61 protein-coding genes (2 of these 61 only partly in view) are annotated in these 57,671 nt (G+C 37.2%); 38 read left to right on the top strand and 23 right to left on the bottom strand.

What is annotated here, in order from left to right; translation table 11 throughout:
* The 4 genes from C8270_RS16030 to C8270_RS16015 form a co-directional block, all read right to left on the bottom strand.
* Positions 1–1,176, bottom strand: partial view of an NAD(P)/FAD-dependent oxidoreductase gene (locus tag C8270_RS16030; protein ID WP_106497804.1) — the 5' portion only. Its footprint begins 51 nt before the window's first position; only the first 1,176 of its 1,227 coding nucleotides appear in the window; the start codon lies at positions 1,174–1,176; its stop codon lies off the left edge, out of view.
* Positions 1,169–1,507 carry a (2Fe-2S)-binding protein gene (locus C8270_RS16025; protein ID WP_106497803.1) on the bottom strand — a complete coding sequence of 113 codons (339 nt, stop codon included), beginning with the start codon at positions 1,505–1,507 and terminating at the stop codon, positions 1,169–1,171. The genes C8270_RS16030 and C8270_RS16025 overlap by 8 nt, the downstream gene beginning before the upstream one ends.
* Positions 1,504–1,773 (bottom strand): (2Fe-2S)-binding protein, encoded by a 270-nt coding sequence (locus C8270_RS16020; protein WP_106497802.1) that lies wholly within the window; start codon positions 1,771–1,773, stop codon positions 1,504–1,506. Before C8270_RS16020 ends, C8270_RS16025 begins: the two co-directional genes overlap by 4 nt.
* Positions 1,774–1,837: 64 nt before the next feature.
* Positions 1,838–3,559 carry a sigma-54 interaction domain-containing protein gene (locus C8270_RS16015; protein WP_106497801.1) on the bottom strand — a complete coding sequence of 574 codons (1,722 nt, stop codon included), beginning with the start codon at positions 3,557–3,559 and terminating at the stop codon, positions 1,838–1,840.
* Between the two features lie 247 nt (positions 3,560–3,806).
* Here C8270_RS16015 and C8270_RS16010 point away from each other — a divergent pair, with 247 nt between their 5' ends.
* The 7 genes from C8270_RS16010 to rpoN all read left to right on the top strand — a co-directional run bounded on the left by C8270_RS16010 (position 3,807) and on the right by rpoN (position 12,430).
* Entirely contained in the window at positions 3,807–4,988 is a 1,182-nt protein-coding gene (locus tag C8270_RS16010; protein ID WP_106497800.1) for an NAD(P)/FAD-dependent oxidoreductase, read from the top strand.
* Positions 4,989–6,011, top strand: coding sequence for a proline racemase family protein (locus C8270_RS16005; protein WP_106497799.1), 1,023 nt, complete (start codon positions 4,989–4,991; stop codon positions 6,009–6,011).
* A 15-nt stretch (positions 6,012–6,026) separates the two neighbouring features.
* Positions 6,027–6,947 carry a proline racemase family protein gene (locus C8270_RS16000; RefSeq protein ID WP_106497798.1) on the top strand — a complete coding sequence of 307 codons (921 nt, stop codon included), beginning with the start codon at positions 6,027–6,029 and terminating at the stop codon, positions 6,945–6,947.
* Positions 6,948–7,031: 84 nt separating this feature from the next.
* Positions 7,032–8,453, top strand: a complete 1,422-nt coding sequence (nhaC, locus tag C8270_RS15995; protein ID WP_106497797.1) for a Na+/H+ antiporter NhaC — start codon at positions 7,032–7,034, stop codon at positions 8,451–8,453.
* Between the two features lie 34 nt (positions 8,454–8,487).
* Complete coding sequence (dapA, locus tag C8270_RS15990; protein ID WP_106497796.1) at positions 8,488–9,378, top strand: 4-hydroxy-tetrahydrodipicolinate synthase; 891 nt, start codon at positions 8,488–8,490, stop codon at positions 9,376–9,378.
* Positions 9,379–9,462: 84 nt separating this feature from the next.
* A complete protein-coding gene (locus C8270_RS15985; RefSeq protein ID WP_106497795.1) occupies positions 9,463–10,947 on the top strand; it encodes an aldehyde dehydrogenase family protein in 1,485 nt (494 codons plus the stop codon).
* A 175-nt stretch (positions 10,948–11,122) separates the two neighbouring features.
* Complete coding sequence (gene rpoN, locus C8270_RS15980; protein WP_106497794.1) at positions 11,123–12,430, top strand: RNA polymerase factor sigma-54; 1,308 nt, start codon at positions 11,123–11,125, stop codon at positions 12,428–12,430.
* A gap of 67 nt (positions 12,431–12,497) precedes the next feature.
* Here rpoN and C8270_RS15975 read toward each other — a convergent pair whose 3' ends face one another.
* Positions 12,498–12,650, bottom strand: coding sequence for a YjcZ family sporulation protein (locus C8270_RS15975; protein WP_106497793.1), 153 nt, complete (start codon positions 12,648–12,650; stop codon positions 12,498–12,500).
* A 417-nt stretch (positions 12,651–13,067) separates the two neighbouring features.
* Positions 13,068–13,592 (bottom strand): signal peptidase I, encoded by a 525-nt coding sequence (gene lepB, locus C8270_RS15970; protein ID WP_106497792.1) that lies wholly within the window; start codon positions 13,590–13,592, stop codon positions 13,068–13,070.
* A gap of 164 nt (positions 13,593–13,756) precedes the next feature.
* Between lepB and C8270_RS15965 the strand changes: the two genes are divergently transcribed.
* Together C8270_RS15965 and C8270_RS15960 are read left to right on the top strand one after the other, a co-directional pair.
* Positions 13,757–13,930 carry an aspartyl-phosphate phosphatase Spo0E family protein gene (locus C8270_RS15965; RefSeq protein WP_106497791.1) on the top strand — a complete coding sequence of 58 codons (174 nt, stop codon included), beginning with the start codon at positions 13,757–13,759 and terminating at the stop codon, positions 13,928–13,930.
* Between the two features lie 609 nt (positions 13,931–14,539).
* The gene (locus tag C8270_RS15960) at positions 14,540–14,704 is read left to right on the top strand and encodes an FbpB family small basic protein (protein WP_106497790.1); all 165 of its coding nucleotides are present in this window, start codon (positions 14,540–14,542) and stop codon (positions 14,702–14,704) included.
* Between the two features lie 177 nt (positions 14,705–14,881).
* On the opposite strand, the gene C8270_RS15955 is transcribed toward C8270_RS15960, so the two are convergent.
* Positions 14,882–15,778 carry a DMT family transporter gene (locus tag C8270_RS15955; RefSeq protein WP_106497789.1) on the bottom strand — a complete coding sequence of 299 codons (897 nt, stop codon included), beginning with the start codon at positions 15,776–15,778 and terminating at the stop codon, positions 14,882–14,884.
* Positions 15,779–15,912: 134 nt separating this feature from the next.
* Here C8270_RS15955 and C8270_RS15950 point away from each other — a divergent pair, with 134 nt between their 5' ends.
* Complete coding sequence (locus C8270_RS15950; protein WP_106497788.1) at positions 15,913–16,245, top strand: hypothetical protein; 333 nt, start codon at positions 15,913–15,915, stop codon at positions 16,243–16,245.
* Positions 16,246–16,276: 31 nt separating this feature from the next.
* On the opposite strand, the gene C8270_RS15945 is transcribed toward C8270_RS15950, so the two are convergent.
* From C8270_RS15945 to trhA, 6 genes are all read right to left on the bottom strand, one after another.
* Positions 16,277–16,492, bottom strand: a complete 216-nt coding sequence (locus tag C8270_RS15945) for a hypothetical protein (RefSeq protein ID WP_106497787.1) — start codon at positions 16,490–16,492, stop codon at positions 16,277–16,279.
* 198 nt (positions 16,493–16,690) lie between these two features.
* On the bottom strand, positions 16,691–17,176 hold the full coding sequence (locus C8270_RS15940) for a YkyB family protein (protein WP_106497786.1): 486 nt from the start codon (positions 17,174–17,176) through the stop codon (positions 16,691–16,693).
* A gap of 114 nt (positions 17,177–17,290) precedes the next feature.
* Positions 17,291–17,872 carry an SCO family protein gene (locus C8270_RS15935; protein WP_106497785.1) on the bottom strand — a complete coding sequence of 194 codons (582 nt, stop codon included), beginning with the start codon at positions 17,870–17,872 and terminating at the stop codon, positions 17,291–17,293.
* Positions 17,873–18,000: 128 nt separating this feature from the next.
* Positions 18,001–18,240, bottom strand: a complete 240-nt coding sequence (locus C8270_RS15930) for a hypothetical protein (protein WP_106497784.1) — start codon at positions 18,238–18,240, stop codon at positions 18,001–18,003.
* Positions 18,241–18,402: 162 nt separating this feature from the next.
* Complete coding sequence (locus C8270_RS15925) at positions 18,403–19,266, bottom strand: metallophosphoesterase (protein ID WP_106497783.1); 864 nt, start codon at positions 19,264–19,266, stop codon at positions 18,403–18,405.
* A gap of 232 nt (positions 19,267–19,498) precedes the next feature.
* The gene (gene trhA, locus C8270_RS15920) at positions 19,499–20,134 is read right to left on the bottom strand and encodes a PAQR family membrane homeostasis protein TrhA (RefSeq protein WP_106497782.1); all 636 of its coding nucleotides are present in this window, start codon (positions 20,132–20,134) and stop codon (positions 19,499–19,501) included.
* Positions 20,135–20,313: 179 nt separating this feature from the next.
* On the opposite strand from trhA, the gene cbpB reads away from it, so the two are divergent.
* The 3 genes from cbpB (at position 20,314) to C8270_RS15905 (ending at position 22,823) form a co-directional block, all read left to right on the top strand.
* Positions 20,314–20,754: a cyclic-di-AMP-binding protein CbpB gene (cbpB, locus tag C8270_RS15915; protein WP_106497781.1), complete on the top strand. Its 441-nt coding sequence runs from the start codon at positions 20,314–20,316 to the stop codon at positions 20,752–20,754.
* A gap of 173 nt (positions 20,755–20,927) precedes the next feature.
* Positions 20,928–22,418, top strand: coding sequence for an MDR family MFS transporter (locus C8270_RS15910; RefSeq protein ID WP_106497780.1), 1,491 nt, complete (start codon positions 20,928–20,930; stop codon positions 22,416–22,418).
* 156 nt (positions 22,419–22,574) lie between these two features.
* Positions 22,575–22,823, top strand: a complete 249-nt coding sequence (locus C8270_RS15905; protein ID WP_106497779.1) for a YkuS family protein — start codon at positions 22,575–22,577, stop codon at positions 22,821–22,823.
* Between the two features lie 43 nt (positions 22,824–22,866).
* Here the strand turns inward: C8270_RS15905 and C8270_RS15900 are convergent, their stop codons facing one another.
* A complete protein-coding gene (locus C8270_RS15900) occupies positions 22,867–23,706 on the bottom strand; it encodes a mechanosensitive ion channel family protein (protein WP_106497778.1) in 840 nt (279 codons plus the stop codon).
* 382 nt (positions 23,707–24,088) lie between these two features.
* Here C8270_RS15900 and C8270_RS15895 point away from each other — a divergent pair, with 382 nt between their 5' ends.
* The 7 genes from C8270_RS15895 (at position 24,089) to C8270_RS15865 (ending at position 32,386) form a co-directional block, all read left to right on the top strand.
* Positions 24,089–24,631 (top strand): peroxiredoxin, encoded by a 543-nt coding sequence (locus C8270_RS15895; RefSeq protein WP_106497777.1) that lies wholly within the window; start codon positions 24,089–24,091, stop codon positions 24,629–24,631.
* 118 nt (positions 24,632–24,749) lie between these two features.
* Positions 24,750–25,205 carry a TlpA family protein disulfide reductase gene (locus C8270_RS15890; protein ID WP_106497776.1) on the top strand — a complete coding sequence of 152 codons (456 nt, stop codon included), beginning with the start codon at positions 24,750–24,752 and terminating at the stop codon, positions 25,203–25,205.
* Positions 25,206–25,434: 229 nt separating this feature from the next.
* Entirely contained in the window at positions 25,435–27,186 is a 1,752-nt protein-coding gene (locus tag C8270_RS15885; RefSeq protein ID WP_106497775.1) for an ABC transporter ATP-binding protein, read from the top strand.
* Between the two features lie 13 nt (positions 27,187–27,199).
* Complete coding sequence (locus tag C8270_RS15880) at positions 27,200–29,038, top strand: ABC transporter ATP-binding protein (protein WP_106497774.1); 1,839 nt, start codon at positions 27,200–27,202, stop codon at positions 29,036–29,038.
* A gap of 256 nt (positions 29,039–29,294) precedes the next feature.
* Positions 29,295–30,641 carry a cytochrome ubiquinol oxidase subunit I gene (locus tag C8270_RS15875; RefSeq protein WP_106497773.1) on the top strand — a complete coding sequence of 449 codons (1,347 nt, stop codon included), beginning with the start codon at positions 29,295–29,297 and terminating at the stop codon, positions 30,639–30,641.
* The gene (locus C8270_RS15870; RefSeq protein WP_199794686.1) at positions 30,641–31,654 is read left to right on the top strand and encodes a cytochrome d ubiquinol oxidase subunit II; all 1,014 of its coding nucleotides are present in this window, start codon (positions 30,641–30,643) and stop codon (positions 31,652–31,654) included. Before C8270_RS15875 ends, C8270_RS15870 begins: the two co-directional genes overlap by 1 nt.
* Positions 31,655–31,720: 66 nt before the next feature.
* On the top strand, positions 31,721–32,386 hold the full coding sequence (locus C8270_RS15865; RefSeq protein ID WP_106497771.1) for a potassium channel family protein: 666 nt from the start codon (positions 31,721–31,723) through the stop codon (positions 32,384–32,386).
* A gap of 347 nt (positions 32,387–32,733) precedes the next feature.
* Here C8270_RS15865 and rnjA read toward each other — a convergent pair whose 3' ends face one another.
* Both rnjA and C8270_RS15855 read right to left on the bottom strand, forming a co-directional pair.
* Positions 32,734–34,401: a ribonuclease J1 gene (rnjA, locus tag C8270_RS15860; protein ID WP_106497770.1), complete on the bottom strand. Its 1,668-nt coding sequence runs from the start codon at positions 34,399–34,401 to the stop codon at positions 32,734–32,736.
* Positions 34,402–34,404: 3 nt separating this feature from the next.
* Positions 34,405–34,614, bottom strand: coding sequence for a DNA-dependent RNA polymerase subunit epsilon (locus tag C8270_RS15855; protein WP_106497769.1), 210 nt, complete (start codon positions 34,612–34,614; stop codon positions 34,405–34,407).
* Positions 34,615–35,513: 899 nt separating this feature from the next.
* Here C8270_RS15855 and C8270_RS15850 point away from each other — a divergent pair.
* The gene (locus C8270_RS15850) at positions 35,514–35,699 is read left to right on the top strand and encodes an HAD hydrolase family protein (protein ID WP_106497768.1); all 186 of its coding nucleotides are present in this window, start codon (positions 35,514–35,516) and stop codon (positions 35,697–35,699) included.
* Between the two features lie 42 nt (positions 35,700–35,741).
* On the opposite strand, the gene def is transcribed toward C8270_RS15850, so the two are convergent.
* A complete protein-coding gene (gene def / locus C8270_RS15845) occupies positions 35,742–36,293 on the bottom strand; it encodes a peptide deformylase (RefSeq protein ID WP_106497767.1) in 552 nt (183 codons plus the stop codon).
* A 584-nt stretch (positions 36,294–36,877) separates the two neighbouring features.
* On the opposite strand from def, the gene C8270_RS15840 reads away from it, so the two are divergent.
* The 5 genes from C8270_RS15840 (at position 36,878) to lpdA (ending at position 42,774) form a co-directional block, all read left to right on the top strand.
* Positions 36,878–37,576: a YkyA family protein gene (locus C8270_RS15840; RefSeq protein ID WP_106497766.1), complete on the top strand. Its 699-nt coding sequence runs from the start codon at positions 36,878–36,880 to the stop codon at positions 37,574–37,576.
* Between the two features lie 443 nt (positions 37,577–38,019).
* On the top strand, positions 38,020–39,063 hold the full coding sequence (pdhA, locus tag C8270_RS15835; protein WP_199794728.1) for a pyruvate dehydrogenase (acetyl-transferring) E1 component subunit alpha: 1,044 nt from the start codon (positions 38,020–38,022) through the stop codon (positions 39,061–39,063).
* A gap of 3 nt (positions 39,064–39,066) precedes the next feature.
* Positions 39,067–40,044, top strand: a complete 978-nt coding sequence (locus C8270_RS15830; RefSeq protein ID WP_106497764.1) for an alpha-ketoacid dehydrogenase subunit beta — start codon at positions 39,067–39,069, stop codon at positions 40,042–40,044.
* Positions 40,045–40,068: 24 nt separating this feature from the next.
* Positions 40,069–41,364, top strand: coding sequence for a dihydrolipoamide acetyltransferase family protein (locus C8270_RS15825; RefSeq protein ID WP_106497763.1), 1,296 nt, complete (start codon positions 40,069–40,071; stop codon positions 41,362–41,364).
* A gap of 3 nt (positions 41,365–41,367) precedes the next feature.
* Positions 41,368–42,774, top strand: coding sequence for a dihydrolipoyl dehydrogenase (gene lpdA, locus C8270_RS15820; protein ID WP_106497762.1), 1,407 nt, complete (start codon positions 41,368–41,370; stop codon positions 42,772–42,774).
* Between the two features lie 437 nt (positions 42,775–43,211).
* Here the strand turns inward: lpdA and C8270_RS15815 are convergent, their stop codons facing one another.
* On the bottom strand, positions 43,212–44,735 hold the full coding sequence (locus tag C8270_RS15815) for a glycine betaine uptake BCCT transporter (RefSeq protein WP_106497761.1): 1,524 nt from the start codon (positions 44,733–44,735) through the stop codon (positions 43,212–43,214).
* Positions 44,736–45,012: 277 nt separating this feature from the next.
* Between C8270_RS15815 and C8270_RS15810 the strand changes: the two genes are divergently transcribed.
* The 4 genes from C8270_RS15810 to C8270_RS15795 all read left to right on the top strand — a co-directional run bounded on the left by C8270_RS15810 (position 45,013) and on the right by C8270_RS15795 (position 47,683).
* Entirely contained in the window at positions 45,013–45,858 is an 846-nt protein-coding gene (locus tag C8270_RS15810; protein WP_106497760.1) for a polysaccharide deacetylase family protein, read from the top strand.
* Positions 45,859–46,020: 162 nt separating this feature from the next.
* Positions 46,021–46,122, top strand: a complete 102-nt coding sequence (locus tag C8270_RS15805; protein WP_106497759.1) for a GapA-binding peptide SR1P — start codon at positions 46,021–46,023, stop codon at positions 46,120–46,122.
* Between the two features lie 309 nt (positions 46,123–46,431).
* A complete protein-coding gene (locus C8270_RS15800; RefSeq protein WP_106497758.1) occupies positions 46,432–47,391 on the top strand; it encodes an NAD(P)H-dependent flavin oxidoreductase in 960 nt (319 codons plus the stop codon).
* A 13-nt stretch (positions 47,392–47,404) separates the two neighbouring features.
* Positions 47,405–47,683 (top strand): UPF0223 family protein, encoded by a 279-nt coding sequence (locus C8270_RS15795; protein WP_106497757.1) that lies wholly within the window; start codon positions 47,405–47,407, stop codon positions 47,681–47,683.
* 22 nt (positions 47,684–47,705) lie between these two features.
* Here the strand turns inward: C8270_RS15795 and C8270_RS15790 are convergent, their stop codons facing one another.
* Positions 47,706–48,323: a YktB family protein gene (locus C8270_RS15790; RefSeq protein ID WP_106497756.1), complete on the bottom strand. Its 618-nt coding sequence runs from the start codon at positions 48,321–48,323 to the stop codon at positions 47,706–47,708.
* 207 nt (positions 48,324–48,530) lie between these two features.
* Between C8270_RS15790 and C8270_RS15785 the strand changes: the two genes are divergently transcribed.
* Both C8270_RS15785 and C8270_RS15780 read left to right on the top strand, forming a co-directional pair.
* Positions 48,531–48,722: a hypothetical protein gene (locus tag C8270_RS15785; protein ID WP_106497755.1), complete on the top strand. Its 192-nt coding sequence runs from the start codon at positions 48,531–48,533 to the stop codon at positions 48,720–48,722.
* 133 nt (positions 48,723–48,855) lie between these two features.
* A complete protein-coding gene (locus C8270_RS15780) occupies positions 48,856–49,665 on the top strand; it encodes an inositol monophosphatase family protein (RefSeq protein WP_106497754.1) in 810 nt (269 codons plus the stop codon).
* A gap of 7 nt (positions 49,666–49,672) precedes the next feature.
* Here C8270_RS15780 and C8270_RS15775 read toward each other — a convergent pair whose 3' ends face one another.
* On the bottom strand, positions 49,673–49,852 hold the full coding sequence (locus C8270_RS15775) for a DUF5325 family protein (protein WP_106497753.1): 180 nt from the start codon (positions 49,850–49,852) through the stop codon (positions 49,673–49,675).
* Positions 49,853–50,010: 158 nt separating this feature from the next.
* On the opposite strand from C8270_RS15775, the gene C8270_RS15770 reads away from it, so the two are divergent.
* A complete protein-coding gene (locus C8270_RS15770) occupies positions 50,011–50,337 on the top strand; it encodes a YlaH-like family protein (RefSeq protein ID WP_106497752.1) in 327 nt (108 codons plus the stop codon).
* 28 nt (positions 50,338–50,365) lie between these two features.
* Here the strand turns inward: C8270_RS15770 and C8270_RS15765 are convergent, their stop codons facing one another.
* Positions 50,366–50,569 (bottom strand): YlaI family protein, encoded by a 204-nt coding sequence (locus C8270_RS15765; RefSeq protein WP_106497751.1) that lies wholly within the window; start codon positions 50,567–50,569, stop codon positions 50,366–50,368.
* A 135-nt stretch (positions 50,570–50,704) separates the two neighbouring features.
* Between C8270_RS15765 and C8270_RS15760 the strand changes: the two genes are divergently transcribed.
* A complete protein-coding gene (locus C8270_RS15760) occupies positions 50,705–50,989 on the top strand; it encodes a hypothetical protein (RefSeq protein WP_106497750.1) in 285 nt (94 codons plus the stop codon).
* 63 nt (positions 50,990–51,052) lie between these two features.
* On the opposite strand, the gene C8270_RS15755 is transcribed toward C8270_RS15760, so the two are convergent.
* Positions 51,053–51,652 (bottom strand): YhcN/YlaJ family sporulation lipoprotein, encoded by a 600-nt coding sequence (locus tag C8270_RS15755; RefSeq protein WP_106497749.1) that lies wholly within the window; start codon positions 51,650–51,652, stop codon positions 51,053–51,055.
* Between the two features lie 265 nt (positions 51,653–51,917).
* On the bottom strand, positions 51,918–52,394 hold the full coding sequence (locus tag C8270_RS15750) for a hypothetical protein (protein WP_106497748.1): 477 nt from the start codon (positions 52,392–52,394) through the stop codon (positions 51,918–51,920).
* Between the two features lie 96 nt (positions 52,395–52,490).
* Between C8270_RS15750 and C8270_RS15745 the strand changes: the two genes are divergently transcribed.
* The 4 genes from C8270_RS15745 to pyc form a co-directional block, all read left to right on the top strand.
* Positions 52,491–52,832 carry a YlaN family protein gene (locus C8270_RS15745; RefSeq protein WP_106498566.1) on the top strand — a complete coding sequence of 114 codons (342 nt, stop codon included), beginning with the start codon at positions 52,491–52,493 and terminating at the stop codon, positions 52,830–52,832.
* 88 nt (positions 52,833–52,920) lie between these two features.
* On the top strand, positions 52,921–53,115 hold the full coding sequence (locus tag C8270_RS20085) for a hypothetical protein (RefSeq protein WP_158701745.1): 195 nt from the start codon (positions 52,921–52,923) through the stop codon (positions 53,113–53,115).
* A 131-nt stretch (positions 53,116–53,246) separates the two neighbouring features.
* Positions 53,247–54,431, top strand: coding sequence for a putative lipid II flippase FtsW (ftsW, locus tag C8270_RS15740; RefSeq protein ID WP_106497747.1), 1,185 nt, complete (start codon positions 53,247–53,249; stop codon positions 54,429–54,431).
* Positions 54,419–57,671, top strand: the 5' portion of a protein-coding gene (gene pyc / locus C8270_RS15735; RefSeq protein WP_106497746.1) for a pyruvate carboxylase. The gene runs 191 nt beyond the window's last position; 3,253 of the gene's 3,444 nt are visible here — the first part of the coding sequence; its start codon is at positions 54,419–54,421; its stop codon lies off the right edge, out of view. The genes ftsW and pyc overlap by 13 nt, the downstream gene beginning before the upstream one ends.

Genomic DNA, 57,671 nt, shown 5'->3' with positions numbered 1-57,671 from the left:
CTGAACTATTCGTTTTCCTTTCTTTACTTCCGGATGAAACTGAATATAAGCACTATCTCTCGTTTGCTTAGTCGCTCGAATGGATTTCCGGATTTCTTCATCTAACCCGCTTACTCCAGAGTTGCGAGCAATTGACAATCCTGCTGTTACCCCTTGGGCTATGGCGACTTTGGCACCTTCAATGCCGGTAATGTTTCCGGCGACATATAATCCGTCAAGTGTTGTTTCCATTCGTTCATTATGTATCGGGACATAGCCACCTAATTCGTCAACTAGATAAAAGGGACAGCCAGCAACGGAAGCTAATTCAGCTAATGGATATAGTCCTCCTGCGATACAGACAAAATCACATGTTATTTTTTCCTCGCTTCCAGCTACTACTTCACCATTTTTATTTATTGTAGCTAAAGTGACGCCTTCAACTTGTTCATCACCATAAATTTCAATGACAGCCTTTCTGAGCTGAATCGGAATATCCCACATTTTTACACCTTTTTTAGGATAGAAAGTAATCCCTAATTGTTTCATGAAATCATTTTGCATTATTTTGCTGCCATATCGGATAAATGGGGAGGGGGCCATATGGGATACATGGAGAAGCGAATCCAATACATCCCTGGGTAGTGCAGCATTTTCTGTCATCTGATTTAACGATGGTAATGCGAGACAAGCTACATCTATCTCAGCCATTTTTAATTCCATGGCAATCGCAGCTGAAAGGACATTCACTCCGATGATTACTCCTCGTTCGCCAGGCTTTACGCGATGAACATTTGTCATCACTTGCGCAGCACCAACAGACATAACGCCTGGTATTGTCCATCCTGGCACAGGCACAGGGGATTCAGCAGCTCCTGTTGCTAGTAATAAATGGTTCGTGTAAAGGGTTTCTTTTTCTGTGTAGACAACCCATTCATCATTTATTTTTTCCAGATTATTTACAGGTGTGCTCAATTGAATTTGAACCCCTAAATCTTGTGCTTGTTGGTATAAACGGTTTGACTCGTTTATGCCATTCCACCATGATCCATTTGGTTCTTCATATAGTTGGCCTAAAAGTCTTCCGCCTGCTTTAAGGTATTCATCAATTAACACTACATCTAATCCTTTTTTAGTACATGTGATAGCAGCTGATAATCCAGCAGGCCCTGAACCGATAATAATCACGTCATTCATTTTCAGCCCTCCAATCCCTTACAGGAGTGGGGAGCTTTCCACCACTTTCGATTATCATACCTTCTTGTAATGGTGTTAAGCATGCACGAACTCCTTGTTGTCCATTCACGGTTACCCTGCACTCGAAGCAATGGCCGATATTGCAATAGATGCCCCGAGGTGTGCCGCTTTCTTCATGATGGCGAAGTGTACGAATCCCATTGGCTAATAGTGCTGCAGCAATCGATTCATTTGCCAACCCTTTATAGTCTTTATTATTAAATGTAAACGAAACATAATTATTTGCCTCCAATTTTCCCAGTACTGGGTGTTCTAAGATTCGTTGGCTCATTGTTCCTGCCCCCCTAAATCTCCAAAACGGACCGGGCGTATGGGAGGTTGATATTTCAATGTTATTTGGGTGCGATTGTTAGTATCTAATGTTTCTGAAACCTTATCGACCATGTTCCGGCATGTTCTGCCACCGCAATAACCCATGCCAGCCCTGGTACGAAGTTTTAATTCTCTCGCTGAACAATTGTATGTTTCAGCAGTTTCAATGAGCTCTTTATATGTTACTTCCTCACATCTACAAACTATCATCTCTTTTTCTGTCATTTGGATCACTCCTACATTAGTGTCTGTATCATTTTACATGCAAGAATAATGCCAAATTTCCGGGTTAAATCTTTACTCCTAATTTATTTAATCGATTGTAAAGGGTTGCTCTGGTCACTTGAAGATTTTTAGCGCATAGTAATTTATTACCGTCCGCCTTTTTTAATTCTTTAAGAATAATATCTTTTTCAAATTCCTGTAGCCGTTCTTGTAATGATCGATTATCATATGCTGACAATGCAACAAGATTACCATTGGTTGCTTGTGATGTGTCTGTATCGAAAGGTAGATCATCTAGTTTTATTTCACCGTCTTCCGAAAAGACTACAAGCCGTTCGACAACATTTTTTAGTTCTCTAATATTTCCTGGCCATTGGTGTTGGAGAAGGGCTTGCATGACAGACTGTGATATTCCATGAATAGGTCGGTTGTATTTAATGGATATTTCATGAAGGAAATAATGTGTTAATTCAATAATATCTTCCAATCGCTCTCTCAGCGGTGGGACTTCAATGCTTACGACATTTAACCGATAATAAAGATCCTGCCTGAATTTACCTCCCTTTACAAGTTCCCCAAGGTCACGGTTTGTTGCTGCTACTACACGGAAATCTACTTTTATTTCCTTTGTTCCACCGACTGGATAAAACTTTTTTTCCTGAAGTAACCGTAGCATTTTTACTTGCATATCCAGTGGCATTTCACCAATTTCATCGAGAAACAATGTTCCACCTTTGGCAAGTTCAACTTTCCCCTTTTTTCCTTTTTGATCAGCGCCAGAAAATGCACCTTTTTCATAGCCGAAAATTTCGCTTTCGAACAATGCGGACGGGATTGCACCACAATTAATAACAACGAATGGTGCTTGGTTGCCTTCGCGGATGGTGTGCACTGCTTTGGCAAAAAGTTCTTTTCCTACACCGCTTTCTCCACATATTAAAATATTTGTTTCAGTTGCGGCTACTTTTTTAATTTTATTAATGGTCTTTTTTAAAACAGAGCTATTCCCTCTAATTTTGATAAATGGATCCTCTGTAGATGTTAATTTGTTTACTTCCTTTTCTAAATGGAATAGTTTTTCGGAGGCATAATATAATTCTCTGTTTAGCTTGATTTGACTGGTAATGTCAGTTTCTGATACAACAGCCCCGATAATTTTTTCCTTAAAATATACTGGATTTGAGTTAATCATTACAACCTGGTTTTCTCTGGCCTTATGCTGGCTGTGATGAACAGATGTTCCGCTTTTTAGTGTGTTTAATATTTCTAATCGTTTGGGGCTGAAGAAATCTGTAATTTGTTTGCCTATGATCTCCTCTTGTTTGACTGAGAAAATTTGTTCTGCACCTTCTGTCCACGCTATTACATTTTTATTATCATCGATTACGGTACATGATTCATCGATTGTTTCGAGAATGGTGGAAATGTAAGCCTGTAAATGTTGATAGGCTTTAAACAATTTTTCACTTAATCCTACAGAGTTCACATAACCTAGAACATTTCCTTTCTGATCCTTCACAATTAAGTGCTCGTATACTGCTACTTTTTCTACAATGTAATCAATATTTTCGTTTGCTGAAATTATTCCGCATGGGAAATATAGGTGTTGACTTGTCTTGTATGAACACTTGATCAGGTAAAACGTATTGTCCTTAACCAAAAATACTGGTTTAGGGTAGTTTGATTTAGCAATTGAATCTATCTCATTCTCAGTCATTTCACTACTGTTTAACACGATAAATTGTGTATCTAAAAATTCTTCGATACCAGGAAAAATTGAAATCATTACCTCAAGCCTCCTTAATTGTATAAAAATATATACATTTTAAAAATATTTTGACACATCAAATTAACGAAATCAATGTTATTTCTAATAATGGATGAATTATTTCGGGAAACATACAAAATTTGAGGGTGGGAACTAAGCATAGACTTCATTAAGAAAAGACGAATTCACGGATTCTCCTAAATTGGAATAAAAGTTGCAATATGGATTATGAAAAGGTTGGCCTTTTTAAAAAGGGGGATTTTTTATGAATAATACCAATCATCGGGACGTTGTCGTAATCGGTGGAGGGATTATGGGAGCAGCGATTTCCTACTATTGTTCCAAGGCGGGGTTAGATATAACTGTCCTGGAAAAAAAAGAATTGGCTAGTGGAACATCGTCTAGATGCGATGGGAATATATTGGCGATCGACAAGGATCCTGGGTTTGACAGTCAAATGTCATTAAAAAGTCAACAATTGGTACATGAATTGGATAAAGAACTAGCGATTTCTTTTGAATACCGTAATCCTGGGAGCATTCTTGTGTGTGAAAATGATGCTGAATTGGAAGCAGCCCAAAAGTGGGTACACCAACAGCAGGAGGCAGGGCTTGATTTCAAGATGCTTGACAGGGAAGACTTGCGCAATGAATCCGACTATTTTGCGGATGATCTTTATGGTGGGTTAGAGTGTAAAACAGATTCGACCGTCAATCCATATATGCTTACGTACTCCATGTTTTACAGTGCACAGAAAAATGGTGCAAAAATACATACACATACAGAAGTGAAAAACATAAATAAAGATACGTCTGGCCGGTTTGTAATTGAAACAAATAATGAAACCTTCATAGCAAATAAAGTTGTCAATGCATGTGGGGTGTGGGCTCCGTACATTGGTGAAATGCTTGATATCGATATTCCAATTAAACCAAGAAAAGGACAATTAATTGTTGCTTCTAGACAACAGCCGGTGGGTCTTCGAAAGGTAATGGAATTTGGCTATCTCATTTCTAAGTTTGGCGGAGAACGGATAGTGGATCCCATAACAGATAAATATGGTGTTGCATTGGTGTTCGAACCTACTGAAAGTCAAAATTTTTTAATTGGAAGCAGTCGGGAGTTTAACGGATTTGACATAAATGTAAACCATGAAGTAACCAAGTATATCGCGAAACGGGCGGTACGATTCTATCCGAAAATGGCTGACATGACGGTTATTCGGACATATGCCGGTTTAAGACCATGGACAGAGGATCATCTTCCTATCATTTCCCATGTGGATGAAGTGCCAGGATTTTATATTGCGGCTGGACATGAAGGGGATGGTATTAGTTTGGCGGCAGTAACTGGAAAAGTGATTGAGGAACTGATCTCTGGAAGTGAAACATCGATACCAATAGAAGCACTGCGTCATGACAGATTTAAAGAGAGGGTGAGGAGTTAAATGAAGTTTCAACGACTGTTTACCACGATCGACACACATACTGGCGGAAATCCGACAAGGACGGTTTTGAGCGGTTTACCAGAGTTGAAGGGTGACACGATGTCGGAAAAGATGCTGTATATGAAAGAGCACTATGATTGGATTCGTAAATTTTTGATGAATGAACCACGCGGCCATGATGTAATGTCAGGTGCCTTGATGGTCAATCCATGTCATCCAGAAGCAGATGTTGGTGTTATTTATATTGAGACCGGTGGTTATTTACCGATGTGTGGCCACGATACGATTGGTTTCTGTACGGCGCTTGTTGAAGCAGGGCTAATTGAGGTGAAAGAACCATATACGATGATCAATTTGGATACACCGGCTGGTTTGGTAAAAGTAAAAGTCAAAGTAGAAGATGGAATAGCGAAAGAAGTAACGTTTCTAAATGTGCCTTCCTTTTTGTTAAAACGGGTTGAAATTGATGTAGAAGGTATTGGCCATGTCGAATGTGATGTTGCATATGGCGGTAATTTTTATGGAATTATCGATGCACGTAAATTAGGGTTGGGTTTAACGACAGACAATGCTTCAACGATTATTGATCAAGCAATTACAATCCGGAATGCCATCAATGCAAAAGAAGAGATCGTCCATCCGGAACATCCCTTTATTAACGGTTTAACACATATTGAGTTTTATACGGATCCGGTCCATCCAGAGGCAGATCTCAAAAATACTGTTGTTGTTCCGCCTGGTGGAATTGATCGTTCTCCATGTGGTACGGGAACTTCTGCAAAATTGGCAACCATGTACAGCAAAAATGAAATCGGTAAAGATGAGCTATTCGTCTATGAAAGCATCGTTGGTACGCTTTTTAAAGCAAAAATTCTAGTATTAACAGCTATCAAGGATCATGAAGCAGTTATCCCGGAAGTGACAGGTTCCGCCTGGGTGATGGGGATGCATCGCTTCTTCTATAACGAAAAAGATCCATTAAAAGAAGGCTATTTACTTATTCCGCCGATGGAAGGCCATTAGGGAGGAGGTGCACAAATGAATGTTGAAAAAATGTTTACCACAATTGATACGCATGTTGCAGGTGAGGCATTTCGAATTATCGTGCATTCAGCGATCACACTACACGAGAAAAATTTGGAATTAAACCAAGCTCTTGTTGAAGAAAAATATAGACATGAAAAAGAATTGTTGTTGAATGAACCTCGGGGACACCGTGGTATGAATGGTTGTATTGTCATTCCTTCTAACACGGCTGATTTTGCATGTGTTTTTGTGAATCATGATCATGATGTGCAATTCAAGTACGCCGGATTGGTTGCATCGGTGACAGCCTTATTGGAAACAGGTAACTTGGCGAAAAAAGAAAATAACGTTTATGACATTGATACAGTCAATGGCATTCATTCAGTCTACGCGAGTTTTGAGAATCAAGAGGTTTGTACTACCCGAATTAAAAGTGGTGCATGTCAGCTAGCTGAGACTACCGATGATTACCGATTAGTAGAAATCGATCAATCACGTAGTTACCTGATTTACGATCTACCTGAAACGATAGCAGGAATTAGGGTGGAGGATTTAGCTTCTATTAAAAAGTGGGGGATGGAAACTGCGGAACAAATGAGAAGTAAGTGCATTCTATTTGACGGTATTGTCATAACGGAACCTCATAATGAAAAAAGAAATGAGGTACGATCTGTCACGTTTGAAAAGGATGGAAGTATTTTACGGTCACCAGGCATAGACAGTACGTTTGCTATTTTAACCGTATTGTCGAACGGGACTAAACCGTTAACAGAGCTTACCAATTACAGTATTTTTGACAGTAAGTTGACAGCAACATTCATAACTGAAACGAATAACCGATTTTCTGTTGAAACACAAGGTTTTGTAACTGGCATACATCAATTTATTTATGACCAAGAAGACCCACTACAAAATGGGTTTTTATTGCAATAACAAAAGGGGGGTTATTATTGTGTTAATTTTGAAAACGGTTGCTTGATGGAAAGGAAGACAACGATTAAAAAAGGAGAGTGAAATATGAGCGCAGAAAAAAGGTTACCGACGTTGCCAGAGGTACTATTTGTACTGGTTAGTTTTATTGTCATTATGTTCCTGTTTGTCGTTCAATTTGAATTTCCAATTCAACTCGCATTACTAACAACCTGGTTTATGATCATGCTAGTCGGACTTCGGATTGGCTTTACCTATGCGGAAATGCAGAAGGGTATTTTGAAGGGGATATATGATGGGCTAGAGGCTGTACTTATCCTCATTTCCGTTGGTGCATTGATCGGTACATGGATAGCAGGTGGTGTCGTTCCAAGTATTATTTATTACGGGCTTTCGATTATTGATCCAAGTATTTTCTTGATGGCGGCATTTATTATTTGTGCCATCACGTCACTAGCAACTGGTACATCGTTTGGGTCTGCTGGTACTGCAGGTATTGCTATGATGGGGATTGGGGTCAGCTTTGGATTTCCAGTCGCATTAGTTGCTGGTGCCGTTATTTCTGGATGTTATGTCGGGGATAAACTTTCACCATTATCTGATACGACGGTTATGACTGCATCACTATCAAAAGTTAATTTAATTGAGCACATTAAATCGATGTTATTTGTAAGTGCGCCTGCCTTTGTCATTGCAGGATTGTTGTTTCTCGGTACAGGGTTCTTTTTTCATCAAGGGGATGGGGATCTAAGCCAAGCAGAATCAACGATGGCATCATTGAGTGAGTATTTTAACATTTCGTGGTATATGTTGATTCCAGCTGTCATTGTCATACTGTTGCTTGCACTGAAAATGCCATCTATACCAGTAATTTTATTTGGTGCATTGTTAGGATCTATATGGGCTTTTCTTTTCCAAGGTGTTTCCGCGTTTGACGCTGTCAATAGTCTATATTCAGGTAACAATATCGAATCTGGTGTAGCGTTCATTGACAATCTATTAAATCGCGGTGGTATTGAATTCATGCTTGGTGTCATCGTATTAATTCTATTTGCCCTTGGGGTAGGTGGATTGATGGAGAGAATAGGTATTTTACAGGTCATTTGTAATACGATGCTAGCATGGGCAAACAATGCCGGTAAGACTACATTAACGACAATGCTTTCAGGCTTTTTCGGTAATTTCTTTGGTGGTGCCGCGTATGTATCCATCATTACAGCTAGTAAAATTACCGAAGAAAATTACGATCGCTTAAACATTGATCGACGCGTACTATCACGAAATACCGAAGCTGGTGGGACAGTTACAACACCAATGGTTCCATGGTCTGATGGAGGGGTATTTATGGCTGCAACACTTGGGGTATCAACCCTAACCTATCTACCTTTCCTTTGGTTTAACTTTTTAGTTATTGTTATATCACTGATCTATGGCTACACGAATAAATTTATTTGGTACACAAAGACTGAGCAAAACGGTCAAGATGCCAAGGAAGTAGTAAATTCATAATCTATAAAACTTACAATCTAGGGAGGAATATAACATGAAAAAATTAGAGGGAGCATTTCCAGTTCTTATTACACCAATGAATCAAGATGGTGAGGTTAATTATAATGGGTTAAAGCAGAATATCGAACATTTTATTAGCGAGAATGTAGCAGGGATCGTTGTAAACGGAAGTACAGGAGAGTTTGTAAGTTTAACGAAGGAAGAAAAATTTAATGTTGCACAAGCAGCAGTAGAACAAGTGAAAGGACGTATTCCACTAATCGTTGGTACTGCTGCTGAAACAACAGCAGATGCGGTGAAGTATACGAAACATGCCGAGGATGTTGGTGCTGATGCAGCGCTGCTAATCAATTCGTATTATGCACATCCAAAAGATCATGAAATCTATGAACATTTTAAAACTGTTGCACAATCCGTAACCATTCCAGTAATGATTTACAATAATCCGTTCACATCGGGGGTTGATATTGGGACAGAAACAATCCTAAACGTTGCTCGCGATGTTGATAATATTACACATATTAAAGAATCAAGTGGAGAAATCCAGAAAGTTCGCGATATAACTAGACAGGGGAAAGGCTTTATAAAAACATTCTGCGGATCAGACGATTTGGCATTAGAATCATTTTTGGTGGGTGCAACTGGATGGATTTCCGTAGCAGGTAACATAGCGCCAAAATTGGCTACTGATTTATTTAATAGTGTCCAAGAAGGCAAACTTGATGCTGCATGGGATTTATATGATAGACTTCTTCCACTTTGCAATTTTATCGAGGGAACTGGAAAATATGTACAAATTGTAAAACGGGCAATGGATTTACAAGGGTTAGTAGGTGGACCATCACGTAAACCACGTCTCCCATTGACTGATGAAGAAGATCAGAAGCTTCAAGAAATTTTAAATAGCTTGCTTGTTACGGAATAAGACTTGTTTGAAAGTCAGGACATTCAATGGGGATAAAGCAATACCCCACTGAATGAAGCTAAATTACTCAAGGGAGGAATAAGAATGATTACGTTAGAAACTACGTTAAAGCCAAAGGTAAAACAATTTTTAGAAGGAAAAAAGGAATTATATATTAACGGTGAATTTGTTCCGGCGATCAGTGGTAAAAAATTTGATGTGTATAATCCGGCTACAGAAGAAGTGCTTGCACAGGTGAGTGAAGCACAAGCGGAGGATGTTGATAAGGCGGTAAAAGCTGCACGAAAGGCATTTGAAGATGGGGAATGGCTTAAACTAAGTACAGCAGAGCGTTCTCACTTGATTTACAAACTTGCTGATTTAATTGAACAGAACAGAGAAGAGCTTGCACAATTAGAAGCTTTGGATAATGGAAAGCTGTATTCTGTAGCTTTGGAAGATGATATCGATGGAACTGCAGAACATTTCCGTTATTATGCGGGTTGGGCAACGAAAGTCCTTGGTCAGACCGTTCCTATTTTTCATGATTATTTAAATTATACAAGACATGAGCCAGTTGGTGTTGTCGGTCAGATTATTCCATGGAACTTTCCACTATCTATGGCTTCCTGGAAATTAGGTGCGGCGTTAGCTACTGGATGTACAATCGTTTTAAAGCCTGCAGAGCAAACCCCGCTTTCGTTACTGTACGCAGCAACGTTATTCAAGGAGGCTGGATTCCCAGATGGGGTGGTTAATTTCGTACCTGGTTATGGTGAATCTGCTGGTGCAGCCATTGTCGACCATCATGATATTGACAAAATTGCTTTCACAGGATCGACAACTGTTGGAAAAGAAATTATGCGCAAGGCAGCAGACACGGTCAAACATGTCACACTTGAGCTTGGTGGAAAATCTCCTAATATCATTTTAGAGAATGCTGATGTGGAAAAGGCAATTGAAGGCGCTTTTGAAGGGATTATGTACAATCACGGGCAAAACTGTAGTGCAGGGTCGCGTGTATTCGTTCACCGCAAGCATTATGATCGTGTGGTTGAAGAACTAGCAAAACGTGCAGAAGCAGTGAAGCTAGGTAATGGATTAGATCCAGAAACAGATATGGGACCACTCGTTTCCAAAGAACAGTATGACCGTGTATTGCATTATATTGAAAAAGGAAAAGAAGAAGGAGCTCGACTTGTTGCCGGTGGGCAAAAGCAATTTGACAAAGGTTATTTTGTCAAGCCGACCGTGTTTGCGGATGTTGAAGACGATATGACAATTGCAAAAGAAGAAATTTTTGGGCCAGTTGTGACCGTCTTTCCATTTGATACAACGGAAGAAGTCGTTAGACGAGCAAATGATAGTTTATATGGCTTAGCCGCAGGTGTATGGACGGAAAATATTAAGACTGGTCACCAAGTGGCACATCGCTTAAAAGCTGGAACTGTATGGATTAACGACTACAATCAAGAAAACCCTGCTGCGGCATTTGGCGGATACAAACAGTCAGGGATTGGACGGGAAATGGGAACATACGCATTGGAAAATTATACGGAAGTGAAAAGTGTTTGGGTTAATTTACAATAGAAGAAAAAATACAATAACCGTTCTCTTTAAAACAGAACGGTTATTGTATTTTTTAAAGCAGCAAACAATAAAATAAATTTTAAAAGTTCAATTATCCCATCGATTTTTAACTCGATTCGTATTATACTATTATGTAAGCGGATACAAAAATGTTATTGTGTAAGGAGGGACTAAATTGGAACTTGTACTTCAACAAAGGCAAACGTTGAATCTTGTAATGACGACCGAACTAAGGCAGGCAATCCAGCTATTACAGTATTCAACATATGAATTATATCAGTTTATTCAGGAGCAGCAATTGGAAAATCCGTTAATCGAGTTGAAAGAAAATGTTCCCGATATTCCCTACAAAACGAACCGTACAAATAAAACTATATATACATCACATGACCCATTTGATTTTATCGAAAGTAATGAAATGGGTATGCGGGAAAACCTGCTTGAGCAAAAACAATTTCTTCATATTACAGAAAAAGAGAAGAAGCTGTTACATTTTTTAATATTGAGTTTAGATGATAATGGGTATTTGCCATTAAGTGTTGAGGTCATTGCAAACGAGACTCCTTTCAATGAAGTAGAAATTAACAAAGGCATTACCCAACTTCAACAATTGGAACCAGTGGGCGTTGGTGCAAGAAATCTACAGGAATGCTTATTCATACAGGCAACAGCATATTTCCCTGAAGATTGTTTGCTTGCATGTGTGATTAAAGATCATTTGCAACTTTTAGCGGATAAAAAATGGAAGGAGATTGCTAAACAGTTTGATATACCGCTGGCAAAGGTAAAGGAAATTTATGATAAAATTCAGTGTCTTGATCCGAGTCCTTGTACAGATATATCAAATAGTAAGGCAGATTATTTAAATCCGGATATTATTGTAGAAAGTAAAGGGGATAACTTTGTTACATATTTGAATGATGGTTATTTACCTGAAATTGGTTTAAATAGCCACTACATCGATTTTTTAACGGAGAAGAATGAGGTGTCGAAATATGTGCATGATCATTACAGAAAATACCAGTGGCTATTGAATAGTATTGAACAGCGCCGGTCAACAATTTTAAAAATCGTCCGTGTTCTCTTGAATAAACAACGTCATTTTTTCATTAACGGCTTTGCCGACCTTCAACCTTTAACATTAAAGGAAGTTGCCGATGAAATTAATATGCATGAATCCACAGTTAGCAGGGCCACTACAAATAAAGTGATTCAAACACCTAAAGGATCCTTTGACATTCGCTTGCTGTTTGCTACAAAACTGACGACAGATAATGGTGATGCTACGTCACAGGCAAAAGTAAAATTGCTACTGAAGGATTTTGTTGACAAGGAAAGTAAACAGAAGCCACTTTCCGATCAAAAAATAGCTGATTATTTTAAAACAAAAAAGGGGATTACGATTTCAAGAAGAACCGTCGCAAAATATCGAGAAGAACTAAAAATACCATCCTCAAGTAAGCGAAAGAGCGTGGATGTATAAGGTTTGAGAAATATGTAAACCAACAAAACGCTTGTGCTAATAGAATAGCACAAGCAGAAATTGTTAGTTAGCAATAAAATGCTGTCCCTACAATGATTAGAAGAATGAAAAGCACTACAATTAGCGCAAAATTGCTTCCGCCGCCGTAGCCACCATAGCCGGCGCCACCATAACCGTAGCCACCGCCGCAGCCGCAGCCGCCGCCAAATCCGTATGACATATCATTTCACCTCCCAGGGCGTTTACAGTTATACTATGTATGGATTCGTAAAATGTATAGACGTTTTCATTAGATGGGATAATAAATATGTTTATTTCATTTTGGAAAATTGATGTGATATAATAATAAAGGGTGTTGTAAACAAACGTAAATTGATTAAAAACGTTTTGCTACTTGAAAATACATAGAGGGGGTACATGCTCATGTGGGAAACAGTATTTGGAATTATTTGCCTCGTACTCGTACTACTTAATATTGGATACTGCATTTTTGATAATGAGTAACAACATTTTTAAAGGGCCAGACAAGCTTATCTGTCTGCCCCTTTAAGAGGTTGTTCAAAAAGTCCGGTAAGAAAAACGCCCTGAACTTCGCGGTTTTTTAACCTTCTTCTGAAACGCATACTTTACTATTAATTCATCTAGTCATTGACCATTTATCAAATGGATAGATGATAATTTCTGACCTGCCAATGATATTATCTTCATTAATAAATCCCAATCCATTTCGACTATCTTTGCTTATTGCGCGATTATCACCCATCACAAAATAATTATTTTCCGGTACTTGAATTGGCCCAAAGTTGCCAGTATGATTAATTGCATCCTCACTCACAAAGGTTTTATTATATTTTTGACCATCAATATATAGTTGGTGACCCTGCATTTCTACGGTTTCACCTGGTAATGCAATGACCCGCTTCACATAATTTTTAATGGGACGTTGAATAATGACGATATCTCCACGATCAGGCTCGTCAAATAAGTAAACAAATTTATTAAAAATGACTCGCTCGCCGTCTTCCAGGGTAGGGACCATGCTTTCTCCTTCAACAATGGAAGTAGCAAACACAAATGTTTTTAAAAAGAAAGCTAATAAAATTGCAATAAAAATGGCTTTACCCCATTCGATCCATTCATTTTTCTTTTTGGTTTCAGCCAATGGAAACATCCTTTCTACGTTGCACATCCATAATTATGTTAACATAACGCTTCAAAAGAGACGAGAAATAACTATCAAAAAAATAGTTAGGCTTGTCAATATTTGTTTAACTATGCTAAAGTTAAGAAGTTGGTCTATTCTAAAGGAGGTACGGACAAGCTAAAATGGGGAATACAGAAAAACTATTAGAACAAATTGAATTTTTACGGAATCAAATGACTGAGATTGCCTTCCAAAAAGGATTTACTAGCCTAGAATCGATAACCATCAGTCAAGAATTAGATAAACTGTTAAATTTATATGAACAGCAAAAGCAAACTGATAAAGTTAAACTTTAAAATTTTTACCTAATAGATAATACGTTACAAAATGAGTGCAATTATATTTGTGCCGATTGTAAAAAGGCATGAAGCTTATTTAATGGTTGTCAAATCATGAGCGTAGAAAGCCGCATGTATCCTTCACCTAAGTATGAAAATGAATCCCCTGATATAAAGCAACTTTTCCTTGCCAAACTATATGAATTCTTAACTCAAAGAGCTTATCGTTATTACAGGGAATTTTGGGAAAAGTAGAACGCCCCATCTGGATTAATTTCTCATAAACATGATTACATCTTTTTCGATATGCTCACGCATGACCTGTGAGTCGTTTATACCATTGGTTAACGCTTAAGATGTGGCATATTGACTAATGGTTGAGGATAGGATTCGTAATATTGTGTACTTTTAGCATTTGTTGACACAGCCATCGAGGTGCAAGAGCGTAGTCAATTTGAAAACCAGTCATAGCGTGTGATTTTGACAAGCTATAATTGTTTTTCTCGTATTTGGGATTCTGATGATTGCATTTCTTCACAAAATGTTCAAATAATTTTCGAATAATTTTGATTAATAATGCGGCGAATAGGGTATACTGTATGTAACAAGGGAAAAGGAGTGTAACATATGCGTCCAAAAATACAAACTTTTGAACAGCTTGTAAAGCAAAATAAACAAGAACTGATGCAAGACGAAAAAATTTTAAACCAAATTGAAAAACGTTTAGAAAAAAAGCAAGCTAAACTAGTTTCAGCTAAACAAGAACGTTTGCTCAATGATAATATAATTTAACCGAATAAAGTTAAAACAGGTTGTTCCTTATGTTTGACACCCGATTTACAAGTGCGGGGTAGCTTTAAGGAACAGCCTGTTTTCTTTCTGTCATAAATGGAAAACCTTAATCGAATCACAAGATTGCTTCTTTTTTATAGATCATCTTGTGGTCAAATCCATAAAAAGCGAAAAAATTTACGTCTTTACCCTGATCTTGTTTGGTTTGGAATATACCTGAATTAACATGACGGAGCCAAGAATACATACCATGCCAACCATTTGAAAAATCGTAAACGCCTCATGAAATATAAACACACCAATTAATGTAGCTACAACGGGCTCAATGGTTGTTAAAATCGATGCCTTAGAAGCTTCTGTTTGATTCAATCCATATGTATAAACAATATAGGCTATTGCGGTCGGCAGGAAACCTAAACCAAATGCATAGAGCAATACTGATGGTTGAAGTAATAAATGAAACTTCTCGCTATATGGAAAAAATGGTAACAATGTAATACTTGCAATGAAAAATGTATAGGTGGTTATACTTAGGCTTGTGTATTTTTTTAAAGCGAACTTACTGAAAATACTATATAGAGCATATCCGATTCCTGATCCAATTCCAAATAGCAAACTATTTAATTTTAGCGAAGCAACACTTATTGGAATTAACCCGACAACAAAGCAAGTACCCAATAGTGTAATGAATAAGGCAATCAGTTTTACTCTTGTAAAAGGCTCTTTAAATAATAGGAAGGACAAAATAGTTACAAAGGCAGGCGCCGTATAGAGTAATGCTGTTGCAACAGGTATAGTCGATAAATCGATGGCTGTAAACATGCAATAATTGAAAAAAATGATACTGAAAATGCCTGTGCCAATAAAGTATTTAAGATCATAAATGGATTGTAATTTTAGCTTCCTTGGTGCTTTAATGATCATGTAGAATAAAAGGATAATTGTCGTTGACCATACGCGTAATGTAACTACTTCCATTGGTGTGAAACCGTATGTGTATAAATTTTTGACATACCAGCCAATCGTCCCCCAAAGTGCCGCTCCCAAGATAATGTAAATAAAAGCTTTATTCAAACTACATCCTCCCTTCAAATAATAAAATTGTCCATTAATTATAGCAAATAATCTGTATTTTTTTAATATAAAAAGGTATAATGCTGTGTTCGTTCGTTAAAACTGGTTCATAAAAGTAGAAAGGAACCATGGGGATGTTTTATACAAATTTGGATTGGATTCATGTAAACCAGCTCATTACACTTGGGTTAACAGAAAAACAGTTTTATTTCATTTTATTTTTTATCGTTATATTTGTTAGTTATTATGTTCTACAGCCAATCATTCATTGGTTTGTTACATTACAATCTACAAAAATATTGAGCTATCTTATTACCAGTTTGCTTGTTTTACTATGTATGTTTGCATTTGGCATCCATCAATTGGTAAAGATGGCACTTCAAAGTTTAGCGGTGTTTGGTGGTATCTTATTTTTACTACGTGTCTTTCATGGATTTTTTAAAAAGGGGAAAAAAAATAGCGCATGAATCATTTGTTCACACGCTGTAGTCTACATTACTAAGTCTTGCTATTACTAAGTTCGCTTTGCATGGACCCTAACCAACGGAATACAAGTTTATCTTGGGTGAGTGGCGATAAATGGGCGTCTGGTGTATGTTGCATCACTAACGTTTTTTCATTGTCTGGCAGCTTTTCGTATTTGTCTTTTAATATATGCGTTTGATCCGCATAGTTTTTTAACTCATACAAAAAATCCTTTAGTTCTGTAGTCATTTAAAAAACCTCCTTTTATTTGTTTATTCCTTATGCTAAAGGTTTTAAAACATTAAAGCTGAATTGTTCTTTCTGCTTGTTGGGAAATATATATGCTTAAATATTTCTTCATAAACAACAATCTTTAGGTGGACAGTAACATTAAAAAGCGCATGTTTTTTATGTACATGCGCTTTGCCCCACCTATAAAGAGTGGTTTTAAAAATGGCGATACGTTTTTTTAGGTGTCCTTTCCATTTTCCCGAGAGATGATGGGGTATAATAGGAAGAGGTGTATTGTTTTCTTCGCGTTGGCCTTGACTTTGATTCATTTTTGGGTTTCCAATCGATATAACGATAGATTACTTTTTTCGCTTGCGATAATGACATTTTCGTTCGTGGGTTTCGAAAATCTTGATCAAGTTTACCTAAATGTTCAAGCTCTTTGAAGTCTTGCTTTTCCGGGGGGATATGAAAATAGTAATTGTCAACTTTCACAAGCAGTGTTGAATGCTGATTGCTGAATTTTGGATGATCAGAAAAGTGGAGTCCGACTTTTATCGCTTGTTTTTCTTTTAACAAACGTTTAATCGTCTCTTTCTTGATAAAATATAAATGTTGTGGTTCTGGAGCAGTTTTCGCATGACGGTTTATCGTATAAATTGCTTTGGCAAGCTCACCTAATGGAATTGATTTATTATCCATTATTTTCCCTCCTTTCATAGCTTGTCTTTATCGTACAGGAAAGCCTGTCCATTTTCAAGAATGAATTGTCTTAAAAATTAAAACGGAGCGGTAAGTTTACTGCTCCGTTAAAAACTATTGCATATCTTTTATATCCTGAACGATTTTCTTCATATCGCCAGGCTTTCTACCGTCATATCGTTTAATTGCATTTCCTTCGGGTGATACAAGGAAAAAACTAGTTGCATGCATGAATTGATCTGAATCAGGAACTTTTTCTAAGGCAGATTTAAATGATTTAATGGAAAACTCTTTGATCGTATCAAAATCGTATCCTGTAAATAGGTGCCAATTGTCAAGGTTTGTCGCACCGCGTGATTTTGCAAACTCCGTCAGAGCCTCGGGGGTATCCCGTTTCGGATCAACACTGAAAGAAGCTAACTGGACATCGTTAAGACCAGCATCGCTTAACTGATTTTGTAATCGCACCATGTTGGAAGTCATAGGTGGGCACACTGTTTCACAATTTGTAAACACAAAATCTGCCACCCAGAATGAACCTGTGAAATCGTCTTTGCTAATCTTTTCGCCAGTTTGGTCCGTAAATGTAAAATCCTTTACCTTATAAGAAAAATCACCCTCATATTCCTCTCCACAAGCACTTAGAATAATCAAAAATAAGGCAAATGGCACTATTAATTTTAATATTCTCAGCATATGTATAGCCTCCATCTTAACGAAATCGTATTTAGTGTAGCATGTTTTTACTTAAAAAACTATGGATAAAGTGTTACGAAGTTCTTACTAAAAAGGTTTGACCCTTTATCTGGATCAAACCTGTCAACCTAATAATAGCCTTTATACGAATATGGATTATAATAACCATATCCATATGGGTATGGTTGGTATGGAGGGTAAGGTGGATACGGATAATAATAGCCACCAGGATGTAGTGCCCCATATAAGAAGGGTCCAAAAGCTAGACCAGTTAGAAAGGGCAATACGGGAAACCCTCGTTTCTCTGTATCTGGTTGGGATGGATACATGTACTGATTTTGATTAACGTGGCTAACCGGATAGTTCAAAGCAATCTCCCTTTCCTAAACGTTTCTCTGGTAGTTTATGCAACGATTTGAAAAGGGAGCATGTATTAAATAGATCCAGCTGAATTTTTCAATTATCTCATTGCGAGTCTTTTTGGTGGGGCGAACGGAGTGCAGTCCCAGAGATCTCCAGTTTGTACGTTGCTAAACGGGCGCTTGCGCTTTTCTTAGAGTAAATATGTGAAATTCTGGTTTACATAAAAAACGATATGGCAGTCTGGTTGTACCAATTCCTCTGCTAACATACAATGTTAGGTTTTTATTGTTGAGCAAATGTTTTCCTTGAACATATTTCTCAGCATATGCTGGTGTGTAGAGGTGACCAATAAAAGGAAATCGAACTTGGCCGCCATGACTGTGACCAGAAAGTTGCACATCAACAGGGAAATTAGCTGCCGTGTCCGCAAAATCAGGTTCATGGGCAAGTAAGATGGTAAATTGGTTAGGATTTGACTGCTTTAATGTTTTCTTTAGATCGGGTTTTCCAAGCATGAGATCATCAAGACCTGCTAGGATAATTTCATGATTTTCTTTTTCAATTGTGATATGTTGATTTTTTAATAGTTGGAAGTTGGCCTGATCCATTACCTTTTTAACAATATTTGTACCATAACCACCGTGATCATGGTTGCCATAAATCCAATACTTACCATGTGTAGCCGTTAATGAACGAAGTATTTCAATAAGTTTATTATTCCACTTATATGTATCCGGTTTATCAACAAGATCACCAGTAAAGACAATTAAATCGGGTTTTTGTTTGTTTATTTTTCCGACTAGTTCTTTTAGCTGTTCAAGTGAATAGTGAAACCCGACATGCGTATCGGAAAACTGGACAATTTTGAAGTTGCTGAAAGTGTTTGGGATCTTTGCAGAAGAAATTAATTCTTCGTTTATTTGCAGCATCCGTGGTTCAACATCACGTGCATAATAATACGTACCACCGCCAATTCCAAGTAATGCTAGCGTACTGCCAACTATTTTTTTCAAAAACGATCTTCTGTTCATAAGAGGTCAAACCTTTCTTCTCATCAAAAAGACACTATAATGTTTTATTATAGCATGGAAAAGACGGCTGTTTATATAATAATTAACTTTGTTTCATTCATTAAAATTATCTGTTAACTTTTGACTTTTTAATCTAAAAGCAATAAGATAGATGGTAAGAGTTAAAGCGCTTACAGAGGGGATGAAAAAATAAAAAAAGCGTGTTATCTAGGCGGAAGTAACACGCTTTTTTTCAAATTACGTAATAAAATATTGAGAAGAAATGAAAAGCGGATCCTGCTATGACGAACAGGTGCCATACTGCATGGTGAAAAGGAAAACTGCGCCACACGTAGAAAATAGCTCCGACTGTATAGAATAGCCCACCTGCAATTAATAAAAGAATTCCGTTTTCATCCATAATAGCCGTAAGTGGCCCCCAAACGAGCACGATCAGCCATCCCATTAAAATGTAAAATAAGGTTGATAAAACAAGGAATTTTTTCACGAAAAATATTTTAAATATAATCCCAAATATAGCGATTCCCCAAACCGTTCCAAATAAAATCCAGCCTAGATCACTTCTAAGATGAACAAGCAAAAGTGGCGTATATGTTCCAGCGATGAATAAATAAATGGATGAATGATCAAATATTTGAAAAATGTCCTTCCATTTTCCATCAGGCAAACTATGTACAATCGTTGAAGTTGCATACATGAAGAGCATTGTAACACCAAAAATAGTTACGGATACGATTTGCCAAGGATTGCCATTTAATGATGCGTTTACGATTAATAATACTAAGCCTGCAATGCTTAATAATACCCCGATACCATGTGTAACAGCATGGGCAACTTCTTCCTGTTTCGTATATGTGTGCGTAGTCATGAATTGTTCTCCAATCTGTTTTTTTATGACCTTTTTCTTATTATACTACGTTATGCAGCTTTTATAAAATGGTTATCTAAGCAAGGTTAAACATGTTTCTACACGTAAATTATGGTAAAATGAGGTTGTCGATGAAAAATTTCCTCCTTAATTTTTATCATGTAAAGGAGCGTTTATGTATGAGTACTACACAAGATAAATTATTGACTGATATTGTTATTGGTGATGTAATGATTCCTTCTGAAAAAGTAGCACATGTGCAATTAAATAATCCTTTGGAACACGCACTGTTGGTGTTAGTGAAATCAGGTTATTCAGCTGTACCTGTTTTAGATGTTGATTATAAACTAGTCGGTACGATAGGGAAAACAGTTATTTTAAATCAAATTTTAGGGTTGGAACGGTTTGAATTTGAAAAACTATCTGATATGCAGGTGCATGAGGTGATGAAAGTTGATATTCCGCGTTTAACGAAGGAAAAGAGCTTTATCGATGGTTTAAATACAGTAATTAATTATCCGTTTGTCTGTGTTTCAGATAATGAAGGTTTTTTTGATGGTATTGTCACGAGACGAGCGATCTTAAAACAATTGAAACGTGATTTATATACAAAAAGATGACTTAGTACAGCCCGTTTTGCTTTGAAGGTGAGACGGGTTTACAATGTATCTTTACTACCATTAGGTAAACCGAGCCCGTTTGGAATAGTTTGATTTTTTTGTGATTAAAAAGCGATGCAAAGACTTGGGCCTAATATATTTTTCTTAAGAATTGTTGTAAAGCTGGGATTAGAATGGGACACCAAAATGGGAAAACTAAAAAGCTTAAACGGCCATTTATTTTAGCATCTGTTATGTTAGGGATGTTTTTAGCAGCGATTGAGGCAACAATTGTTGCAACTGCTATGCCGAGTATTGTAGCAGATCTAGGAGGATTTTCTTTATATAGCTGGGTATTTTCAGCGTATCTGTTAACTAATGCTGCCACCGTATTAATTTTTGGTAAATTATCCGATATATTTGGTCGGAAGCCAATTTTTGTTATTGGTGTTATTATTTTTCTAACCGGGTCAACCCTTTCTGGATTCAGTACATCAATGGTGATGCTAATTATTGCTAGATTTATTCAGGGGTTTGGTGCTGGGGCGTTAATGCCGATTGCGACAACGATTGTTGGGGATATATACAATAAAGAGGAACGAGCTAAAATCCAGGGATATTTATCTAGTGTTTGGGGAATATCTGCTGTTACTGGTCCGCTGTTAGGTGGCTTTTTTGTTGACGTTTTAAGCTGGCGGTTTGTTTTTTGGATGAACATCCCACTTGGTTTACTCGCAATGTTCGGTATTATTTACTTTTTAAAAGAAGATATGGAAAAACAAGAACGATCAATTGATTATGCTGGATCTGTTTGGATTGTTATCGCTGTTAGTTCACTGATGTTTATCTTAGTTGAAGGCGGTATTAACATTGCATGGAATTCGCTAACTATGTATGGTTTAGTTGGCATTTCAGCGATTGGTTTTTTGCTGTTTGTTTTTCAGGAAAGACAAGCAGTTGATCCAATGATGCCGTTTGAAATATGGAAATTTCGCATCATTAGTGTTGCTAATTTGACGTCACTTACTACAGGAATGATCCTAATTGGAGTTTCCAGTTATTTACCAGCCTTTGTCCAGGGGGTCATGGGGGAATCAGCAACTGTTGCCGGCTTTACGCTGACAACGATGTCAATTGGTTGGCCGATTGCCTCTACAATAGCAGGAAGACTTTTATTAGTGATTGGGTACCGGAATACATCCTTAATTGGTGGTGTTTCCTTAGTTGTTGGTGGAATTCTGTTTTTCCTGTTATCCCCAGATAAAGGTCCTATTTGGGCAGGAACAGGTTCATTTTTCATTGGAGTTGGTATGGGGTTAACGAGTACATCGTTCATTGTAGGAATACAAAGTACAGTTGGCTGGGAAACACGTGGCATTGCAACTGCAGCCAACATGTTTATGCGTACACTTGGCAGTGCATTAGGCGCAGCGTTACTAGGCGGCTTACTAAATGGTCAAATAAAGTCATATATTGAAAAGAAAGGATTAGCAGATCATATTTCAGTAGATGCAGCCAACAATTTGTTAGAAAGTGGGAAAAGTACTTCGTTTTCCGAAGAGACAAATACAATTTTACAAGCAGGTTTAACTACTGGCTTACATATTGTTTACATGGGTTTACTCCTTTTAGCGATCATTAGTTTGTTATTACTCTTTTTTATGCCAAAGAAAAAGGATGAATAACTGAATGCTGTGGGGATTTAAGATCGATCATGAGCTCAACGCTAAATGCATCGATTGTGCATACATTTAGCAGATTAGCAATAACAGAAGTATAGCTTTTTCGTTTTGGGAAAAACTACGAAAGAATATTTTTTCCATGTAGAGGAGGCATTAGTTATGGCGCGCATTGGCGTTGAACAATCTTTAACAGACGTAAAAGAGGCACTAATGGAAATGGGACATGAAGTAGTAGATCTAAAAACGAATGACGATGTTGCCTATTGTGACTGTTGTGTTATCACAGGTCAGGATGAGAACGTAATGGGAATGTCTACTACTAGTATTGCAGGACCAGTTATTGATGCACGAGGTTATAATGCAGAAGATATTTGTCAGATGGTTGAACAAAAATTAAACCTTGAATGATCATAAAAAAGCCCAGCTCAAGGAAATTGAGCTGGGTATTTCATTATTTATTTTCCTGAATAAATACTTGTTGTGGAAATGGGATTTGTAAATTTGCCTGGTCAAATTCTTCTTTGATTCGTTTGCGCATGTCCCGTTCACAAGCCCATTGTAATCCGTTTTCGGTTTGTCCAACAACTCTTAGCACGAGGTCGTTCGTTCCAAGACTTTGAACCCCTAGGACGTTAGGGCCTTCTTTATATCGCTCGTCTGACTGGAACTCCTCGCAAACTTTTTCTAAAATGGTGATTGCTTCATTGACATTCTCATCATATTTTACAGTGAGATCAACGAGTGCCCGCATATTTCCACGGGAATGATTTGCAACCCCGATTATTTCGCGGTTCGGTATAAAATTCAATGTTCCATCAAAACTGCGAATTTTTGTTGTTCGCAATCCTACTTCTTCCACGATTCCATCATAACCGGCTGTAGTTACATAATCGTCTATTTCAATCTGCCGTTCCAATAGGATGAAAAATCCAGTAACAATGTCGCTCACAAGACCTTGCGCACCAAAGCCAATTGCTAAACCAATAATTCCTGCCCCAGCAAGTAGCGGACCAATCGGAATTGCAAAAATGGCAAATAACATCACAATAAATACAAAGATCATTACGTAACCGAAAACATTTACTAATAACTTTTCCAATGTTTTTACACGGCTAGGAGAGAGCTTTTCGTTTTTGCCCGCTTTCTGGAGCGATTTAGTAATAATTCTTTTTCCAATCGGAACAAAAAGAATAAACGCAAGAATTAATAGGATAATTTTAATTCCAATGGGTACGATGAGACTTAAAATACCACTGATATCAAGATTCAAACCATTTTCAAAAATCTTCATATGTACGAACTCCTTTCAATATTTAATCACAAAATCAACATTACTATCTTAACGAAGTGCGTGACTCTAATCAATAATTACCCGAATTTCCTTTTATTAAACAACAAATCGATCGGATTCTCAATTAATGGACATTAACTGCTGGTAGTGTTACGGTATTAATTGTTGAATCAATATGATGAAACTTTCATTACATGACACATCTTCTCACTATGTGACTAAAACAAATAATATTTGGGTATGATATTGACGTGATGTGTCAAATATATGACAAATAATCATCCTTTTTTATAGCAATTATTAATTAATATTGACTTAAAATAGGACGTTGTCTATAATTTGTAATGGAAATAAATTTTTATTTTAGCTGGAGGGATTATATATGGCAGAACGTATGGTAGGAAAACAAGCACCACGTTTTGAAATGGAAGCAGTAATGCCTAATAAAGAGTTTGGTAAAGTGAACTTAGAAGAGATTATGAAAGAAGATAAATGGACAGTTCTTTTCTTCTATCCAATGGACTTTACTTTCGTATGTCCAACAGAAATCACTGCAATGTCTGATCGCTATGAAGACTTTGAAGATTTGGATGCAGAAGTAATTGGTGTTTCAACTGATACTATCCATACACATAAAGCATGGATTAACACATCTCGTGAAGACAATGGCCTAGGTGATATCAACTATCCATTGGCAGCAGATCACAACCATGCGGTATCTAAGGATTATAGTGTTTTAATCGAAGAAGAAGGTGTTGCACTTCGTGGATTATTCATTATCGATCCAGAAGGCGAATTGAAATATCAAACAGTATTTGATAATAATATTGGCCGTGATGTTGATGAAACATTACGTGTATTACAAGCACTTCAAACTGGTGGCATGTGCCCAGCAAACTGGAAGCCTGGCCAAGAAACATTGTAAAGCGAATTGACATATAAATACTAAATAGGAGCTGACTCATAATTCCCTAATACGATAGATTTTTGTGGGTTAGCTTCTTTTTATTAGTAATGTTATTAGTACTAGAGGAGGAAAAGAAATGAAGCTAAAAGACCAATTGCCAGAATTAGAAGGCGCAACAGAATGGTTTAATGGTGAACCTATACAAAAAAGCGATCTAATTGGTAACAAACCTACATTAATTCATTTTTGGTCGGTAAGTTGTGGACTTTGTAAAGAAGCAATGCCGAATGTTAATGAATTTAGAGATGAATATAAAGATGAGTTGAATGTTATTGCTGTTCATATGCCTCGTTCAGAGAAAGATTTAGATCTTGATCAAATTAAAGAAGTTGCAGATGAACATGATATAACACAACCGATCTTTGTAGATAATGGACATAAGTTAACCGATGCTTTTGAAAATCAATACGTACCTGCTTATTATGTATTTGATGAAGAAGGACAATTAAGACATTTCCAAGCCGGTGGTGGCGGTATGAAAATGCTACGCAAACGTGTGAACCGCGTACTAGGAAAAACAGAAAAAAAATAAGGATCTGCAAAAGGCACCTGCTATTAACAGTAGGTGTCTTTTTGATTAATCAAAGGCGGGAAGACCCAGTTGGTGCGTTTTTTATATGAACGTTGCTATTTCAACGGGTATTTTTTTATGCATTTTTTATTTTAGAAAAAATATAAAAATTAAGTAAAAAGAGTAGCAATTTATTTCGTAACCCGTTATATTAGTAATTATGAAAAGTACATCAAGAGGAGGGGGAAAATTGGATACATTAAAAAAACTAAAGCAGTTTTATTGGCCTTTTAGAAAATATTTTTTCACATCGTTATTCTTTTTGCTGTTTGTAACGGCGATAACGGTTGTGTATCCAATCATACTGCAAAAGACAATTGATGATGTAGTATTGAAAGATCGCTTATCGTTGATACCGTATTTAGCAGTTGCTTTTTTGATTGTGATGATTGTAAAAGGTTTTGCAACATTTTTTCATCAATATTTAGGGGAATTATTTGGAATTACATCTGTTTATAAACTGCGGGAAGCCCTATATGAGAAGTTGCAAGTATTATCATTTACGTACTATGATAATGCGAAAACAGGGGACTTAATGTCACGATTGACTGCGGATGTGGAAGGGTTCCGCTTTTTCCTGTCAGTAGGATTTGCCGAACTCCTTCGCATCACACTGTTAATTATCTTTAGTTTGGCAGTGATGTTTTATTATTCTGTTCCACTTGCGCTCGTGACAATGGGGGCGATGCCGTTTTTGGCTGTCGTTGTTTTTCAATTTGAGAAACGTGCACATCCTGCTTTTAAAAGAATACGAAAATCATTTGGTCGCTTAAACACAAGAGTACAAGAAAATATCAGCGGTATGAACACAGTGAAATCATTATCAAGGGAAGATTTTGAAATTGGTCGGTTTTCATCCAGCAATGATAATTATCGACAAAACTATTTAAAAACGTCAGAAATTTGGGCAAAATTTTTCCCGTTAATGGAGTTTATTGGCAATGTTTGTGCTGTAGCATTGTTGGCATTCGGTGGTTATCTCGTGATAACGGAACAAGTCATGGTTGGGGAACTTGTAGCATTCTTTAGTCTTGTCTGGTACATCTTGGGACCACTGATGAACTTAGGGTTTGTCATTAATTTATTTTCTCAATCGAAGGCTTCGGGTGAACGGATACTCGAAATTCTCGAGGCAAAAGAGGATATTGTGGAACAAGAAAATGCAATTGATACGACAGTTAAAGGTCATGTTACGTTTCGTGATGTTACATTAACTTATACAGAAAATGATGATACAGCATTAAAGAATATTAATTTTGATGCACCACCAGGAAAAGTAATTGGGTTAATTGGGGCAACCGGTTCAGGAAAAACAAGCATCACACAACTTATAACCCGTTTTTATGAACCAGAAGAGGGAGAAGTTGTAATTGATGAAAAACCAGTTACAGACTATAAATTAAAAGCGCTACGTAAGCATATTGGCTTTGTTTTGCAAGAATCCTTTTTGTTTTCTACAAGTATTCGAGCAAATATTGCGTACGGCAACCCTGACATCAACGAGGAAAAAATTATTGATGCAGCAAAGCGAGCACAAGCACATGAATTTATCATGGAGATGCCTAATGGCTATGATACGATGCTAGGTGAACGTGGTATGGGGTTGTCAGGTGGTCAGAAACAACGAATCGCAATCGCACGGGCAATCTGTATTAATCCAAGTATATTAGTCTTAGATGATGCAACATCTGCCGTTGATATGGAAACAGAGTTCAAAATTCAAAAGGCACTAAAAGAGGTTATGCATGGTAGAACAACCTTTATCATCGCACACCGGATTTCCTCATTGAAACATGCGGATGAGATTTTGGTTCTTGAAGATGGAAAGATTGTTGAACGTGGGGTACATGATATTCTCGTTCATAATCAAGGACCATATCAACGCATCTATGATATTCAGTATCAAGATCGTGAAGCAATTATGAGTACGGTCCATTCATAAGGGGGGAGAAAAATTGGCTCAACAGAAAACATTACTAAAGAGTCGCCATTTGAAACGATTCCATTATACAGTTGATCATGCGGTCGAAAAATCTTTCAACTGGAAGCAGTTATGGCGTCTTCTCGTTTATTTAAAACCATATGCGAAAACGTATTTGCCTGGCGCAATCATCGCAATGTTAGTGTCTACTGCAGTAAGGTTAGCTGTACCAATACTAATCGGTAAAGTTGCAATAGACATCGCGGTTAAAAATAAAGATACAACGATGTTAACGTATCTTGTTATCGGAATTGGCTTCCTTTATTTACTTAATTATCTCGGGAACATATTTCGCATAAAATGGGTCAATATTTTAGGTCAGAACGTTATCTTTGATTTGCGGAAACATTTATTTTCCCATGTTCAGCGTTTATCCCATCGCTTTTTTGATTCCAGGTCTGCTGGTTCGATCCTTGTTCGGATTATGAACGATATTAATTCCCTGCAAGAACTTTTTACGAATGGGATTATTAATTTGCTAATGGACGTTGTTACCTTAGGGGGAATAGTAGTTATTTTGCTTGTGTTAAGTCCGAAGTTAGCACTAGCAATTATGGTTATTATCCCAATCATGTTTTATATCTCAACTAAACTACGCCGGACTATTCGTAAAGCATGGCAAAATACTCGTATTCAGCAATCAAGATTAAACTCACATCTAAATGAAAGCATTCAAGGTATTCGGATTACACAATCATTCTCTCAGGAAAAAGAAAACGCCGAATTTTTTGATGGAATTAATACAGACAACTTTGAGAGCTGGCGAGTGGCAACCAAGAAAAGTGCTTTATTTCGTCCATTTGTTGATTTGAGTAATGCAATTGGAACGATTATCTTAATCACGTATGGTGCCTATTTAATTTTGCAGGGTCCTGCTAATGGAGGAATTGAGATTGGTACATTTGTATCGTTTGCCTTTTTTCTGGGGATGTTTTGGGAACCGATTTCCAGATTGGGACAAATGTATAATCAGCTACTGATGGCAATGGCTTCATCGGAAAGGATTTTTGAGTTTTTAGATGAACAGCCAAATGTAGAGGACAAAGCGAATGCATATGAATTTACTGATATGAAGGGTCATATTCAATTTGACCAAGTTCAGTTCTCCTATGATGAGGAACGGATTGCATTGCATGAAGTGTCACTTGATATCAAAGATGGTGAAACGATTGCGCTTGTTGGCCATACCGGAAGTGGTAAATCAACCATTGCTAACCTAATTAGTAGATTTTATGATCCGACAAAAGGGATCGTACGAATTGATGGACACGATTTACGCGACGTAAGACTAGATAGTTTGCGTCAACAAATCAGTGTCGTATTACAAGATACGTTTATCTTTTCTGGAACGATTAAGGAAAATATCCGCTTTGGTCGCCCCGATGCTTCGGATCATGAGGTGATTGAAGCTGCTAAAGTCGTTGGGGCTGATGAATTTATCCAGCGGTTGGCAGACGGTTATGAAACAGAGGTAGAAGAACGGGGAAATATTTTGTCAGCAGGGGAGCGACAGTTATTATCGTTCGCAAGGGCATTGCTTGCTGATCCAAGGATTTTAATACTTGATGAAGCAACTGCAAGTATTGATACAGAAACAGAGGTTAAGATTCAAGCTGCCTTACGCAGACTCCTAAAGGGGAGAACAGCAATTATTATTGCCCACCGTCTATCAACAATTCGAGATTCTGATGAAATTTTTGTATTACAACAAGGGAAAATTTTAGAACACGGTAATCATCAACAATTAATGGAATATAAAGGCGAATATTTTGATTTAGTAAAGTCACAATTCCAAATGCTTGATGCAATGTAGGTTTAAGACAGTCTCTTCTAATATGGAAGAGACTGATTTTTGTGTAAGACGTTAAGATGTGACAGATGTCACACAACTGTCATGAAAAAGGGCTGTTTTTCAAGTGTTAAGGGTTTATACTATGGGTACAGTGAAAATATAAATCTAGTAGTCATTTGCAGTTTTAGGTTTTTTGGAGTCTTTAACATGTGGATGGCTTCAATCTAGGTTAAGATTGTGCAATATTGAGCATAAACTAGTTAGGAGGGTAACACCAATGGAATTTGATAGTGTTTTAATGAGTAGAATGCTTACCGCAATGACACTTGGGTTTCATATTATTTTTGCAACAATTGGTGTAGGGGTACCTGTCATGATTTCGATAGCGGAATTTATTGGGATAAAGAAAAAAGACCCGCATTATCGGATGCTTGCACGAAGATGGACGAGAGGATTTGTTATAACCGTTGCTGTCGGAGTGGTAACAGGTACCGCGATTGGTTTACAACTTTCATTATTGTGGCCGAACTTTATGCAAGTTGCTGGAAATGTTATTAGTTTACCATTATTTCTAGAGACATTTGCCTTTTTCTTTGAGGCTATTTTTTTAGGTGCATACCTTTACACATGGGATCGCTTTAAAAACCCAATCACACATTGGCTCCTTTCGATTCCTATCGTGATTGGATCTAGTTTTTCCGCGGTGTTTATTACAACGGTCAATGCTTTTATGAATACACCGACAGGCTTTACAATGGAAAATGGGAAAGTAACGTCAATTGACCCGATACAAGCAATGCTGAATCCTGCAACACCAACAAAAGTGTTTCACGTATTAAGTTCATCTTATTTAACGTCAGCGGCTGTTCTTGCGGCAATTACTGCTTTTATTATCTTGCGGAAGAAGTCGTCAGCCTATTATAAAAAGGCGTTAAAATTAACGGTGACAGCGACTTTCTTATTTGCTGTTTTAACCGCTATTGCTGGTGATGCATCAGCGAAGTTTTTAGCGGAACATCAGCCCGAAAAATTGGCGGTTGCTGAATGGCATTTTGAAACAGAAAAAAGTGCTGATTTAATTTTATTTGGGTATTTGAATGATGAAAATGATGTAATAAACGGTATTCACTTGCCAGGTGTATTAAGTTTTCTGGCGAATGGTGATTTTAATAGTGAGGTTACTGGTTTGGACCAATTTCCTGAAGATGAGGTTGCGCCGTATTGGGTTCACTATATGTTTGATCTGATGGTAATGCTTGGTATGTTTGCTTTGGCTGTTTCTCTTATATATTTGATTTTCACCAAGGTAAAAAAATGGAATGAGCATGCAAAATGGTTGCTTATCTTGCTTATAGCAAATGGTCCATTAGCGATGCTTGCCTTAGAATTTGGCTGGATTTATGCCGAAGTGGGGAGGCAGCCATGGATTTTACGTGGTTATATGAAAGTGGAACATGCAGCCACAACGTCACCACATGTTGATATTATGTTCTTTTTATTCCTGGCGCTATACATTTTATTAGGTGTGCTATGTGTCGTTGTACTACGAAAAATGTTTCGCAACAATCCGGTAGAACAAGAACTTGAGGAACGTTATCCAGGTATAGAAGGGGATGATCAATAATGAGTTATGAACTCATTGGTATAACCGTACTATGGATTTTTCTTTATGGATATCTAATAGTCGCTTCCATCGATTTTGGTGCAGGGTTCTTCGCATATTACGCTAAAATAACGAAGAAGGATCATATTATCAACCAATTAATTTCCCGTTATTTATCTCCTGTCTGGGAAGTAACCAATGTGTTTTTTGTGTTTTTCTTTGTTGGACTTGTTGGATTTTTTCCAGATGCAGCCTATTATTATGGTAGTGCACTGCTAGTACCAGGAAGTATTGCTATTGTATTGTTAGCCATTCGAGGGTCATTCTATGCCTTTGAAAATTATGGGTCAAAGAAGAGTAATATCTATATGTTTCTTTATGGTGCGACAGGTTTGTTGATTCCGGCATCATTATCAATTGCTTTAACGTTATCTGAAGGTGGTTTTATTGTTGAAACAAACGGGGAGGTTTCTTTGCTGTTTAATGAGCTGCTAACTAGCCCTTATTCATGGAGCGTCGTATTCTTAGCAATTGTCTCCGTTCTGTTTATTAGTTCAACATTTTTGACGTTTTACGCTGCACGTGCCAATGATAAGCCTGCACTAAAATTGGTGAAAAACTATGCATTGTTTTGGAGTGTTCCTACTATTATTGCAAGCTTGACAACGTTTATTGCACTTAGTCAGCACAATGAAAGACATTATCAAAACATGATTGATTTGTGGTGGATGTTTGGTTTATCAATCGGCTTCTTCATGATTGCAATGTGGCTTATTTTTCAAGGCAAGCGTTACGGACTTGCGTTTATCTCAGTCATGCTACAGTTTTTCTTTGCATTCTTTGGATATGGAATGGGACATTTACCATATCTGCTGGACCCGTTCATTACAATATATGAAAATGCAACCCATCAATCAATGGGAATTGCGCTAATCATTGCATTTATTGGGGGCTTATTCTTACTCATCCCATCATTGTTACTACTCATGAAAATGTTCTTATTTGATGCCGATTACGTAAAAGGAAAAAAATAATCGTATACCAAACTGATATATTGTATGATAGACTATAGATTGAATTCGGATGATGGGGGAAGTAGTATGAAACGTGATTTTGCTGTAATCGGGTTAGGTCGATTTGGTGGCAGTATTTGCCGGGAACTAAGCATGGAAGGAATGGAAGTTCTAGCGATTGATGTTGACGAAGATAAGGTAAATGAATTTAAGAATATAGCTTCACATGCTGTTATCGCTGACTCAACAGACGAAGCAACCTTAAAAGACTTAGGGATAAAAAACATTGACCATGTTATTGTTGCGATTGGTGATAATATACAAGCGAGTATCTTAACGACCGTTGTACTGACGGATTTTAATATCAAGAAAATCACGGTCAAAGCACAAAATGATTACCATGAAAAAATACTCAATAAAATTGGCGCAGACCAGGTTGTTCATCCTGAGCGTGATATGGGAAAACGCATTGCCCATAATATCATTTCGAACAATATTCTGGATTACTTGGAGCTTTCGGATGATCATAGTATTGTGGAGGTCAAAGTAGGCGAGAAAATGCGCGGCAAATCGCTTGTTGATCTTGATATCCGGGCTAATTATGGTTGTAACGTTGTCGCAATTAAGCGGGGTAAAGATATTAATGTTTCCCCAAGTGCTGAAGATTTGCTTCGGAACGAGGATGTTCTAATTGTCATCGGTGCCGATAAAGATATATCAAGATTTGAAAAACACCTAGTAGTAGATGAATAATTCAAGTGCTTTAAATCTGCATCCCTTTGATGCAGGTTTTTTTATAGGATTCTAGGTTATCGAGTATACCTGAAAAAGCTGGTAATTTTTATCCAATAACAGAAGGGCAAACCAACAATTATTGACGCGGCAATTGATGATCAAGCACCACTACCAGGAAAAATAACTTATGATCAAGCGGTAAGTTATGGACAATTTTTGATAAAAGAATTTTTTACAAATGGCAAGGTTGAATTTCCTGATTTAGGGAAATTAACTAGAAGATTATTGTAAGCCATCGCTCTAATATAGAATGAATAAGAAAAGGGATGACATTGTATCTAATGTCATCCCTTTTCCATCTCTGTTTATACTTCCATAATGATCGGTAATATCATTGGCCGACGTTTTGTTTTGTCATAGAGGAATGGTGCAATTGTATCGGTGATTTCATTTTTAATTTCAGACCATTGTGTTGTTCTGCGTTCCATTACTTTTTCTAAATGTGCAGATACAAGTTTTTGAGCTTCGTTAATAAGGTCCTCTGACTCTCTCATGTAGACAAAGCCACGTGAAATAATATCTGGACCAGAAGAAATTTTAAATTCCTTCATGTTAATACTAACGACGACAATAACAAGTCCTTCCTCAGATAGTATACGGCGGTCACGTAATACGATGTTACCAATATCACCAATTCCGCTTCCATCAACATAAATTGACCCGGAAGGAATTTTTCCAGCAACCATGGCATTGTCTTTACCCAACGCTAGAACATCACCATTATCCATAAGGAAACTATTAGCTGGTTCAATTCCACAAGCTTTGGCAAGTTTCGTATGTTCAACCTGCATTCTGAACTCACCGTGGATTGGCATGAAATACTTCGGTTTGATAAGGCGAAGCATCAGTTTTTGTTCTTCCTGACTACCATGTCCAGATGTATGAATATTGCTTAATTTTCCATGGATTACGTCAGCACCTGCGCGGTACAATTTGTTAATCGTACGGCTGACACTAATTGTATTTCCAGGGATTGGAGACGATGAAAATACAACCGTGTCACCAGGAATAATCTGGATCTGTCTATGTGTGCCATTTGCAATACGCGATAATGCTGCCATTGCCTCACCTTGTGAGCCGGTACAAAGAATCGTCACTTCATTTGCTGGTAAACGATTGATTTGATTGGCATCAATAAATGTATCTTTAGGTGCACTAATGTAACCTAATTCTTGTCCGATCGTGATCGATGACTCCATACTACGACCGAAAACAGCAATTTTACGGTTATGTTTTACTGCTGATTCAACTACTTGCTGAAGGCGGTAAATATTAGATGCGAATGTGGCGAAAATCAACCGACCTTCCGCACGACTAAAGATATCATTGATGCTTTCACCAACAACACGTTCGGACATTGTAAAACCTGGAATTTCACTGTTTGTACTATCAGAGAGCAAGCATAGTACACCTTCTTCACCAATTTCAGCCATTTTTGTTAAATTGGCTGGTTCTCCAACAGGGGTGAAGTCAAATTTAAAATCGCCAGTATGCACAACATTTCCCGGTGGTGTTTTTACAACGATACCAAATGAATCAGGAATGCTATGTGTCGTTCGGAAGAAGCTTACAGAAGTTTTGCGGAATTTAATAACATCATCTTCTCCGATAACATTTAATTTAGCATTTCTTAATAGACCATGCTCGTCTAATTTGTTTCTGATTAAACCGATCGCAAGTTTTCCAGCATAAATTGGCACATTAATCTCACGTAAAAGAAATGGAATACCTCCAATATGATCTTCGTGACCGTGAGTTATAAATAATCCTTTAATTTTATCTTGGTTTTGTACTAAGTAGGTATAGTCGGGAATAACATAATCGATACCTAGTAATTCATCTTCAGGAAATTTAATCCCAGCATCAATTAAGATTATTTCATCTTGAAATTGTACACCATATGTGTTCTTACCAATTTCCCCTAAACCACCTAATGCAAAAACCGCTGTCTGATCATTTTTTACAAACTTCATAATCTAGACGGTCTCCACTTTAAAAAGATCAGATTGTTTTTCGTATTCTAAATGTGCGTCATCTAATGCTTGGATAAACTCAATATTTAGTTTGCGATCTATAAGTTTATCACGTACTTCACGTTCTGTTTCTGCCTCGATATATAGGCTCTTTGTGCGTTCCCGTACAGGGATTTCGCTTGGATTTTCTTGATATAATACTTTAAATATCATTTCATCTCTCCTACCTTTTTTCTTTAATCTTTGTTTGAAGAATGAAGTATAAAAAAACGGTGGCCATCAAGATTTAGCGATTAGCCAAGCATTTTTTAAATACTTAAATAAGCCCGACAATAGGGTTAACAATCACTTATTAAATAAACTGGATAACAAGCGAGCATGTCAACCCGATTGTCTGCATTAATTGTTAAATTCCGCAGCATGGTTGATTCATTTGATATTGTTTACTTTAAACTTTTGTAAACCGGGTAACCCGACACATTAACGGGCGATTACGCTTTTGTTCTGTGATTGGTTCCATCAATGGTAGTCTTTTTCACAAGTTGTTGGTACACGTCCTCTGCCTAAAAAATCCTTCCAGCGTTTTTTCAGCTTTTCTTTTAGGCGTTTTAACATGATGGGTCGCATCTCCTTCCTTATCATTAAGAAAAGTAAAGCAAAAATATTCTACCGATCCAATCCCTCTTAACTACAGTATAGTACTGTTTGAAAAATAATGAAATAAAAATACTATATTTATCCTAAAAAAGTTCATTTTTACTATAAATTATGTCTGATGAACATACTTGGTAACCTGAAAATTTCCTTTATCTACATTTTTCACTTAGAATGGTTTCTTATACGAGGTAGTTTATGGGTATCTACAAGTGAAAGTTCATTCACAAAAAAAGCTTTGGTAGCTTAAAATTTGACTATCCTATAGTTAATACCGATTATTATCGAGGTAACATGATTTACCAAGCATTATTATTTTGTGGGAAGGAGGAAGCTTCTATTATAAGTGATCATCAAGAACTTCGCTTTATTCGCTGGCATGATTATTCGTGTGATGTTTTTCCCCGAGGTGGTTCGAAGGCTATCGGTGTGTACAAAAATTAATCGATGAAAGCGGGATGGAACCTAGAAATACATTCGCTTTTGGTGATGGTTTAAATGATATAGAAATGTTAACAGAAGTAGGAACGGGAATTGCCATGGGGAATGGAGTTTCTGAGTTAAAAAAAGTGGCAGATTATGTGACGGTTGATGTTGATGAAAATGGCATTGTAAAAGGGTTACAACAGTTTGGTTTGCTATAAATGAAATAGGCTGCGAGACAGGTTCTCGCAGCCTATTTTGTATTATTCAATAGCTTTTGCATCTTCTGGAATAGCAAATGGGGTTGTTTGATTAATGTGATCATAAAACATAATACCATCAAGATGATCGATTTCATGTTGAAAAACAATTGCTGCATAATCACGCAAACGTAATTTTATTGGATTGCCTTCTAAGTCTGTTGCTTTGATCGTAATTCGAGCATACCTCGGCACATAACCTTCCACTGTTCGGTCAACAGAAAGGCATCCCTCACCACTCGTTAGGTATGCTTTTTCAACAGAATGGCTAACAATCTTAGGGTTTAACAAACCATATGAATACCATTTCCCTTTAAAGTCTTGAAAATGGACGGCGATCATGCGTTTAGAAATCCCGAGTTGTGGTGCTGCTAAACCTACACCTGGTCGTAATTCGTAATCACAGGCAATTTTATCGTCTTGGCTATTTTTTAGAAAATCAAGCATATCTGCTAATAATTTGTTTTCTTGTTCAGTTGCAGGAAGGTCAACTTCTTTTGCTACATCTCGTAATGATGGATGGCCCTCTCTTACAATATCCTTCATTGTTAGCATCATTTACACTCCTAATCTATGCAATTTCATGATAATGGCGACCAAAATGAACGTTGATTTTAGAGATAGTATAAAAATTCGGCTCTATTTTGCTCGGGGGCAAGGTAAGCCATGTCTAGCTCCAGCGCCCAGCGACTAGTGAATTTCCTTCTCCTCCTTACGATAAGTCAACATCGATTCGCTATCGCTCATCGTGTTTCCTTTATCTCATACGGATCAGTCCAGTTCATACGTCGCTATACGGGCACTTCCGCTTTTCATGTCTAGCTCCAGCGCCCAGCGACTAGTGAATTTCCTTCTCCTCCTTACGATAAGTCAACATCGATTCGCTATCGCTCATCGTGTTTCCTTTATCTCATACGGATCAGTCCAGTTCATACGTCGCTATACGGGCACTTCCGCTTTTCTTAGTCCATATTGATTGATTTCATTTTCTTATTTTAACATAATTGGTTCTATTAGTTCATAAATTTGCTATAGGACATAGTATCATTCATTTTTCCTAGTACGATTATGTTATGCTATTATTCACAAAAAACGTTTATTGAATTAAAAACGGATATCAATGAAGGAGGGAAGTCAACGTGCCATTTAAAAAAATATTGATGGTTTTATCTTTATGTTTAATCGTAGGGTTAGCTGCATGTAGTGGATCATCGACTAAAGAAAAGATATACGATCATTTGGAAAAAGCAGTAACATTAGAAGATGCTTTTGAGAAACAGCAGGATACGATTGTTGACTTAGAAAAAAAGGAACAGGAATTATATGGTAAGATCATTGATTTAGGAATGGATGATTTTGATAAAATAAAAGATCTGTCTCAACAAGCAATCGAAACAATTGAAAAACGATCTAATAAAGTGGATGTAGAAAAAGAGAGTATCACTGCGTCTAAAGAAGAATTTATGAAAATAGAAGATTTAATCGATGAGCTCGAGGATAAAGACATAAAAGATAAGGCGAAGAAAATGTATGATGTTATGATGAAACGATATCAAGCATATGATTCTTTAAATAAAGCCTATACTACATCTTTAAAATTAGAAAAAGAATTATATACGATGTTACAAAAAGAAGATATTGAACAAGAGGCGCTAACGGAGCACATCACTAAAATTAATGATAGTTATCAAGAAGTGTTGGAGGCGAACAAAGCGTTCAATACACACACAACAAAATATAATAAATTGAAACAAGAATTTTATAAAGCAGCCGATATAGAAGTTGAATATGAAGACGGAAAATCTGCTGATAAAAAGAATTCAAATAAAAACCAATAATTACAAACGAGAAGACTGAATTTGTTCAGTCTTTTTTTTATTGCGTTTTGTTATGATTTGGATGATCATACTAATACAGTTTAGCTAAAAGGGTATAACAGGTGATTAAAAAAAGTTAATGAATACGTCTACCTGGTTTAGAAACTACAATAAAAATACAGAAATAAAAACAAAGTGATTGACCAAATCCGTATGAATAAGCTAAACTCTAAATAGATCACCTATTGTATCAATAAATTTCCCTTTATGAGTGTAACAGTTTTTGAAAATGGTTTAGAATAAGATTAATAAAAATCAAAACAGGGTACAAGAATAAAGGCAGAATGGTACAGATTTTTTCAAGTTTAGGGAAGGCTAGAAGTGAAAATATTAAAACGGATATAGAAAGGAAGAGGTGAACTATTTTGAAACACGTACTTAAAAGTGTTGAGAGTCAGTTCGAAATGTTCCAAATTCTTAATGAAGATGGGAAAGTTGTAAATAAAGATGCTATGCCTGATCTTTCGGATGATGATTTGAAAGAACTAATGCGTAGAATGGTTTATACCCGAATTTTGGATCAGCGTTCCATGGCATTGAATCGTCAAGGACGTTTAGGTTTTTATGCTCCAACAGCAGGACAGGAAGCTTCACAATTAGGAAGTCACTTTGCATTGGAGAAAGAAGATTTTATATTACCGGGATATCGTGATGTTCCACAGCTTATTTGGCATGGACTTCCATTATATCAAGCATTCTTATTCTCTAAAGGACATTACCATGGTAATCAAATGCCAGAAGGAGTAAATGCTGTAAGTCCGCAAATTATTATCGGTGCACAATACACTCAAGCTGCAGGTGTTGCACTTGGAATGAAAAAGCGTGGTAAAAAAGCAGTAGCAGTTACTTATACAGGTGATGGTGGTACTTCTCAAGGTGATTTCTATGAAGCATTGAACTTTGCTGGGGCATATGGTGCTCAAGGTGTTTTCATTGTACAAAACAACCATTTCGCCATTTCAGTTCCAGTCGAAAAGCAAACAAATGCACAAACACTAGCACAAAAAGCGGTTGCTGCTGGGATAGAAGGCGTTCAAGTTGATGGAATGGATGTACTCGCTGTTTATGCCGCAACAAAAGATGCGCGTGAACGAGCTATTAATGGTGAAGGTCCAACATTAATTGAAACATTAACTTATCGTTATGGACCACATACAACTGCAGGTGATGACCCAACCCGTTATCGTACGGAAGAACTTGACAATGAGTGGGAAAAGAAAGACCCATTAGTTCGATTCCGCAAGTACTTAGAAAGCAAAAAGTTATGGTCTGAAGAAGAAGAAAACAAAGTAATTGAAGAGGCCAAAGATGATATTAAACAAGCAATTAAAAAGGCTGACGGTTATCCAAAACAAAAAGTAACGGAACTTATTTCCAATATGTATGAAGAACTTCCAGTGAATCTTCAAGAACAAATGGAAGAATATAAAGAAAAGGAGTCGAAGTAAATCATGGCACAAATGACAATGATTCAAGCAATCACTGAAGCAATGCGCACAGAATTAAAAAATGACGATAATGTGCTTGTATTTGGTGAAGATGTCGGTAAAAACGGTGGCGTATTCCGTGCTACAGAAGGATTGCAGGATGAATTTGGCGAAGAACGGGTATTTGACACACCACTTGCTGAATCAGCAATTGGCGGACTCTCTATTGGTCTAGCTTTACAGGGATATCGTCCTGTGCCGGAAATCCAATTCTTCGGCTTCGTATATGAAGCAATGGACTCTATTAATGGACAAATGGCTCGCATGCGATATCGTACAGGTGGCACACGTACAGCGCCAATTACAATTCGTTCTCCATTTGGTGGAGGTGTTCACACACCAGAATTGCACGCAGACTCACTTGAAGGATTAATTGCCCAGCAACCAGGAATTAAAGTAGTTATTCCATCTACACCACAAGATGCAAAAGGGTTGTTAATTTCTGCTATTCGTGACAATGACCCAGTTGTATTCTTAGAGCATATGAAGCTTTATCGCTCATTCCGTGACGAAGTTCCTGAAGAAGAATATACCATTGAAATAGGCAAAGCAGATGTGAAGCGGGAAGGGAAAGACGTAACATTGATTGCTTACGGTGCAATGGTTCATTCAGCACTTAAAGCTGCAGAAGAATTGGAAAAAAACAATATCGATGCAGAAGTTATCGACTTGCGCACGGTATCACCTGTTGATATGGACACCATAATCGAATCAGTGAAGAAAACAAATCGTGTTGTATTTGTTCAAGAAGCTCAACGGCAAGCAGGTGTTGCATCAAATGTGATATCTGAAATCCAAGAACGTGCAATCTTACATCTAGAAGCACCAATTTTACGTGTTACTGCACCAGACACGGTATATGCGTTTACTCAAGCCGAAGAAGTATGGCTGCCTGATCATAAAGACATTGTAGAGAAAGCACAGCAAGTAATTAATTTTTAATTTTTAGATTGGAGGTAGTAAGGCATGGCATATGAATTTAAATTACCAGACATTGGTGAAGGAATTCATGAAGGCGAAATCGCAAAATGGTTTTTTAAAGCAGGCGATGAAGTAAAAGAAGATGATGTTTTATGTGAAGTACAAAATGATAAAGCTGTCGTTGAAATCCCGTCACCAGTAGATGGAACTGTAAAAAAAGTTAATGTAGATGAGGGATCTGTTGCAGTTGTAGGTGATACAATCATCACCATCGATGCAGAAGGATACGAAGATGACGAAAGTGGTTCTGACGAAGCCAATAGCAAAGAAGAAACAAAAGAGGCAGAAAAAGAGGAACCAAAGAAAGAAGAAAAAACAGAAACAAAACAAGTTCAAGCAGATGACAATTCACAGGCTGATAATAAGCGGGTTATTGCGATGCCATCTGTGCGGAAATATGCGCGTGACAATGATGTGAACATACAAAAAGTAACAGGATCGGGTAAAAATGGTCGTGTTCTTAAAGAAGATATTGACAGCTTCTTGAATGGCGATCAACCATCTACTCAGGGTACTACTGAAGAAGCGGACACAACAGAGACACAAACTCAGAAAGAACAAACTGTACCAAAAGGTGAATATCCAGAAACACGCGAAAAAATGAGTGGAATTCGCAAATCGATTGCTAAAGCTATGGTTAATTCGAAAACAAAAGCACCACATGTTACATTAATGGATGATATTGATGTTACAGAACTTGTAGCACATCGTAAGAAATTTAAAGCAGTCGCAGCTGAGCAAGATATTAAATTAACTTATTTGCCATACGTTGCTAAAGCATTTGTATCAGCATTGAAAAAATATCCAATCATCAATGCAGCTGTTAATGATGACACAGACGAAATCATTTACAAGCATTATTACAATGTAGGAATTGCTGCAGATACGGATAAAGGTCTGCTTGTTCCAGTTGTAAAAGATGCTGATCGTAAATCCATTTTTACAATTTCACAAGAGATTAATGAATTGGCAGATAAAGCAAGAAGTGGTAAACTAACACCGGACGAAATGAAAGGTGCATCAAGTACAATTACAAATATTGGTTCTGCAGGTGGTCAGTGGTTCACGCCAGTAATAAACTATCCTGAAGCAGCGATCTTAGGAATTGGACGCATCGCTGAAAAGCCAGTAGTACGTGATGGAGAAGTCGTAGTTGCTCCAGTACTTGCATTATCATTAAGCTTTGATCATCGCATTGTTGACGGTGCCACTGCACAGTTGGCATTAAATCAAATTAAGCGATTATTGAATGATCCACAATTAATCATGATGGAGGCGTAAACTATGGTAGTAGGAGATTTTCCAGTTGAAGTTGATACGTTAGTTGTTGGAGCCGGACCTGGTGGCTATGTTGCTGCTATCCGTGCTGCACAACTAGGTCAAAAAGTAACTATTGCTGAAAAGGCTACATTGGGCGGAGTTTGCTTAAACGTTGGTTGTATCCCATCTAAAGCAATGATTCAAGCAGGTCATTTAACAGAAAAGGCACATGGAAGTGAAGAACTCGGTATTACAACAGAAAATGTTTCTGTTGACTTTTCTAAAGTGCAAGAATGGAAGGGAAAAGTTGTCAATAAATTAACTTCTGGTGTTGAAGGATTACTAAAAGGAAACAAAGTAGACATCGTGAATGGTGAAGTATACTTTGTTGATCAAAATACAGCAAAAATTATGGATGAAAAGAGTTCGCAAACATATAAGTTTAACAATTGTATTATTGCTACCGGTTCTTCACCAATTGAAATTCCAAGCTTTAAATTCTCTGATCGTGTTCTTGATTCGACAGGTGCGTTGAATCTAAAAGAAATTCCGAAGAAAATGGTTGTAATCGGTGGAGGATACATTGGAACAGAATTAGGATCTGCTTATGCGAACTTTGGAACGGATATTACAATTTTAGAAGGCGCAAAAGATATCCTAGGCACATTTGAAAAACAAATGACACAAGTTGTTAAAAAACGTCTTAAGAAGAAAAATGCCACCATCATTACCGAGGCAATGGCAAAAGGTGTTGAAGAAACAAAAGACGGCGTAAAAGTAACATATGAAGCTAAAGGTAAAGAAGAAACAGTTGAAGCGGATTATGTGTTGGTAACGGTTGGTCGTCGTCCAAACACGCAAGAAATCGGTTTAGAGCAGGTTGGTATTGAAGTAGATGATAAAGGCCTAATAAAAATTGATAAACAATGTCGCACTAACGTACCTAACATATACGCAATTGGTGATATTGTTCCCGGTTTACCACTTGCACATAAAGCTTCTTATGAAGGAAAAGTTGCTGCAGAAGCAATTAGTGGAGAAAAAGCAGAAATCGATTATATTGGTATGCCTGCTGTTGTATTCTCCGACCCTGAACTGGCATCTGTCGGTTATACAGAAAAAGAAGCAAAAGAAGCAGGTTACAAAGCAAAAGCTTCGAAATTCCCATTTGCAGCTAATGGACGCGCATTGTCATTAAATGATAGTGATGGATTCTTAAAACTTATTACAAGAGAAGAAGATGGACTTGTAATTGGGGCACAAATTGCTGGGCCAAATGCTAGCGATATGATTGCTGAGGTTGGCTTAGCGATCGAAGCAGGCATGACTGCAGAGGATATCGCTCTTACTGTTCATGCACATCCAAGCTTAGGGGAAATTACAATGGAGGCCGCAGAAAAAGCATTAGGGACGCCAATCCATACAATGTAAGGTTTACATGGAATAATATGAGAGAAAAAGGGGAGCTGTACTAATGCAGCTCTCCTTTTGTATCCCTATGTCCTATGCGTCCTTAAATAGCCATAATATATCCGAAATATACGAAAAAGTGCTTAAATAATAACGAAGGATTTTCTGGAAGACTGTTTTTGAAAATATCTAAGCATATATTTCCTTACAAGCAGCGTGTAAACTCCTTGAAAATGATTTCGCATTTTCTGCGTGCGATGTAATGCTGTGAAGCTTTCCTTGTCCTGGGATGGGGGAATACCTTCCTCGACTCTGAAAACCTTTGTGAGAACATCGCATTGTCCTGAGAAGGGCTCTCCGCTCGTTCCGGGAAAGCGTAGTATGATAGCCACAAATAATGCAAAAATAGCTTAACTAAAAAATAAGCCATACCGCAACACAGTGGTATGGCTTAAGCTTTATTGTTTCTTTCGTTTTAAATCATATTGTCTTGCTTCTTCTTTAAATGATTTAATTAGTGAAAAGACGACAAAGATCATAATTATTGCAAATGGAAAGGCGACAATAATAGACGCGGTCTGCAATGCATTTAGACCACCTTGCCAAAGTAATATAGCAGCAGCACTAGATTGAATAAGACCCCAAATAAATTTCACTTTATTTGGCGGATATAAACTACCACCAGTTGTTTGCATACCTAAAACAAATGTTGCCGAATCAGCTGAGGTAATGAAAAAGGTACTAATCAACAAGATAGCAATTATCGACATCACGGTTCCAAATGGAAATTGCTCTAAAACCGCAAATAATGCTGTTTCCTCACCAAGATCATTTACATAATGAATGATATCGACGCCTTGGAAAAACTCTAGATTAATCGCTGATCCACCAAATACGGAAAACCATAATGCTCCAAAAATGGTTGGTACAAGTAAAACACCTAAGACAAACTCTCGTATTGTCCTACCTCTGGAAACACGAGCGATAAATGTACCAACGAATGGTGCCCAAGCAATCCACCAAGCCCAATAAAATATTGTCCAATCTTTAATCCAAGTATTATCTTGTTGAAATGGCGTCATGCGGAAACTCATGCCAGGCAAATTTTGAATGTAACTTCCAAACGTTGTTGTAAAAAAGTTCATAATAAAGTTCGTTGGTCCTGCAAAAAGCAAAAATAACATAAGCGCAATAGCAAGAATTATATTTGCATTACTTAAGTACTTAATCCCTTTATTTAATCCGGTCATAGCTGAAATTAAGTAAAGAACGGTAACAATCAAGATAATTACGAATTGCATCGTAACTGTTTGGTCAAAACCAAATACAAAGGCAAGTCCACCACTTATTTGGATTGCACCAAACCCAAGTGACGTTGCAACGCCAAAGACAGTAGCAAATACAACGATAAAATCAATTACTGTTCCTAGAGGCCCTTTTACTCTATCACCAAAAATCGGCTGTAAAATAGCACTTACAACGCCAGGCGCCTGTTTGCGAAATTTAAAATAAGCTAGAGCCAAAGCAATTGTTGCATATACTGCCCAAGGATGTAGTCCCCAGTGAAAGAAACTGTATTGCATGGCGGTTTTTGCTGTATCATTTGTTCCTGGCTCACCAAATGGTGGTTCATGAAAGTGGGATAATGGTTCAGCGGCTCCCCAGAATACTAAACCGATCCCCATACCTGCACTGAAAAGCATGGCAAACCATGTTATATAAGAATATTCCGGCTTGTCTCCTGGTTTCCCAAGTTTAATATTCCCATATTTTGAAAAAATGAGATAGATGGCAAATATTACAAACCCTGTGGTACTTAATAAATAAAACCAGCCAAATTTATCGACCAAAAATGTTTGGATGATCGTTGTTACATTATCGAGGTTACCATTTGGTAATACATCTTTAGGAATGATTCCCCATATGATAAAAAGTATCGCAACTACAGCTGATATCCAAAAAACACGTGTAACTTTGTTCATTATCACAATTCCTTTCTATTTTGTTGTCTTTGGTAAAAATTTGCACATCTATGTATTAAAACATATTCTTGTCCATGTCTCAACTAATGTGATGTTAGTTCTTACTATTTACTAAAGAACGAGATATAATTCTGGAATTTGGCAAAGGACCTAAATTTATATACCCATTATCTTTCCGATACAAACATAAATAATTCATGACGACTATATACATCGCCTTGGCCACTTGGTTACAATGGAAATATCGATTTTTGACAGCGAAGGGAATGGGCAACATATGAAAAAAAGGGCTTGGTTTTCTTTGTTAATGGTGTGTATTTTGCTGACAGCTTGTAATATTCATTCCGACAAAAACAAAGATGATAGCGATAAAACACGAGATCAGCAAGGCCAAAAAGTAGCCAAAAATGTTCAGCAGGAAAATTCGAAGCAAAAAGATAACAACAAAGATTATGAAGTCAGCAACCAAAAGAGCAATAAAGAAGAGAAGATAGAACCAAAATATAAAGTGGCTGATAATTGGTCAATTGTACCTATTGATGAAGCAAACGAAAAAGTAGTGCTGTTAACTTTTGATGATGCACCAGATGAACATGCATTAGATATGGCCAAGACATTAAAAAAATTAGATGCGAATGCAATCTTTTTTGTGAATGGGCATTTTCTCGAAACACCTGAAAAGAAAGAAATACTGAAGCAGATTCATGATATGGGGTTTTTAATTGGCAACCACACATATAGTCATGCATATTTACCTGATTTGTCGAAAAAAGAACAAAAAAAGGAAATAGTTCGTGTGAATGATATGGTGAAAGCAATTATTGGAGAGCGTCCTAAGTTCTTTCGAGCACCAAACGGGGCGAATACAGATTATACGAAGAAAGTTGCTAAAAAGGAAGACATGATCCTCATGAATTGGTCATATGGGTACGACTGGAACGAAGAATATATGTCCAAAGAGGCCATCACCGATATAATGCTTCATACGGAATTATTAACTAGTAGTGCAAATTTATTAATGCATGATAGGGAATGGACCGCCGCTGCGCTGAAGGATATTGTGAAGGGCCTACGTGATAAAGGGTATGAAATGGTTGATCCAAGGTTAATTAAAACTAGATAAATAAAAGTAGTTTTCTGAAAAAACAGCTAGTTATTTTGTAATAACTAGCTGTTTTTATGTGTGATTTTTAATTATGTTATACTAAATAAGTGTTGTAATTTAAAATATGACATACTATAATATGAATATGATATTATAATTACCGAAAAGGAGTTGGACCAAATGGGAACGATCGTATGTCAAGACTGTCAGCAAGTTATTGAACATTTTGATGATGAAAAAGTATCAACCCTTTATGGAACATGTCCTAATTGTAAGAACTAAAAACGGAAGTGTGTTTTATTGACTCAATAGACCAAATTGATATTTGATTTTTTTAATTAAGATAAGGCTATCCCTTAGGTTATTAAAGCAGACCCAAGAGATAGCCTCCTATTTTTATTGGTTTGTATTCTTTTATTACATGATAGGAATAACGGTCTGAACACGCTCATATGAAATCAAAGTTTCGCGTATATTCATAACAGAGCTTTGTGTAAGAGAATCTCCTAATTTAGAGCACTTGTTGCGGCAAGATCTGACATGATAGGATATAGGTAGGTGAAAGTGTATACAATGGGGGGAGGAATTTTTGTGAAGTGGAATACACGTGTGACTGAATTATTGAATATTAAGTATCCGATTGTTCAGGGGGGGTTGGCATATCTAGCATATGCAGATTTGGCAGCAGCCGTTTCAAATGCTGGTGGTCTAGGTCAGATCACGGCAATGAGTTTAGGAAGCCCTGATGAATTAAGAAAGGAAATACAACGTGTAAAACAATTAACGGATAAAGCTTTTGGAGTGAATTTTGCTATTGGACAACATGGACGTCCATTTGTAGATATGGTTCAAGTGGCAATTGATGAGAAAGTTCCGGTAATATCGGTGACAGGTGGGAATCCCAAGGGTGTGTTGGACATGGTGAAGGATCATCCAATTAAAAAACTTGTGCTTGTGGCTGCAAGAAGACAAGCTGAAAAAGCGGAGGAATTAGGTGCAGATGCTGTCATGGTGGTTGGACAAGAAGGTGGGGGACATCTTGGACGTGGGGATGTAGGGACTCTAGTGTTAACCCCACAAGTAGTCGATCACATCTCCATTCCTGTTATTGCTTCAGGTGGAATTGGTGATGGCCGTGGTCTGATGGCGGCACTTTCGCTTGGTGCGGAAGGGATTGAAATGGGAACCAGATTCATTGCAACGAAAGAGTGTGTAGACGCGCATTCTAGCTATAAACAGGCGCTACTTGATGCTGATGAAAATGCTACAACTGTTATCAAACGTTCATTAGGTACTCCTGCTCGTGCATTAAAAAATGAATGGACCGAACGTATACTTGAGTTAGAATCTACCCAACCTACATACGAAGCGATGAAAGATATGATTAGTGGACAAGCAAATAAACGGTATATTGCTGATGGATATGCTTCAGAAGGTTTTGGTTGGGCTGGGCAGGTAGCAGCTCGAATTAAAACAATCCCAACAGTAGAGGAATTATTTACTACAATGATCACGGAAGCCGAAGAAATTCGCAACAAATGGTTAAATTAGGGGGCAAAACAGATTGAATTATCATTACCCGATCGATGAAACATGGTCGAAAGCAGAAATTGTCGATGTAATTAATTTTTTTACCATGGTAGAAAAAGCCTATGAAAAAAGTGTGAAAAGTGATAACGTAATGCTTGCATATAAGCGTTTCAAGCAAATTGTACCAGCTAAAAGCGAAGAAAAAACCATCTTTTCCGAGTTTGAGAAAGCGTCAGGATATTCCAGTTATCATGTTGTCAAGAAAGCAAAGGAAATAGACGGATTCATAACGATGAAAAAAGGCAGCTCCTAATAGGAAAGCTGCCTTTTATTAATTATAACAATGCGCGCTGGTAGAAAGGTAATAAGATATCATACGTATTTTTCGCGATATTAACTAGTTCTTCTCCGTCCGTAATACGTTTGTCGTTTGCAGCGATATGCCTACCAATTAAAAACTCCGCTTTTTTAACATCTCGAAAACGTTCTAATGCTGCTTCCAGGTTGATGTCTCCGAGTTTAGTGGATTTCTTTTTTGTATGGTCAAGTGAAATAACAAAATCATCGGAAACTTCGCTTTTAATAGCGTCTATATTGTTTAACAGATTTTTCGCGAATTCTTGCTTATTTGGCAACTCATAGATAAAAGCTAGCCAAATAAAAATGTGATCATCAAACAAGCCGAATTGAAAATGTGGATGTTTTTTATATCCTCTTTTGTTATTAGCAATAGCTAACCATGTATCTTTTGGAGGATTGACCGTCCTTCTTGCATGTTTCGCTATATGTAAAAACATCTCATTACCAAGTTGTGTTTGTAAGTGGTCTACTAATTCGTTGCCAATTTCTTGAAACTTTGGTTGTATACGGTTCTGAATTGCTTCCATTCGCTCAGTTAATCCGTCAATGGAAAACGTTGCAAAGTCTTGGTCAGTAAAGCCATCGAAACTCATTGCAAATCATCCCTTCTTTCTAAAATGCCTGTATACTTGATTACAGATTATAATAATTATTAAGTATAACTGAAACCAAGTCAAGTTCTTTGGTTTAAAATCAAGCAGAATTGGGAATTGATAAAATAAGAATTTAGAAAAATGTTGAACGATATCATAATTTTTCTCATATATATAAAATAAGCCATCTGAAAGGATGTAAGAGACATGAAATATGTACTCGAGACAATTAGACGAAAAGAGGCACAAGAGAAACTACCTGTGATTCGCATGGAAATTGATTACGAGCTTGTCACACTTCATGACGCGTTAGAAGCAAACGATACGGTTCAAATTATAAAGACAAAAGAACGTTTGGAACAATTACGCAAACAACTGCTTGAGATTGAAAATGATTAATCATTATAAGGTATAATTGACTCCTATACATACATAGGGGTCATTTTTTGTCGATATCAAGCAATTCTAAACCGATGACTTGTTTGCTGCAATTTGGTAATATAGTAATAATGAGAGCAATGGAGGTCTGCATATGGATTTGGAAATTCGCGAAAAGTTGTACAGACAGGCTAAAACATGGGTACTGGAAGCAGGTGCAACAATCAGGGGGAAAATGAATGACCCATTAGTCGTTGATACAAAATCAAACCCCAATGACCTTGTCACACATATGGATAAAGAAATAGAGCGATTTTTTGCTGCGAATATCAAACATACATATCCTGATCATTTATTGCTAAGTGAAGAAGGATACGGTGATGATTTGAAATCATTGCATGGGACGGTGTGGATAGTTGATCCGATTGATGGAACAATGAATTTTGTTCATCAAAAATGTAATTTCGCAATATCAGTGGGAATTTATCATCAAGGGATTGGAGAAATTGGCCTTATTTATAATGTTATGGATGATATTCTGTATCACGCTGTGCGCGGTGAGGGAGCCTATAAGGACGATGTTCAATTGCCGCATTTAAGGGATGATGTAAACCTTGAGAAGGCGATTCTAAGCATGAATCATTTTTGGCTGTGTGAGAATCGATTAGTAGATGAAACTCAAATGCAGCTTCTAGTGAAGAAGGTAAGAGGTACAAGAACTTATGGGTCCGCTGCGCTAGAGTTTGCCTATGTTGCAGAAGGTAAGCTGGATGGTTATTTAACGATGAGTTTAGCGCCATGGGATGTAGCGGCTGGTATTGTAATCGTTAATGAGGTTGGTGGGATTACAACAACAATTTCAGGAGATCCTGTTGATATGTTACATAAGAATTCTATTTTAACTTGTAATCCGGTCATACAATCAAGGATCATTAAGGACTATATTGAAAAAGGAAAGAAGTGAATCGCACTTAATGCGAGCCACTTCTTTTTCGTTTGATTGATAATCCAAATCCCATAAATGCAAATCCTAAAACCAAAAATAAAAAAATAAGCCATATGTTACCGTAAGAGATTGCTACACCAATTCCTACAAACATGGCAATTACAAGCATAGCTAATAATAACATCGGAATATTAATCTTTTTCATATCTTCACCTCACGATTAATTACATGGAATAGTATATATCATCGGGATAAGTTTTTCAAAATAAGTTAATTGTTGAACTTCCTTCACATTTACTACTAGCATGTCGTGACAAGATTTAGTATGATGGTAAAAGAGTTTTTATGATGGGGGATACATGCATGGATAGTAATTTCAGTCTAATTTTTGATTATGTTGAAGAAAATTACGGTATTGATCATTTATTTACGATTTTATATGTTCTTAATCTAATTTTTGGGGCGATTGCATTTAAATTAGGTTTTGCCCGGAAGTTACCTATACTTAAGTCATTATTTGTTTATATGATGCTTGCAATCGGGACTTTTATTATAACGATATTTAGTATTTTTAAAATGCCTATGACCGAAAGTTTAATCATAATTTCCGCTGTTCTAGGTGTCTATCGATTCCGTTTACACCAGCAACGTAAAGCCAGAACAAATAATGAGCAAAGTAAAACTCCCTAACGAATTGATAAGGGAGTTTTTTATTTTATTAAATAAGATCATTCTTTTGTTTCTTTTTCCGATATAAACGGAATTTGCCTGATTGATGTCGTGCTTTGGTTCTTTCGTCTATCCGTTGATAACACGATTTGCATAAATACATATTTAATCGGCGATTTCGTAATCGTTTTGCCTGTAATGAATGATCGTCTATCGCTTCTATCGTATCACATATAACACATTTAACTTGCATAATTTCACCCCAAATTAGGCTGTTTATTTAACTATACCATAGGATTGTTATGCATAAAAGAAGTATATTATTTGATGTTTGACAGAAAAATAGGAAGGGAATAAATAATTAAAGCATAATAGAAAGGACGATTTGATGAAAAAAAGGTATGTTATTTCGGCATTAGGCGCTGCTGGAGCAGGTACAGCGGGATTATTTCTAAAAGACAAAGAAAATAGAGATAAAGTAGTAAAAAAAGTCAAATCGATAGCGAGTAATTTTAAAAATAATTATGCAACGTCCGCACTTGATGATGCAGGAATACCAGATCAAACCGATAACAAAGACTTGGCGCAGTTTGAGAATGCCAAAATGGTTTCGGAAGGATCGCAATTTGGTGTAAATTATTATAATGAAGTTAAAGCAGAAGAGGAAGCGTAACAAAGGGTCAGACCCCCTTAAGGGAGTCAGACCCTTTGTTTTGTTGTGATAAGGTTCATTTGTTTATTCGTTATTTTTATGATTCGACTGATCTTCTTGGATATCGTCTAGTTTTTTCTCATCTTCTTTGGGAATAACTTCTTTATTTTGATCTGGTTCTACAGGTTGATCTTCATCTATAGGGAAATCTGGCATGTATCTACCGACAATTGCGGATAATTCATCAACAATTCCTTGTGCTGGGTGGCCTTGACTTATTTTGTCGCTCATACCACGTATTCGTTCTGTCATATCAGCGTCTGCGACAACGACAGCAGTCTTGCCATATGGATCGTGTCTTAAAGCTTCTAAAACAGAATATTTAATGGTGCCGACCCGTGAACGATCTAAATCTTTATCGACATCAATTCCAACTACGGCATATGGTCCGGCGACAACTGCCGCTGAATCCCTGACATTTGGAACATCACTAGCAATATTTGCCAAATGGTTGGCCATCTGTTCACTATTTATATTTTTCTTCTTGATTGGGTGGGAATCTTCAACTTGAATGAACTGATTTCCGGTTTCTTCATCTGGCAGGGAAGTATCTTTTTCTTGTTGTTGGCATCCAACCAATACAATCATAACGGTAAAAACTAAGGCTAATAAGCGTGGAAACATTTGCACTCCTCCTAAAATGAGTAGTTATTGATTTATTTTTCGCTGGAGAAGCCAAATTATACAAAAAAGCTGATTGCCTAAAAATGGGCAATCAGCTTAAAGAGGTTGTTCAAAAAGTCACCAAATAATAAGCGGCGAATCTCTTCGTTGGCTTGTTTCTCCGCTGCTCACGTATCTAAATGCATACGTTCCGTTGCTCAAAACTACGCCGCCTCGACCTTCTTGCTTCTAATTTGGCAACTTTTTGAACACGCACATTAATAAGTTATTTTATAATAATTTTTTGAACCCCTTTAATAGGATTTTCTTGATTCGAACCATCTTGATAAAAGAAGTGAACTGGACCATCATCTTTTACTGTTTTTCCATCAACTGCAAATAGGAATAAACCATTTCTAAGCTCATTAAGGGAAATGCTGACTTCACCATTACTGGTTGCTAATGTTGCACTTTCAGCATTGTCGTTCATTTCTGCGTTATCAATAAAATCAATAATGGGCATCACATATGAATTTTTTAGTATTTTTTCTCCTTCAAAGCGGGAAATACTTTTGTTAACCGGTGGATTGAATACTGCTCTATCCCATCGTTTAGATGCTTTTTCAAGTTCATCATCTTCATCTTTATTATCGGTATTTTGCAGAAATGCTTCCTCAAGTAGAATTTTACGATCGTCAAAAATCCATACTGTTGGGTCAAGTGTAATTGGATAGGCAACTTTTCCTGTTATTGGTACGATCATCGTTTTTTACCACCTCTCATAATATATCCTTTTCAAGAATAGCAGACACGGGTAAAAATTTCATCCAAAACAATTATACTATTTCATTTGCAATTTATGGCTTGTAACGATAATATAGTAGAGAAGAAAGTCTTTTACTTGGAGGGGATATATTTGTTACCTGAGGTGACTGCAAATCATCGTGAAAAAGCCTATGCCCTTCTTAAGGCTGATGCTGATAAAATTTTAAAACTTATTGAAGTTCAAATTGAAAATTTAATGACACCGCAATGCCCATTGTATGAAGAGGTTTTAGATACACAAATGTTTGGTCTTTCAAGGGAAATAGATTTTGCTGTGCGTTTAAATTTAATCGGCGAGAATGAAGGTAAAGCACTTCTCGAAAATCTCGAAAGACAGCTGAATATTCTGCATGAAGCAGCACAGAAATCTGTGTAGTTTTTGTGTAACATTTTTGGCGTTATGTACCCCGTATCAGTAAAAACTTTGCCTGCAAACTTATGGCAAGGTTTTTTTATTATAATGTGTGTTTCAAAAAGCCGGCAAATTAGAAACAAGAAGGTTGAAGTGCCAGTTCCTAGATCAGGGTGTAGGTGAAGGCTGCATGTGGACTGGACTTGAGCGGGATGCGATTGATTTTAGCGGAAGTTCCTTTTTTGTCAAAGAGATTCGCCAATTATCATTTGGTGACTGCTTTGAAACATCTCTTATAATTATTTAATAGGTTAAACAAATTCGTTGGTAGGATAGAAAAAGAAGTCTGTAAATTTCGCTAATTTTAAATTATGTGTTATACTGTTTAAAATTTCTTTTTTGTCTTTACCGTTAATACATATGTTGGGGAGAAGTAAGATGATAAAGAAATTAAAGAATAATGATTTCACTTTAATGATTACACCAGTATTGTTAGCCGCTTTTGGTTTGGTAATGATTTACAGCGCCAGCATGGTTACAGCTGTTTACGAAGGGCATGAAGCCACCTATTATCTAGTTAAACAGTTACAGTGGTTTGTTATTGGTTCCATTGGTTTTACGCTGTGCAGTATATTTCCTTATAAATATTATCAAAAACTGATGAAAATGATGATGCTAATTATTATTGCACTATTAGTTGGTGTACTATTGTTTGGTACGGAAATTAATAATGCAAAATCATGGTTTAACTTCGGTTTTGTCAGCGTACAGCCAGCAGAGTTTGCTAAATTGGGACTAATTATTTATTTGGCATCGATATATTCGAAAAAACAAGCATACATTGACGAGTTTAACAAAGGCGTTTTACCACCTTTAATTTTAACTGGTTTAGTACTCGGTCTTATTGTATTACAGCCTGATATCGGAACAGCGGCAATTATATTTTTGATTGCCAGTTCAGTCATTTTTAGTTCAGGGATTAAATTTAGACATTTATCGATTCTTATAGCTGCAGGACTTCTTGTTGTAGCTATTGCTATCCCGAACATGGTTACAGATGAAAGGATTTCGCGATTCACCGGAGCATACCAACCCTTTGAACATCCTGAAGATGATGGTTATCACCTCATTCAGTCTTATTTAGCTATTGGGGTAGGGGGGGTAACAGGTGAAGGACTTGGGCATAGTGTGCAAAAACTTGGTTATTTACAGGAGGCACATACCGATTTTATTATGGCAGTCATTGCGGAGGAACTAGGATTTATAGGTGTCGTAATTGTAATTGGATTACTGGCTATCATTGTTTTACGGGGCATCTTTATTGCCAGAAAGTGTGACGATAGTTTTGGAGCCCTTTTGGCTATTGGCATTTCGTCCATGGTCGGTATTCAAGCTTTTGTTAATTTGGGTGCGATAAGTGGAATGTTGCCTATTACTGGTGTTCCATTACCGTTTGTGAGTTATGGTGGTTCTTCCTTATTGGTGATGATGATCTCAATGGGAATTTTAAATAACATTGCAAGAAATGTTAAACAGAAGGAACAACAGCCGGTTCCAGCCAATCGTAAAGATATACCACAAAATCAGACAAATAACAGAGGAGGAAGATCATGGCTGATGTAAAGAAGATAAATAAGGTTTTAGTTGCAAATCGTGGGGAAATTGCAATCCGAGTTTTTCGTGCTTGTACAGAACTAAATATCCGGACTGTTGCGATTTATTCGCAGGAGGATACAGGTTCTTATCATAGGTATAAAGCTGATGAAGCGTATTTAGTTGGGGAAGGAAAGAAACCAATAGATGCCTATTTGGATATTGAAGGAATTATTAAGATAGCAAAAGATGTCGGAGTTGAGGCAATTCACCCCGGCTATGGTTTTTTATCGGAGAATATTCAATTTGCAAAACGCTGTGAAGAAGAAGGAATTTTATTTATCGGACCAACGAGTGAACATTTGAGTATGTTCGGTGACAAGGTAAAAGCAAGAACACAAGCAGTAAATGCCGGATTACCTGTTATACCCGGTAGCAATGGACCGGTAGCATCTATTGAAGAAATAGAGGAATTTGGAAAACAGCATGGATATCCAATTATTATAAAAGCATCACTTGGCGGTGGCGGTCGTGGCATGCGGATTGTGCGTAACCAGAATGGATTATCCGAAGCTTATAATCGAGCAAGATCTGAGGCACGTGCTGCATTCGGCAGTGATGAGGTATACGTTGAAAAGTTAATTGAGAATCCAAAGCATATTGAAGTACAAATAATTGGAGATCATGATGGTAATATTGTTCATTTATTTGAACGTGATTGTTCTGTCCAACGTAGACACCAGAAAGTTGTGGAGATTGCCCCAAGTGTTTCTCTCAACGAGGAACTTCGATTAAAAATATGTGATGCAGCGGTTAATTTAATGAAGAATGTAAACTATTTAAACGCTGGAACAGTTGAGTTTTTAATGACGAATGATGATTTTTACTTTATCGAAGTTAATCCACGTGTTCAAGTGGAACACACGATAACGGAACTTATTACGGGGATTGATATAGTTCAGTCACAAATTAAAGTGGCGGAGGGACAAGCAATTCATGATAAATCGATTGGAATACCATTACAAGAAGATATCAAGACAAATGGTTATGCAATTCAATCACGGGTGACAACAGAAGATCCATTAAATAATTTTATGCCGGATACAGGTAAAATTATGGCCTATCGTACTGGCGGTGGATTTGGTGTTCGTCTTGATGCGGGAAATGGGTTTCAAGGTGCTGTTATTTCGCCGCATTATGATTCATTACTTGTTAAAGTTTCCACATGGGCTTTAACATTTGAACAAGCTGCACATAAAATGGTCAGAAATTTAAAAGAGTTTCGCATTCGTGGGATTAAAACTAATATTCCATTTTTGGAAAATGTGATTCTCCATGAGCAATTTTTATCTGGTGAATATAGTACAACTTTTATTGACCAAACACCTGAGCTTTTTGTTTTCCCAAAACGGAAAGACCGTGGTACAAAAATGCTTACGTACATTGGTAAAACGACGATTAACGGCTTTGAAGGAATAACAAAAAAGAAAAAGCCATTGTTTTCGAAACCGCCAATTCCTAAAATAAATCGTGCTCAAGAGATACCTGCGGGAACAAAACAAATCTTAGACGAGCGGGGACCAGAAGGCCTAGCTACCTGGCTTAAGAAACAAAATGAGGTATTATATACGGATACTACATTCCGAGATGCCCATCAATCTTTATTAGCAACTCGCGTTCGAACGAAAGATTTGGTGCAAATTGCTGAACCGACGGCACGTATGCTTCCGGAATTATTTTCTGTGGAAATGTGGGGTGGGGCAACATTTGATGTCGCGTACCGTTTCTTAAAGGAAAATCCTTGGCAGCGGTTGTTAAATCTTAGGGAAAAAATTCCGAATGTTCTGTTTCAGATGCTTTTGCGTGCAAGTAATGCGGTTGGATATAAAAACTATCCAGACAACGTAATACAGGAATTTGTTGAAAAGAGTGCAACTGCAGGGATCGATGTGTTTCGGATATTTGATAGTTTGAACTGGCTCGATGGAATGCGACCGGCAATTCAGGCTGTTAGGGACAATGATAAAATTGCAGAAGCCTCGATGTGTTATACAGGTGATATTTTAGATGTAAACCGGAACAAATACAATTTGGCTTATTATAAGGACCTAGCAAAAGAACTGGAAGAATCAGGCGCCCATATTTTAGGGATAAAAGATATGGCTGGACTGTTAAAGCCGGAAGCAGCATATCAACTTATATCAACATTAAAAGAAACAATTGATTTGCCAATTCATTTGCATACACATGATACTAGCGGCAATGGGATCCTTATGTATGCAAGAGCCGTTGAAGCGGGAGTTGACGCTGTCGACGTTGCTTGTGGTTCGATGGCTGGGCTGACATCACAGCCAAGCGCTCAGACATTGTACCATGCACTTGAAGGGACAAAACGTCAACCTAAAATCAATGTTGGTTCATACGAAAAATTATCACATTATTGGGAGGGTGTTCGTGGTTATTACCATGATTTCGAGAGTGGAATGAAGTCACCACATACAGAGGTATATTTCCACGAAATGCCTGGAGGACAATATAGTAATTTAAAACAACAAGCAAAAGCTGTTGGACTTGAGGAAAGATGGAATGAAGTAAAAACGATGTTCCGTCAGGTTAATGAAATGTTTGGCGATTTAGTAAAAGTAACACCTTCCTCAAAGGTTGTTGGTGATATGACTTTATTTATGGTGCAAAACAATTTAACGGAAGACGATATTTATGAGCGTGGGGAATCAATTGATTTTCCGGACTCAGTTGTAGAGTTCGCACAGGGGTATATCGGCCAACCATACCAGGGAATACCACAAGAATTACAGCGGATAATTTTGAAAGGAAAAAAGGCTATTACGAAAAGACCTGGTGAACTTCTCGATCCGGTTGACTTTAAGCAATTAAGGGATACATTATTTAAAACACTGGATCGTCAGGTAACGAGCTTTGATTTAATATCACACGCATTGTATCCAAAAGTATTCATGGATTACCATAAATTCACAGAATCATATGGGGATATGTCTGTTCTTGATACACCAACATTTTTCTATGGCATGCGGTTAGGGGAAGAAATTGAAGTTGAAATTGAACAGGGGAAGACATTGATTGTTAAATTAGTTTCGATATCAGAGGCTCGCTCAGATGGAACACGAGTTGTTTATTTTGAATTGAATGGCCAATCTCGTGAAGTGGTCGTAAAAGATGATAGTGTTAAATCAAATCTTGTTACAAGGCCAAAAGTAGATCCGAGCAATAACAAACAAATCGGGGCTACAA

Source organism: Lentibacillus sp. Marseille-P4043, from assembly GCF_900258515.1.
Classification (GTDB): Bacteria; Bacillota; Bacilli; order Bacillales; family Amphibacillaceae; genus Lentibacillus_C.
The sequence above is the reverse complement of the archived record's forward strand: the minus strand, read 5'-3'. Positions and strand labels throughout refer to the sequence as shown.

What these genes read in the sequence shown, in the direction of transcription:
- C8270_RS15755 (WP_106497749.1), bottom strand. Translation starts at nt 51,652, where the DNA reads ATGTTTCCACGCTTATTAGCCTTAGTTTTTACCGTTATGATTGTATTG.
- C8270_RS15770 (WP_106497752.1), top strand. Translation starts at nt 50,011, where the DNA reads ATGGATAGTAATTTCAGTCTAATTTTTGATTATGTTGAAGAAAATTAC.
- C8270_RS15935 (WP_106497785.1), bottom strand. Translation starts at nt 17,872, where the DNA reads ATGCTGAGAATATTAAAATTAATAGTGCCATTTGCCTTATTTTTGATT.
- lpdA (WP_106497762.1), top strand. Translation starts at nt 41,368, where the DNA reads ATGGTAGTAGGAGATTTTCCAGTTGAAGTTGATACGTTAGTTGTTGGA.
- C8270_RS16000 (WP_106497798.1), top strand. Translation starts at nt 6,027, where the DNA reads ATGAATGTTGAAAAAATGTTTACCACAATTGATACGCATGTTGCAGGT.
- cbpB (WP_106497781.1), top strand. Translation starts at nt 20,314, where the DNA reads ATGAGTACTACACAAGATAAATTATTGACTGATATTGTTATTGGTGAT.
- C8270_RS15855 (WP_106497769.1), bottom strand. Translation starts at nt 34,614, where the DNA reads ATGATATTTAAAGTATTATATCAAGAAAATCCAAGCGAAATCCCTGTA.
- C8270_RS15850 (WP_106497768.1), top strand. Translation starts at nt 35,514, where the DNA reads ATGGAACCTAGAAATACATTCGCTTTTGGTGATGGTTTAAATGATATA.
- C8270_RS15815 (WP_106497761.1), bottom strand. Translation starts at nt 44,735, where the DNA reads ATGAACAAAGTTACACGTGTTTTTTGGATATCAGCTGTAGTTGCGATA.
- C8270_RS15905 (WP_106497779.1), top strand. Translation starts at nt 22,575, where the DNA reads ATGGCGCGCATTGGCGTTGAACAATCTTTAACAGACGTAAAAGAGGCA.
- C8270_RS15895 (WP_106497777.1), top strand. Translation starts at nt 24,089, where the DNA reads ATGGCAGAACGTATGGTAGGAAAACAAGCACCACGTTTTGAAATGGAA.
- nhaC (WP_106497797.1), top strand. Translation starts at nt 7,032, where the DNA reads ATGAGCGCAGAAAAAAGGTTACCGACGTTGCCAGAGGTACTATTTGTA.
- C8270_RS15750 (WP_106497748.1), bottom strand. Translation starts at nt 52,394, where the DNA reads ATGATCGTACCAATAACAGGAAAAGTTGCCTATCCAATTACACTTGAC.
- C8270_RS15870 (WP_199794686.1), top strand. Translation starts at nt 30,641, where the DNA reads ATGAGTTATGAACTCATTGGTATAACCGTACTATGGATTTTTCTTTAT.
- C8270_RS15825 (WP_106497763.1), top strand. Translation starts at nt 40,069, where the DNA reads ATGGCATATGAATTTAAATTACCAGACATTGGTGAAGGAATTCATGAA.
- C8270_RS16015 (WP_106497801.1), bottom strand. Translation starts at nt 3,559, where the DNA reads ATGATTTCAATTTTTCCTGGTATCGAAGAATTTTTAGATACACAATTT.
- C8270_RS15975 (WP_106497793.1), bottom strand. Translation starts at nt 12,650, where the DNA reads ATGTCATACGGATTTGGCGGCGGCTGCGGCTGCGGCGGTGGCTACGGT.
- ftsW (WP_106497747.1), top strand. Translation starts at nt 53,247, where the DNA reads ATGATAAAGAAATTAAAGAATAATGATTTCACTTTAATGATTACACCA.
- C8270_RS15925 (WP_106497783.1), bottom strand. Translation starts at nt 19,266, where the DNA reads ATGAACAGAAGATCGTTTTTGAAAAAAATAGTTGGCAGTACGCTAGCA.
- C8270_RS15765 (WP_106497751.1), bottom strand. Translation starts at nt 50,569, where the DNA reads ATGCAAGTTAAATGTGTTATATGTGATACGATAGAAGCGATAGACGAT.
- C8270_RS16025 (WP_106497803.1), bottom strand. Translation starts at nt 1,507, where the DNA reads ATGAGCCAACGAATCTTAGAACACCCAGTACTGGGAAAATTGGAGGCA.
- trhA (WP_106497782.1), bottom strand. Translation starts at nt 20,134, where the DNA reads ATGACTACGCACACATATACGAAACAGGAAGAAGTTGCCCATGCTGTT.
- C8270_RS15865 (WP_106497771.1), top strand. Translation starts at nt 31,721, where the DNA reads ATGAAACGTGATTTTGCTGTAATCGGGTTAGGTCGATTTGGTGGCAGT.
- C8270_RS15950 (WP_106497788.1), top strand. Translation starts at nt 15,913, where the DNA reads ATGTTTTATACAAATTTGGATTGGATTCATGTAAACCAGCTCATTACA.
- C8270_RS15945 (WP_106497787.1), bottom strand. Translation starts at nt 16,492, where the DNA reads ATGACTACAGAACTAAAGGATTTTTTGTATGAGTTAAAAAACTATGCG.
- C8270_RS15900 (WP_106497778.1), bottom strand. Translation starts at nt 23,706, where the DNA reads ATGAAGATTTTTGAAAATGGTTTGAATCTTGATATCAGTGGTATTTTA.
- C8270_RS15940 (WP_106497786.1), bottom strand. Translation starts at nt 17,176, where the DNA reads ATGGATAATAAATCAATTCCATTAGGTGAGCTTGCCAAAGCAATTTAT.
- C8270_RS15785 (WP_106497755.1), top strand. Translation starts at nt 48,531, where the DNA reads ATGAAATATGTACTCGAGACAATTAGACGAAAAGAGGCACAAGAGAAA.
- def (WP_106497767.1), bottom strand. Translation starts at nt 36,293, where the DNA reads ATGCTAACAATGAAGGATATTGTAAGAGAGGGCCATCCATCATTACGA.
- C8270_RS15775 (WP_106497753.1), bottom strand. Translation starts at nt 49,852, where the DNA reads ATGAAAAAGATTAATATTCCGATGTTATTATTAGCTATGCTTGTAATT.
- C8270_RS15910 (WP_106497780.1), top strand. Translation starts at nt 20,928, where the DNA reads ATGGGACACCAAAATGGGAAAACTAAAAAGCTTAAACGGCCATTTATT.
- pdhA (WP_199794728.1), top strand. Translation starts at nt 38,020, where the DNA reads ATGTTCCAAATTCTTAATGAAGATGGGAAAGTTGTAAATAAAGATGCT.
- C8270_RS16005 (WP_106497799.1), top strand. Translation starts at nt 4,989, where the DNA reads ATGAAGTTTCAACGACTGTTTACCACGATCGACACACATACTGGCGGA.
- C8270_RS16010 (WP_106497800.1), top strand. Translation starts at nt 3,807, where the DNA reads ATGAATAATACCAATCATCGGGACGTTGTCGTAATCGGTGGAGGGATT.
- C8270_RS15780 (WP_106497754.1), top strand. Translation starts at nt 48,856, where the DNA reads ATGGATTTGGAAATTCGCGAAAAGTTGTACAGACAGGCTAAAACATGG.
- dapA (WP_106497796.1), top strand. Translation starts at nt 8,488, where the DNA reads ATGAAAAAATTAGAGGGAGCATTTCCAGTTCTTATTACACCAATGAAT.
- C8270_RS15890 (WP_106497776.1), top strand. Translation starts at nt 24,750, where the DNA reads ATGAAGCTAAAAGACCAATTGCCAGAATTAGAAGGCGCAACAGAATGG.
- C8270_RS15810 (WP_106497760.1), top strand. Translation starts at nt 45,013, where the DNA reads ATGAAAAAAAGGGCTTGGTTTTCTTTGTTAATGGTGTGTATTTTGCTG.
- C8270_RS15830 (WP_106497764.1), top strand. Translation starts at nt 39,067, where the DNA reads ATGGCACAAATGACAATGATTCAAGCAATCACTGAAGCAATGCGCACA.
- C8270_RS15985 (WP_106497795.1), top strand. Translation starts at nt 9,463, where the DNA reads ATGATTACGTTAGAAACTACGTTAAAGCCAAAGGTAAAACAATTTTTA.
- C8270_RS15875 (WP_106497773.1), top strand. Translation starts at nt 29,295, where the DNA reads ATGGAATTTGATAGTGTTTTAATGAGTAGAATGCTTACCGCAATGACA.
- C8270_RS15965 (WP_106497791.1), top strand. Translation starts at nt 13,757, where the DNA reads ATGGGGAATACAGAAAAACTATTAGAACAAATTGAATTTTTACGGAAT.
- C8270_RS16020 (WP_106497802.1), bottom strand. Translation starts at nt 1,773, where the DNA reads ATGACAGAAAAAGAGATGATAGTTTGTAGATGTGAGGAAGTAACATAT.
- C8270_RS15760 (WP_106497750.1), top strand. Translation starts at nt 50,705, where the DNA reads ATGAAAAAAAGGTATGTTATTTCGGCATTAGGCGCTGCTGGAGCAGGT.
- C8270_RS15745 (WP_106498566.1), top strand. Translation starts at nt 52,491, where the DNA reads ATGGCTTGTAACGATAATATAGTAGAGAAGAAAGTCTTTTACTTGGAG.
- C8270_RS15805 (WP_106497759.1), top strand. Translation starts at nt 46,021, where the DNA reads ATGGGAACGATCGTATGTCAAGACTGTCAGCAAGTTATTGAACATTTT.
- C8270_RS15790 (WP_106497756.1), bottom strand. Translation starts at nt 48,323, where the DNA reads ATGAGTTTCGATGGCTTTACTGACCAAGACTTTGCAACGTTTTCCATT.
- rnjA (WP_106497770.1), bottom strand. Translation starts at nt 34,401, where the DNA reads ATGAAGTTTGTAAAAAATGATCAGACAGCGGTTTTTGCATTAGGTGGT.
- C8270_RS15960 (WP_106497790.1), top strand. Translation starts at nt 14,540, where the DNA reads ATGCGTCCAAAAATACAAACTTTTGAACAGCTTGTAAAGCAAAATAAA.